Annotated in this window: 52 protein-coding genes (1 of these 52 running past the window's edge); 36 read left to right on the top strand and 16 right to left on the bottom strand. The window is 50.5% G+C overall.

What is annotated here, in order from left to right:
• The 6 genes from hrpB to fhuB all read left to right on the top strand — a co-directional run.
• Positions 1-497, top strand: partial view of an ATP-dependent helicase HrpB gene (gene hrpB, locus EDF88_RS20895; RefSeq protein WP_134187012.1) — the 3' portion only. Its footprint begins 1,936 nt before the window's first position; the window shows 497 of its 2,433 coding nt (coding positions 1,937-2,433); the start codon falls outside the window, past its left edge; the stop codon is at positions 495-497.
• 79 nt (positions 498-576) lie between these two features.
• A complete protein-coding gene (mrcB, locus tag EDF88_RS20890; RefSeq protein WP_134187010.1) occupies positions 577-3,132 on the top strand; it encodes a bifunctional glycosyl transferase/transpeptidase in 2,556 nt (851 codons plus the stop codon).
• 212 nt (positions 3,133-3,344) lie between these two features.
• Positions 3,345-5,594: a ferrichrome porin FhuA gene (gene fhuA, locus EDF88_RS20885; RefSeq protein WP_134187008.1), complete on the top strand. Its 2,250-nt coding sequence runs from the start codon at positions 3,345-3,347 to the stop codon at positions 5,592-5,594.
• Positions 5,595-5,641: 47 nt separating this feature from the next.
• Complete coding sequence (fhuC, locus tag EDF88_RS20880; RefSeq protein WP_064556786.1) at positions 5,642-6,439, top strand: Fe3+-hydroxamate ABC transporter ATP-binding protein FhuC; 798 nt, start codon at positions 5,642-5,644, stop codon at positions 6,437-6,439.
• Positions 6,439-7,338: a Fe(3+)-hydroxamate ABC transporter substrate-binding protein FhuD gene (fhuD, locus tag EDF88_RS20875; RefSeq protein WP_134187006.1), complete on the top strand. Its 900-nt coding sequence runs from the start codon at positions 6,439-6,441 to the stop codon at positions 7,336-7,338. The genes fhuC and fhuD overlap by 1 nt, the downstream gene beginning before the upstream one ends.
• A complete protein-coding gene (gene fhuB, locus EDF88_RS20870) occupies positions 7,335-9,320 on the top strand; it encodes a Fe(3+)-hydroxamate ABC transporter permease FhuB (protein WP_134187004.1) in 1,986 nt (661 codons plus the stop codon). The genes fhuD and fhuB overlap by 4 nt, the downstream gene beginning before the upstream one ends.
• Positions 9,321-9,424: 104 nt before the next feature.
• Here the strand turns inward: fhuB and hemL are convergent, their stop codons facing one another.
• Entirely contained in the window at positions 9,425-10,705 is a 1,281-nt protein-coding gene (gene hemL / locus EDF88_RS20865; protein ID WP_134187002.1) for a glutamate-1-semialdehyde 2,1-aminomutase, read from the bottom strand.
• Between the two features lie 145 nt (positions 10,706-10,850).
• Here hemL and clcA point away from each other — a divergent pair, with 145 nt between their 5' ends.
• A complete protein-coding gene (gene clcA / locus EDF88_RS20860) occupies positions 10,851-12,272 on the top strand; it encodes a H(+)/Cl(-) exchange transporter ClcA (protein WP_134187000.1) in 1,422 nt (473 codons plus the stop codon).
• Between the two features lie 82 nt (positions 12,273-12,354).
• Entirely contained in the window at positions 12,355-12,702 is a 348-nt protein-coding gene (gene erpA, locus EDF88_RS20855) for an iron-sulfur cluster insertion protein ErpA (RefSeq protein WP_034460870.1), read from the top strand.
• 186 nt (positions 12,703-12,888) lie between these two features.
• Here the strand turns inward: erpA and EDF88_RS20850 are convergent, their stop codons facing one another.
• Genes EDF88_RS20850 through mtnN form a run of 3 tightly spaced genes read right to left on the bottom strand, consistent with a single transcriptional unit; the run spans position 12,889 to position 15,026 of the window.
• Entirely contained in the window at positions 12,889-13,509 is a 621-nt protein-coding gene (locus EDF88_RS20850) for a TRIC cation channel family protein (RefSeq protein ID WP_064516304.1), read from the bottom strand.
• 25 nt (positions 13,510-13,534) lie between these two features.
• Entirely contained in the window at positions 13,535-14,335 is an 801-nt protein-coding gene (gene btuF, locus EDF88_RS20845; protein ID WP_166672004.1) for a vitamin B12 ABC transporter substrate-binding protein BtuF, read from the bottom strand.
• Positions 14,328-15,026, bottom strand: a complete 699-nt coding sequence (gene mtnN, locus EDF88_RS20840) for a 5'-methylthioadenosine/S-adenosylhomocysteine nucleosidase (protein WP_134186996.1) — start codon at positions 15,024-15,026, stop codon at positions 14,328-14,330. The genes btuF and mtnN overlap by 8 nt, the downstream gene beginning before the upstream one ends.
• 92 nt (positions 15,027-15,118) lie before the next feature.
• On the opposite strand from mtnN, the gene dgt reads away from it, so the two are divergent.
• From dgt to EDF88_RS20825, 3 genes are all read left to right on the top strand, one after another.
• A complete protein-coding gene (gene dgt, locus EDF88_RS20835; protein ID WP_134186994.1) occupies positions 15,119-16,633 on the top strand; it encodes a dGTPase in 1,515 nt (504 codons plus the stop codon).
• A 143-nt stretch (positions 16,634-16,776) separates the two neighbouring features.
• Positions 16,777-18,225, top strand: a complete 1,449-nt coding sequence (gene degP / locus EDF88_RS20830) for a serine endoprotease DegP (protein WP_134186992.1) — start codon at positions 16,777-16,779, stop codon at positions 18,223-18,225.
• A 167-nt stretch (positions 18,226-18,392) separates the two neighbouring features.
• Positions 18,393-19,550: a CdaR family transcriptional regulator gene (locus EDF88_RS20825; protein WP_134186990.1), complete on the top strand. Its 1,158-nt coding sequence runs from the start codon at positions 18,393-18,395 to the stop codon at positions 19,548-19,550.
• Positions 19,551-19,581: 31 nt separating this feature from the next.
• On the opposite strand, the gene EDF88_RS20820 is transcribed toward EDF88_RS20825, so the two are convergent.
• The 4 genes from EDF88_RS20820 to map all read right to left on the bottom strand — a co-directional run bounded on the left by EDF88_RS20820 (position 19,582) and on the right by map (position 24,479).
• The gene (locus EDF88_RS20820; RefSeq protein WP_034460862.1) at positions 19,582-19,971 is read right to left on the bottom strand and encodes a DUF3461 family protein; all 390 of its coding nucleotides are present in this window, start codon (positions 19,969-19,971) and stop codon (positions 19,582-19,584) included.
• 109 nt (positions 19,972-20,080) lie between these two features.
• The gene (gene dapD / locus EDF88_RS20815) at positions 20,081-20,905 is read right to left on the bottom strand and encodes a 2,3,4,5-tetrahydropyridine-2,6-dicarboxylate N-succinyltransferase (protein WP_034461055.1); all 825 of its coding nucleotides are present in this window, start codon (positions 20,903-20,905) and stop codon (positions 20,081-20,083) included.
• Between the two features lie 45 nt (positions 20,906-20,950).
• The gene (gene glnD, locus EDF88_RS20810) at positions 20,951-23,623 is read right to left on the bottom strand and encodes a bifunctional uridylyltransferase/uridylyl-removing protein GlnD (RefSeq protein ID WP_064516388.1); all 2,673 of its coding nucleotides are present in this window, start codon (positions 23,621-23,623) and stop codon (positions 20,951-20,953) included.
• A 61-nt stretch (positions 23,624-23,684) separates the two neighbouring features.
• Positions 23,685-24,479: a type I methionyl aminopeptidase gene (map, locus tag EDF88_RS20805; RefSeq protein ID WP_064516316.1), complete on the bottom strand. Its 795-nt coding sequence runs from the start codon at positions 24,477-24,479 to the stop codon at positions 23,685-23,687.
• 311 nt (positions 24,480-24,790) lie between these two features.
• Between map and rpsB the strand changes: the two genes are divergently transcribed.
• The 21 genes from rpsB to EDF88_RS20700 all read left to right on the top strand — a co-directional run bounded on the left by rpsB (position 24,791) and on the right by EDF88_RS20700 (position 48,718).
• Entirely contained in the window at positions 24,791-25,516 is a 726-nt protein-coding gene (gene rpsB / locus EDF88_RS20800) for a 30S ribosomal protein S2 (protein WP_064516318.1), read from the top strand.
• A 153-nt stretch (positions 25,517-25,669) separates the two neighbouring features.
• A complete protein-coding gene (tsf, locus tag EDF88_RS20795; protein ID WP_064516320.1) occupies positions 25,670-26,521 on the top strand; it encodes a translation elongation factor Ts in 852 nt (283 codons plus the stop codon).
• A gap of 143 nt (positions 26,522-26,664) precedes the next feature.
• The gene (gene pyrH / locus EDF88_RS20790) at positions 26,665-27,390 is read left to right on the top strand and encodes a UMP kinase (RefSeq protein ID WP_064516322.1); all 726 of its coding nucleotides are present in this window, start codon (positions 26,665-26,667) and stop codon (positions 27,388-27,390) included.
• A 160-nt stretch (positions 27,391-27,550) separates the two neighbouring features.
• Positions 27,551-28,108, top strand: coding sequence for a ribosome recycling factor (frr, locus tag EDF88_RS20785; RefSeq protein ID WP_034460857.1), 558 nt, complete (start codon positions 27,551-27,553; stop codon positions 28,106-28,108).
• Between the two features lie 109 nt (positions 28,109-28,217).
• A complete protein-coding gene (gene ispC, locus EDF88_RS20780; RefSeq protein WP_064516390.1) occupies positions 28,218-29,417 on the top strand; it encodes a 1-deoxy-D-xylulose-5-phosphate reductoisomerase in 1,200 nt (399 codons plus the stop codon).
• Between the two features lie 186 nt (positions 29,418-29,603).
• Complete coding sequence (gene ispU / locus EDF88_RS20775; RefSeq protein ID WP_064516324.1) at positions 29,604-30,356, top strand: (2E,6E)-farnesyl-diphosphate-specific ditrans,polycis-undecaprenyl-diphosphate synthase; 753 nt, start codon at positions 29,604-29,606, stop codon at positions 30,354-30,356.
• 18 nt (positions 30,357-30,374) lie between these two features.
• Complete coding sequence (gene cdsA, locus EDF88_RS20770; RefSeq protein WP_064516326.1) at positions 30,375-31,232, top strand: phosphatidate cytidylyltransferase; 858 nt, start codon at positions 30,375-30,377, stop codon at positions 31,230-31,232.
• Positions 31,233-31,243: 11 nt separating this feature from the next.
• On the top strand, positions 31,244-32,596 hold the full coding sequence (gene rseP, locus EDF88_RS20765; RefSeq protein ID WP_134186988.1) for a sigma E protease regulator RseP: 1,353 nt from the start codon (positions 31,244-31,246) through the stop codon (positions 32,594-32,596).
• 32 nt (positions 32,597-32,628) lie between these two features.
• Positions 32,629-35,043 carry an outer membrane protein assembly factor BamA gene (bamA, locus tag EDF88_RS20760; RefSeq protein WP_064516330.1) on the top strand — a complete coding sequence of 805 codons (2,415 nt, stop codon included), beginning with the start codon at positions 32,629-32,631 and terminating at the stop codon, positions 35,041-35,043.
• A gap of 121 nt (positions 35,044-35,164) precedes the next feature.
• A complete protein-coding gene (gene skp / locus EDF88_RS20755; RefSeq protein ID WP_134186986.1) occupies positions 35,165-35,665 on the top strand; it encodes a molecular chaperone Skp in 501 nt (166 codons plus the stop codon).
• A 3-nt stretch (positions 35,666-35,668) separates the two neighbouring features.
• Positions 35,669-36,694 carry a UDP-3-O-(3-hydroxymyristoyl)glucosamine N-acyltransferase gene (gene lpxD, locus EDF88_RS20750; protein WP_134186984.1) on the top strand — a complete coding sequence of 342 codons (1,026 nt, stop codon included), beginning with the start codon at positions 35,669-35,671 and terminating at the stop codon, positions 36,692-36,694.
• A gap of 116 nt (positions 36,695-36,810) precedes the next feature.
• Positions 36,811-37,266: a 3-hydroxyacyl-ACP dehydratase FabZ gene (fabZ, locus tag EDF88_RS20745; RefSeq protein WP_064516336.1), complete on the top strand. Its 456-nt coding sequence runs from the start codon at positions 36,811-36,813 to the stop codon at positions 37,264-37,266.
• A gap of 3 nt (positions 37,267-37,269) precedes the next feature.
• Complete coding sequence (gene lpxA / locus EDF88_RS20740) at positions 37,270-38,058, top strand: acyl-ACP--UDP-N-acetylglucosamine O-acyltransferase (RefSeq protein ID WP_064516338.1); 789 nt, start codon at positions 37,270-37,272, stop codon at positions 38,056-38,058.
• Complete coding sequence (lpxB, locus tag EDF88_RS20735) at positions 38,059-39,207, top strand: lipid-A-disaccharide synthase (RefSeq protein ID WP_134186982.1); 1,149 nt, start codon at positions 38,059-38,061, stop codon at positions 39,205-39,207.
• Complete coding sequence (gene rnhB / locus EDF88_RS20730) at positions 39,204-39,800, top strand: ribonuclease HII (protein ID WP_134186980.1); 597 nt, start codon at positions 39,204-39,206, stop codon at positions 39,798-39,800. Before lpxB ends, rnhB begins: the two co-directional genes overlap by 4 nt.
• Before the next feature lie 38 nt (positions 39,801-39,838).
• Positions 39,839-43,321 carry a DNA polymerase III subunit alpha gene (dnaE, locus tag EDF88_RS20725; RefSeq protein WP_134186978.1) on the top strand — a complete coding sequence of 1,161 codons (3,483 nt, stop codon included), beginning with the start codon at positions 39,839-39,841 and terminating at the stop codon, positions 43,319-43,321.
• A gap of 12 nt (positions 43,322-43,333) precedes the next feature.
• Complete coding sequence (gene accA, locus EDF88_RS20720; protein ID WP_064516346.1) at positions 43,334-44,293, top strand: acetyl-CoA carboxylase carboxyl transferase subunit alpha; 960 nt, start codon at positions 43,334-43,336, stop codon at positions 44,291-44,293.
• A 155-nt stretch (positions 44,294-44,448) separates the two neighbouring features.
• Positions 44,449-46,590 carry a lysine decarboxylase LdcC gene (locus EDF88_RS20715; RefSeq protein ID WP_134186976.1) on the top strand — a complete coding sequence of 714 codons (2,142 nt, stop codon included), beginning with the start codon at positions 44,449-44,451 and terminating at the stop codon, positions 46,588-46,590.
• A gap of 56 nt (positions 46,591-46,646) precedes the next feature.
• Complete coding sequence (locus EDF88_RS20710; protein ID WP_134186974.1) at positions 46,647-47,036, top strand: VOC family protein; 390 nt, start codon at positions 46,647-46,649, stop codon at positions 47,034-47,036.
• A 63-nt stretch (positions 47,037-47,099) separates the two neighbouring features.
• Positions 47,100-48,407, top strand: coding sequence for a tRNA lysidine(34) synthetase TilS (gene tilS, locus EDF88_RS20705; RefSeq protein WP_134186972.1), 1,308 nt, complete (start codon positions 47,100-47,102; stop codon positions 48,405-48,407).
• A complete protein-coding gene (locus EDF88_RS20700) occupies positions 48,404-48,718 on the top strand; it encodes a cytochrome c (RefSeq protein WP_208326164.1) in 315 nt (104 codons plus the stop codon). The genes tilS and EDF88_RS20700 overlap by 4 nt, the downstream gene beginning before the upstream one ends.
• Positions 48,719-48,765: 47 nt before the next feature.
• On the opposite strand, the gene rof is transcribed toward EDF88_RS20700, so the two are convergent.
• Together rof and EDF88_RS20690 are read right to left on the bottom strand one after the other, a co-directional pair.
• On the bottom strand, positions 48,766-49,026 hold the full coding sequence (gene rof / locus EDF88_RS20695) for a Rho-binding antiterminator (protein ID WP_034460830.1): 261 nt from the start codon (positions 49,024-49,026) through the stop codon (positions 48,766-48,768).
• Positions 49,013-49,213: a YaeP family protein gene (locus EDF88_RS20690; RefSeq protein WP_034460828.1), complete on the bottom strand. Its 201-nt coding sequence runs from the start codon at positions 49,211-49,213 to the stop codon at positions 49,013-49,015. Before EDF88_RS20690 ends, rof begins: the two co-directional genes overlap by 14 nt.
• A 204-nt stretch (positions 49,214-49,417) precedes the next feature.
• Between EDF88_RS20690 and EDF88_RS20685 the strand changes: the two genes are divergently transcribed.
• From EDF88_RS20685 to nlpE, 3 genes are read left to right on the top strand one after another with little or no spacing between them, the layout of a single operon-like run.
• A complete protein-coding gene (locus EDF88_RS20685; RefSeq protein ID WP_064516355.1) occupies positions 49,418-49,960 on the top strand; it encodes a YaeQ family protein in 543 nt (180 codons plus the stop codon).
• Positions 49,960-50,379, top strand: a complete 420-nt coding sequence (gene arfB / locus EDF88_RS20680) for an alternative ribosome rescue aminoacyl-tRNA hydrolase ArfB (RefSeq protein WP_064516357.1) — start codon at positions 49,960-49,962, stop codon at positions 50,377-50,379. The genes EDF88_RS20685 and arfB overlap by 1 nt, the downstream gene beginning before the upstream one ends.
• 38 nt (positions 50,380-50,417) lie before the next feature.
• Positions 50,418-51,113, top strand: coding sequence for an envelope stress response activation lipoprotein NlpE (gene nlpE / locus EDF88_RS20675; protein ID WP_134186968.1), 696 nt, complete (start codon positions 50,418-50,420; stop codon positions 51,111-51,113).
• Between the two features lie 64 nt (positions 51,114-51,177).
• Here the strand turns inward: nlpE and proS are convergent, their stop codons facing one another.
• The 6 genes from proS to metN all read right to left on the bottom strand — a co-directional run bounded on the left by proS (position 51,178) and on the right by metN (position 56,770).
• Positions 51,178-52,896 carry a proline--tRNA ligase gene (proS, locus tag EDF88_RS20670; protein WP_134186966.1) on the bottom strand — a complete coding sequence of 573 codons (1,719 nt, stop codon included), beginning with the start codon at positions 52,894-52,896 and terminating at the stop codon, positions 51,178-51,180.
• Positions 52,897-53,009: 113 nt separating this feature from the next.
• Complete coding sequence (tsaA, locus tag EDF88_RS20665; RefSeq protein WP_134186964.1) at positions 53,010-53,717, bottom strand: tRNA (N6-threonylcarbamoyladenosine(37)-N6)-methyltransferase TrmO; 708 nt, start codon at positions 53,715-53,717, stop codon at positions 53,010-53,012.
• The gene (gene rcsF / locus EDF88_RS20660) at positions 53,714-54,118 is read right to left on the bottom strand and encodes an Rcs stress response system protein RcsF (RefSeq protein ID WP_134186962.1); all 405 of its coding nucleotides are present in this window, start codon (positions 54,116-54,118) and stop codon (positions 53,714-53,716) included. Before rcsF ends, tsaA begins: the two co-directional genes overlap by 4 nt.
• Positions 54,119-54,232: 114 nt before the next feature.
• Positions 54,233-55,048: a methionine ABC transporter substrate-binding lipoprotein MetQ gene (metQ, locus tag EDF88_RS20655; RefSeq protein WP_064516366.1), complete on the bottom strand. Its 816-nt coding sequence runs from the start codon at positions 55,046-55,048 to the stop codon at positions 54,233-54,235.
• Positions 55,049-55,092: 44 nt separating this feature from the next.
• Positions 55,093-55,746 (bottom strand): methionine ABC transporter permease MetI, encoded by a 654-nt coding sequence (locus EDF88_RS20650; RefSeq protein ID WP_064516368.1) that lies wholly within the window; start codon positions 55,744-55,746, stop codon positions 55,093-55,095.
• Entirely contained in the window at positions 55,739-56,770 is a 1,032-nt protein-coding gene (metN, locus tag EDF88_RS20645; protein WP_064516370.1) for a methionine ABC transporter ATP-binding protein MetN, read from the bottom strand. The genes EDF88_RS20650 and metN overlap by 8 nt, the downstream gene beginning before the upstream one ends.
• Before the next feature lie 190 nt (positions 56,771-56,960).
• On the opposite strand from metN, the gene gmhB reads away from it, so the two are divergent.
• On the top strand, positions 56,961-57,527 hold the full coding sequence (gene gmhB / locus EDF88_RS20640) for a D-glycero-beta-D-manno-heptose 1,7-bisphosphate 7-phosphatase (RefSeq protein ID WP_064516372.1): 567 nt from the start codon (positions 56,961-56,963) through the stop codon (positions 57,525-57,527).
• Positions 57,528-57,671: the final 144 nt, after the last annotated feature.

Here is a 57,671-nt window from a genome sequence, read left to right as displayed (position 1 = left end):
CAGAACTTAAATGGCCAGACGTCTCAGACGAGGCGCTGCTGCGTGATTTAGACAGCTGGTTATTACCCGAACTGCATGGTGTACACTCGCTTCGCGCGTTAAAAAATATTGATGTCACACGGGCGTTACAGAACCTGATCGACTGGAACGCACGCGTACGTCTGGATAGTGCGCTGCCAACTCATTACACTGTGCCGACTGGAAGCCAGATAGCCATTCGCTATGATGATGAAAACCCGCCAGTTCTTGCTGTGCGTATGCAAGAAATGTTTGGTGAAGCTCAAACTCCGGTGATTGCCGAAGGCCGTGTACCACTGGTTCTGGAGTTGCTCTCCCCGGCGCAGCGCCCATTGCAGATTACGCGTGATTTAACCGCATTCTGGAACGGCGCGTATCGGGAAGTGCAAAAAGAGATGAAAGGACGTTATCCAAAACACGTCTGGCCGGACTCGCCAGCAGACGCGCTGCCTACGCGGCGTACCAAAAAGTACCAATAACTTTGAGAGATTTCCTCTTTCGACTTGAGTTGAGATGAGGAGAATCAGGCCGTGCGCCTTATTTTTGGTGGAGAAAGCAATGGCGGGGAATGACCGCGAACCGATTGGACGTAAAGGGAAACCTTCACGTCCTGTGAAAGAGAAAGTAAGCCGTCGTCGTGTCCGTGAAGAGGAATATGACGCGGATTACGATGATGATTTTGAAGACGAGGAACCGATGCCGCCACGTAAAGGAAAAGGCAGTGGCAATGGTCGCCCGCCACGTAAAAAGCGCCGTTGGTTCTGGTTCCTGGTAAAACTGTTTGTTGTCTTTGCTGTGCTGTTCGTGATTTACGGTGTCTACCTGGATCAGAAGATCCGTACCCGTATTGATGGGAAAGTCTGGCAGCTCCCGGCGGCAGTCTATGGCCGTATGGTGAACCTTGAACCAGACATGCCGTACAGCAAAAAAGAGATGGTTAACCTGCTGGAAGCGACCCAATACCGTCAGGTGACGAAGATGACGCGCCCTGGTGAGTTTACGGTACAGGGCAACAGCATTGAGATGATCCGTCGTCCGTTTGATTTCCCTGACAGTAAAGAAGGGCAGATCCGCGCACGTCTGAATTTTGATGGTGACCATCTGGAATCCATCCAGAACATGGATAACAACCGCAGCTTTGGTTTCTTCCGTCTGGATCCACGCTTGATCACCATGTTGTCTTCACCGAATGGTGAACAGCGCCTGTTTGTGCCGCGCACCGGTTTCCCGGAACTGCTGGTCGACACGCTGATCGCAACAGAAGACCGCCATTTCTACGAGCACGACGGGATTAGCTTCTTCTCCATTGGCCGTGCGGTGCTGGCGAACCTGACAGCTGGCCGTACCGTGCAGGGCGCAAGTACGCTGACGCAACAGTTGGTCAAAAACCTGTTCTTATCGAGCGAGCGTTCTTACTGGCGTAAAGCGAACGAAGCGTACATGGCGCTGATCATGGACGCGCGTTACGGCAAAGATCGCATCCTTGAGCTGTATCTGAACGAGGTCTATCTCGGCCAGAGCGGTGATAACGAAATTCGCGGCTTCCCGCTGGCGAGCCTGTATTACTTTGGCCGACCGGTCGAAGAACTGAGCCTCGATCAGCAAGCATTGCTGGTGGGCATGGTAAAAGGCGCGTCGATTTATAACCCGTGGCGTAACCCTAAACTGGCGCTGGAACGTCGTAACCTTGTATTGCGCTTGCTGCAAGAGCAGAAGGTCATCGACCAGGAACTTTACGACATGCTGAGCGCGCGCCCTCTGGGTGTGCAACCGCGTGGTGGTGTGATTTCGCCGCAGCCTGCTTTTATGCAGATGGTGCGTAACGAACTCCAGACCAAACTTGGCGACAAAGTTAAAGACTTGTCCGGCGTGAAGATCTTCACCACTTTCGACTCCGTTTCTCAGGATGCGGCAGAAAAAGCGGTGAGTGAAGGGGTTCCGGTTCTGCGTAACTCGCGCAAACTGAAAGATCTGGAAGCGGCAATGGTCATTGTTGACCGTTCGACCGGTGAAGTTCGTGCGATGGTCGGCGGAGCTGAAACGCAGTTTGCGGGCTTCAACCGCGCGATGCAGGCTCGTCGTTCTATCGGTTCTCTGGCAAAACCAGCGACTTATCTGACGGCATTAAGCCAGCCTGACGCTTACCGTCTGAATACCTGGATTGCCGATGCGCCAATCGCGCTGAAACAGCCAAATGGGCAAGTGTGGTCGCCGCAAAACGATGACCGTCGCTACAGTGAGAGCGGCAAAGTCATGCTAGTGGATGCGCTGACGCGTTCTATGAACGTGCCAACCGTCAACCTGGGGATGGCGCTGGGCCTGCCTGCTGTCACAGACACTTGGGTCAAACTTGGTGTGTCGCAGAACCAGTTACATCCGGTTCCTGCGATGTTGCTGGGTGCGCTGAACCTGACGCCAATTGAAGTGGCTCAGGCATTCCAGACCATCGCCAGCGGTGGCAACCGGGCAACGCTTTCAGCCTTGCGTTCGGTTATTGCTGAAGATGGCACCGTGCTATACCAAAGCTTCCCACAGGCGGAGCAGGCTGTTCCTCCTCAGGCTGCATACATGACGCTGTTTACCATGCAGCAGGTTATGGCTCGCGGTACGGGTCGTGCGTTAGGGGGCAAATATCCGAACCTGCACTTAGCAGGAAAAACGGGTACCACCAACGATAACGTGGATACCTGGTTTGCGGGCATCGACGGCAAAGAAGTGGCGATTACCTGGGTAGGGCGTGACAACAACCAGCCGACCAAACTGTATGGTGCGAGCGGGGCGATGTCGCTTTACCAGCGTTACCTTGCCAACCAGACGCCGATTCCACTGGTGCTGAACCCGCCGGAAGATATCGTTGATATGGGTGTTGATAGCGCAGGCTACTTCCAGTGTGGCGGCGGCGGGGATCGTGTGTTGCCAGTGTGGACCACTAATCCGGACGGGTTGTGCCAGCAAAGCCAGCAGGCTGAGCAGAACAACAATCCGTTTAGTCAGTCACAGGCGCCACAGACTCAGCAGCCACAACAGCAACAGCCGCAGCAGCAACAACCTCAGCAGCAAGAAAGTAGTGACGGTGTTGCAGGTTGGATAAAAGACATGTTCGGCAGTAAATAAACCTCACGGTTTTCCCATAAAGCCTCCGTTTACCACGGGGGCTTTTCTTTTTTATTAAGCCCATGCAATCACTCTGGTTAATTATTATTCCCTCGCGCTTAGCAGGGGCGTTTCCTGCTTGCTATGCACTTTCCGTTTCGTCTATTATTCTGCGGCTAATAATAATTATCGTTTACGTTATCATTCGTCACTACTTCATCAGAGAAAAACCAATGGCGCGTTTAAGAACTGGACAACCAGTCAACACCTCAATCCGTAAACTTGCATTCTTTGTTGCGGCCGCCGTCAGTGGCGTGAGTGCATCAAGTTTTGCAGCAGACAACACAACCAGCAAAGAAGATACCATCACCGTTTCGGCCAGCGCCCCGCAAGAAAGTGCCTGGGGACCTGCGGCCACGATCGCGGCGCGTCAGTCTGCGACTGGGACCAAAACCGATACGCCTATTGAAAAGGTACCTCAGTCTATTTCTGTGGTAACTGCCGAAGAGATGGCGTTGCATCAACCAAGATCGGTGAAAGAAGCTTTGAGCTATACCCCAGGTGTTGCTGTGGGAACTCGTGGTGCTTCAAATACTTATGACTATTTGGTGATTCGCGGATTTGCGGCCGATGGTCAGAGTCAAAATAACTACCTCGACGGTATGAAGATGCAGGGCAACTTCTATAACGACGCTGTGGTAGATCCTTATATGCTGGAGCGCGCTGAAATCATGCGTGGTCCGGTTTCCGTTCTGTACGGAAAAAGCAGCCCGGGTGGTTTGCTGAACATGGTAAGTAAGCGTCCGACCACGGAACCGCTGAAAGAGATCCAGTTCAAAATGGGCACTGACAGCCTCTTCCAGACCGGCTTTGACTTCAGCGATGCAATAGATGACGACGGCGTGTACTTGTACCGCTTAACGGGTCTGGCTCGTTCGAACAATGCTCAGCAGGATCGTGCGGAAGAGCAGCGTTATACCATCGCGCCGTCTTTCTCATGGCGTCCGGATGACAAAACTAACTTTACCTTCCTCTCTTACTTCCAGAACGAACCGGAAACCGGTTACTACGGCTGGCTGCCAAAAGAGGGAACGGTCGATCCGTTGCCAAACGGCGATCGTCTGCCTACTGACTTCAATGAAGGTGCGAAGAACAATACCTATTCTCGTAATGAGAAAATGGTTGGCTACAGCTTCGACCATGAATTCAACGATACCTTTACCGTGCGTCAGAACCTGCGCTTTGCCGAAAACAAAACTTCGCAAAACAGCGTCTACGGTTACGGCGTCTGTTCCGATCCAGCTAACAGCTTTAGCAAGCAATGTGCGGCGTTAGCGCCGGCGGACAAAGGCCATTATCTGGCTCGTAAATACGTGGTTGATGATGAGAAGCTGCAAAACTTCACTGTTGATACCCAGTTGCAGAGCAAATTTGCCACCGGCGAAGTGGACCACACTCTGCTGACCGGCGTTGACTTTATGCGTATGCGTAACGACATAAACTCTTGGTTTGGTTACGACGACTCCGTACCGCTGCTGGATCTCTACAATCCGGTGTATACCGATTTCGATTTCAATTCGAAAGATCCGGCGAACTCCGGTCCGTATCAGATCCTGAACCGCCAGAAGCAAACGGGCCTCTATGTTCAGGACCAGGCGCAATGGGATAAAGTGCTGGTGACGTTGGGCGGCCGTTATGACTGGGCCGATCAGGAATCCTACAACCGCGTGGCTGGTACTACTTCCAAACGTGATGACACTCAGTTTACCTGGCGTGGTGGTGTTAACTATCTGTTTGATAACGGTATCACACCGTATTTCAGCTACAGTGAGTCGTTTGAACCTGCTTCACAGACCGACGCACAGGGTAATCTGTTCTCACCTTCTACAGGTAAGCAGTATGAAGCGGGCCTGAAATATGTGCCGAGCGATCGTCCGATTGTATTGACCGGCGCGGTGTACCAATTGACCAAAACCAACAACCTGATGGCTGACCCTGCGGGCTCATTCTTCTCGGTTGAAGGTGGTGAAATTCGCGCGCGTGGCGTTGAAGTTGAAGCGAAAGCGGCACTGTCTGCGAGCGTAAACGTAGTTGGTTCTTACACCTACACCGATGCTGAGTACACCACGGATACCAACTACAAAGGCAACACGCCAGCACAGGTGCCAAAACATATGGCTTCATTGTGGGCTGACTACACCTTCTTTGATGGCGCACTGTCTGGTCTGACGTTAGGCACTGGTGGACGCTTCACCGGCTCCAGCTATGGCGACCCGGCGAACTCCTTCAAAGTGGGAAGTTATACTGTTGTCGATGCCCTGGTGCGCTACGATTTGGCGCGTGTTGGTATGGCTGGTTCCAACGTGGCTGTTCACGTGAATAACCTATTCGATCGTGAATATGTAGCCAGTTGCTTCAATACCTACGGTTGCTTCTGGGGCGCTGAGCGTCAGGTTGTTGCGACTGCAACATTCCGCTTCTAAGTGTATTCGGGCACGGTTCCCCGTGCCCATCAACAAAGATGGCTGCCATGCAGGACAAACTTGTTCATCCCGATACCACGTTTAGCCTCACTGACGTTACCTTCCGCGTACCCGGTCGCACGCTTCTTCATCCTCTGTCGATGACCTTTCCTGTTGGCAAAGTCACAGGCCTGATTGGCCACAACGGCTCGGGGAAATCGACACTGCTGAAAATGCTTGGCCGCCATCAGAAACCCTCTGATGGGGAAATTCATCTCAACAATCACCCGTTGGATAGCTGGAGCAGCAAGGAATTTGCGCGCAAAGTCGCGTACTTACCGCAACAACTTCCGGCAGCTGAAGGCATGACCGTGCGTGAGTTAGTGGCGATAGGCCGCTATCCGTGGCACGGCGCGTTGGGTCGTTTTGGCGTAGCGGACAGGGAATTGGTTGACGAGGCCATCACTTTGGTCGGGCTGAAACCTTTTGCTCATCGTCTGGTAGACAGTCTTTCTGGCGGCGAACGCCAGCGCGCGTGGATTGCCATGCTGGTGGCGCAAGATAGCCGTTGCCTGTTGCTGGATGAACCGACTTCGGCGCTGGATATTGCCCACCAGGTTGATGTACTGGCGCTGATTCATCGTCTTAGCCAGGAACGTGGTTTGACGGTGATTGCCGTTCTGCACGATATCAATATGGCGGCGCGTTATTGCGACAACCTTGCAGCGCTGCGCGGTGGCGAAATGATTGCCCAGGGTAGCCCTGCTGAATTGATGCAAAGCGAAACGCTGGAACAGATTTACGGTATCCCAATGGGTATTCTGCCACATCCTGCGGGCGCGGCTCCGGTGAGCTTCGTTTACTGATGAGTGAGCTGATTAACCCTTTACTGAGCCGTCGCCAGTTGTTAACGGCACTGGCGCTCTCGCCGCTGTTGCTCAAAATGGGCAACGCTCATGCGGCGGCAATCGATCCGCAACGAATTGTTGCGCTGGAATGGCTACCTGTCGAATTGATGCTGGCGCTGGGCGTTAAGCCTTACGCGATGGCTGATATCAAAAATTATCAGGCTTGGGTCGGTGAACCGAAATTGCCCGATGGCATAATCGAAGTTGGTTTACGCACCGAACCCAATCTCGAACTGCTGACCCAATTAAAACCGTCACTGATTCTCTATTCCGCAGGCTACGGCCCGTCACCGGAAAAGATGTCGCGTATCGCGCCGGGTTTGGGTTTTAGTTTCAACGATGGTTCCGGGAAGCCGCTGACCGTTGCTCGTCAGTCACTGACAGAACTGGGTGAAAAATTAGGTATGCAGCAGGAAGCACGCGATCACCTGCTGAAATTTGATCAATTTATCGAGCAGATGAAACCCCGCTTTGCTTCCCGTGGGGATAAACCCGTTTTGCTGATGACATTGTTAGATTCCCGCCACGCGCTGGTTATTGGCAAAAACAGCCTGTTCCAACAGGTGATGGATTTGCTAGGCGTAAAAAATGCCTGGCAAGGTGAAACCAACTTCTGGGGCAGTGCGGTCGTTGGCCTTGAGCGCCTCGCCGAAGTTAAGGACGCCGATGTTATCTGCTTTGATCATAATAACGATGCTGAAATGGCCCGCGTAACCTCAACGCCATTGTGGAACTCGATGCCTTTTGTTCGTCAAAACCGCTTCCAACGCGTGCCGCCAGTATGGCTTTACGGCGCGACACTTTCCGCCATGAACTTCACCACTACGCTTGCTAAAGCCATAGGGAGCCAGACGTGAAACATCGTTATGCTTTGCTCCCCGCGCTGCTTTTATCCCTGCTGTTTGTTATTGCCTGCGCGCTGACGTTACACAACCTGAATGCACAGTTGCCTTCTGCGCAGTGGAGTGCGGCCTGGTGGCAGCCCAATATTGATGACATCAATCAGATGTTATTCCACTACAGTTTGCTACCGCGCTTTGCTATCTCTTTGTTAGTTGGGGCAGGGCTTGGATTAGTAGGTGTGCTATTCCAGCAAGTGTTACGAAACCCGCTTGCTGAGCCAACTACACTTGGTGTGGCAAGTGGCGCGCAACTCGGTATCACGGTTGCCACGCTGTGGGCGTTGCCCGGTGGGTTTGCCACACAACAGTTTGCCGCTCTGGTAGGGGCAGGCGTTGTGGGTTTACTGGTGTTTGGCGTTGCCTGGGGCAAGCGGTTATCTCCGGTCACGCTGATTCTCGCAGGGCTGGTACTGAGCCTTTACTGTGGAGCGGTAAACCAGCTGCTGGCTATTTTCCATCACGACCAGTTGCAGAACATGTTCCTGTGGAGCACTGGCTCGTTAAACCAACAAGACTGGGACATCGTTAACGGCCTGTGGCCACGTCTGGTCGGCGGTTTGTTATTAACACTGCTGTTGTTGCGCCCGCTAACGCTGATGGGGCTCGACGATGGTGTGGCACGTAACCTGGGGCTGGCACTTTCCATGGTGCGCCTCGCGACGCTGGTACTGGCGATTGCCATCAGTGCGCTGTTGGTTAATGCAGTCGGGATTATTGGTTTTATTGGCCTGTTCGCGCCGTTGCTGGCGAAAATGCTTGGGGCACGCCGCCTGGTTGCGCGTTTGTTCCTCGCACCGCTTATTGGCGCGTTGATATTGTGGCTGTCCGATCAATCCGTTATCTGGCTGACCAGCGCGTGGCGTGAGATTTCAACCGGTACAGTGACCGCTCTTATTGGAGCGCCGTTATTGCTGTGGTTACTGCCACGCTTACGTACTGTTGGCACACCAGCGATGAACCAGGGCGATAACGTTCCGAGCGAGCGCCAGCATCTGGCATGGTGGGTGTTAGTTGGTAGCGGTGTGTTAGCGTTGGTTCTTGTCACTGCGCTAACGCTTGGACGCGATGCGTATGGCTGGAACTGGGTAAGCGGTTCGTTATTCCATGAGTTATTACAGTGGCGTTGGCCACGTGTATTAGCTGCACTGACTGCGGGCATGATGCTGGCGGTTGCTGGCAGCGTTATCCAGCGTCTGACCGGTAATGCGATGGCCAGCCCCGAAGTGTTAGGTATCAGTTCCGGTGCGGCATTCGGCGTGGTGGTGATGCTGTTTATCGTACCTGGAAATGCATTCGGTTGGTTGTTCCCGGCCGGTAGCCTGGGTGCTGCGGTGACACTGTTGGTGATTATGGTGACGGCCAGTCGTGGCGGTTTTTCCCCGCAACGCATGTTACTCGCCGGGATGGCGCTGAGTACCGCGTTTACCATGTTGTTGATGTTGCTGATGGCGAGTGGTGATCCACGTATGGCTGGGATTCTGACGTGGATTTCTGGTTCAACCTATAATGTTACCGGTGACCAGGCTGTCAGAACGCTTATCCTGATGGTGATTTTGTTTGCCCTGACGCCGCTGTGTCGCCGTTGGTTGATGATTCTCCCGTTAGGTGGGGCAACTGCGCGCGCGATTGGTATGGCTCTGACACCATCACGCTTTGCGCTGCTTTTGCTGGCCGCGACCTTAACCGCGGCGGCAACGATGACCGTCGGCCCGCTGAGTTTTGTTGGCCTAATGGCACCACATATCGCACGTATGCTCGGGTTCCGGCGTGCAATGCCGCAGCTGATAATATCGGCGTTATTAGGTGGGATGCTGATGGTTGCGGCGGACTGGTGCGGAAGAATGATCCTGTTCCCGGATCAGGTGCCTGCTGGCTTGCTGGCAACGTTTATCGGTGCGCCATACTTCGTCTATTTGCTCCGTAAGCAGACGAGATGATGAATGGTGGATGTCGCTCGCGCTAATCCACCCTACAACTGCAACAGTCTTTTCTTTTAGTAGGTCGGATTAGCGTAAGCGACATCCGACACTATCCATATCGATTACAGCTTCGCAAACACCCGACGCGCAGCGTCGATAGTCTTCTGAATATCTTCTTTCGAATGCGCAACTGACATAAAGCCTGCTTCAAACGCAGATGGTGCCAGGTAAACACCTTCTTCCAGCATCAGGTGGAAGAACTTCTTAAAGCGCTCGACGTCACACGCCATCACATCTTGGTAGCAAGTCACAGATTTTGCATCCGTGAAGAACAAACCAAACATGCCGCCCACATTGTTCATGACCAATGGAATGTTTTCTTCTTTCGCTGCATGCAGCAAACCGCTTGCCAGCATTTCGGTCAGTTCAGTCAATGTCTGGTGAACGCCCGGTTGCGCGACTTCAGTCAGGCAAGCGTAACCTGCCGCCATCGCAATTGGGTTACCGGAAAGCGTACCCGCCTGATAAACCGGGCCAGTTGGCGCCAGCGCATCCATGATTTCACGACGACCGCCGAATGCACCTACAGGCATCCCACCACCGATGATTTTGCCCAGACAAGTCAAGTCAGGCTCCACCCCGTAGTAAGACTGTGCGCCCGCCAGTGCAACACGGAACCCGGTCATGACTTCGTCGATAATAAACAGTGCGCCAAACTCGTCGCACAGCGCACGCAGGCCTGGCAGGAAGTCATCGTTTGGTGGGATGCAATTCATGTTACCTGCAACGGGTTCAACGATAATGCAGGCGATATCTTGCGGATATTGCTCGAACGCGGCGCGAACGGAAGCGAGATCGTTATAGGTGCAGGTGAGGGTGTGTTTAGCGAAATCAGCCGGAACGCCCGGTGAGTTTGGCTGGCCGAGGGTCAGTGCGCCAGAACCGGCTTTCACCAGTAGGCAGTCAGCGTGGCCGTGGTAGCAGCCTTCGAATTTGATGATTTTATCGCGACCGGTAAAACCACGTGCCAGGCGAATGGCGCTCATGGTGGCTTCTGTGCCTGAGTTCACCATACGAACCATGTCCATGGTTGGAACCAGGTCGGTCACCAGCTCCGCCATTTTTACTTCCATCTCAGTTGGCGCGCCAAAGCTTAAACCACGTTCAACCGCCTCAATCACGGCATTACGAATTGCCGGGTGGTTGTGACCGAGAACCATTGGCCCCCATGAACCAACATAATCGATATAGGCTTTGCCGTCAGCGTCATACAGGTAAGCCCCGTCAGCGCGTTCGATAAACAGCGGCACACCGCCGACGCCAGTAAAAGCACGAACCGGCGAGTTAACTCCACCAGGAATGACTTTACGTGCTGCAGCGTACAGGTTTTCAGACTTACTCATGAATCGGCTCCAATTCGTGGATTCGTGGAAATAATGACTACACGCTATTCTAAGGGAAACATTCGAAGTTATGAAAGTTTTGCCCAAACGCGTCGAGAGAGTAGAATGCCCCCTCGATTTGTATTACCAATAAATGATTAGCCTAATGAATCACTCCCACCCCTCTTTTGAAGCACAGCAGGTTGTGCGCTTACGCAGGGGCGACATGGTGCGTCGCCTAATTCGACAGGATAAAACTCCCGTCGCTATTCTTTTCATGGCCGCGATAGTAGGGACGTTAGCCGGTTTGGTGGGTGTCGCTTTTGAAAAAGCGGTCACCTGGGTTCAACAAAATCGCCTGGCAATGCTGGCTCATGTGGCTGATCACAGCCTGATTGTCTGGCCGCTGGCATTCATTAGCTCAATGCTTTTGGCAATGATTGGCTACTATCTGGTGCGCCGTTTTGCGCCGGAAGCAGGGGGCTCTGGTATCCCTGAAATTGAAGGGGCACTGGAAGAGTTGCGTCCGGTGCGCTGGTGGCGTGTTATTCCGGTGAAGTTTATCGGCGGGATGGGGACGCTCGGTGCTGGCATGGTGCTCGGGCGCGAAGGGCCAACGGTGCAACTGGGTGGGAATATCGGCCGCATGGTGCTGGATATTTTCCGCCTGCGTGGTGCTGAAGCTCGCCATTCGCTGTTAGCAACCGGTGCCGCCGCAGGCCTTTCAGCCGCATTCAATGCGCCGCTGGCGGGGATCCTGTTCATCATTGAAGAGATGCGCCCGCAATTTCGCTACAACCTGATTTCGATAAAAGCCGTGTTTATCGGCGTGATTATGTCGAGCGTGGTGTTCCGTATTTTTAATGGTGAAAATGCGGTTATCGAAGTCGGCAAACTGGCTAACGCGCCGGTTAACACGCTGTGGTTGTATCTGGTGTTGGGGATGGTATTTGGCATCGTCGGCGTGTTCTTTAACGCGATGGTGTTCCGCACCCAGGATATGTTCCAGCGCCTTCACGGCGGCAATCTGAAAAAATGGGTGATTATTGGTGGCTTGCTGGGCGGTATTTGCGGGATTCTTGGTCTTATCCAACCTGCAGCGGCCGGGGGCGGTTTTAATCTGATCCCCATTGCAGCCGCAGGCAATTACACCCTTGGCATGCTGCTGTTTATCTTTATTGCTCGTGTGATTACCACGTTGCTATGTTTTGCATCCGGTGCGCCTGGCGGGATTTTTGCACCAATGCTAGCTTTGGGTACATTACTTGGCACTGCATTTGGTATCGCGAGTGCGGCCTGGTTCCCGGCCTATCATCTTGAAGTTGGGACATTTGCCATCGCCGGAATGGGGGCGTTGTTTGCCGCATCAGTGCGTGCGCCATTGACCGGGATTGTGTTGGTTCTGGAAATGACTGACAATTATCAGCTCATTCTGCCAATGATTATTACCTGCCTTGGCGCGACACTATTGGCACAATTTCTCGGCGGAAAGCCGCTATACTCCTCGATTCTTGAGCGCACGTTGGCAAAACAAGAAGCCGAACAGCGGGCGAAAGAGCAGCAAACCCCTGCCGGGGAGAATACTTGAACGATTTACTCGGGTATTAGATAATGACCCCCAAAGGCTGGGTTAAACTTTACCCGACTTCTTATTTCGTTGGGAGCAAATGATGAGTGATGACGTAGCAGTGCTGCCGTTGCAGTTTACCGAAGCAGCAGCCAATAAAGTAAAAAACCTGATCGCGGATGAAGAGAACCCGAATTTGAAACTGCGCGTTTACATCACCGGTGGTGGTTGCAGTGGTTTCCAGTATGGTTTTACCTTTGACGATCAGATTAACGACGGCGATATGACTATCGAGAAGCAAGGCGTTGCGCTGGTAGTTGACCCAATGAGCCTGCAATATCTGGTAGGCGGTGCGGTGGATTACACTGAAGGTCTGGAAGGCTCACGCTTTGTGGTGACCAACCCGAATGCGAAAAGCACCTGCGGGTGTGGTTCCTCCTTCAGCGTTTAAACCTTCATACTTCAAGCTGCAGATGCGTCGACTGCACCCGTTCGCCCCAGTCACATAGTTATCTATGTTCCTGGGGACTTACGACTTTGTCGACTTTCTGCAACTCGAATTATTCGGTTTAAATGGTTAGTTATAAAAATTCTTGTAGGCCGGATAAGCGAAAGCGTCATCCGGCTTTTTTATTCTCTATTGTCTATCATCGAGTGCAAACGTCGGCAATTTGAGATGCCAACGAATGGCCGCCAGACGGATTGCGAGGGTGACGACCATGCCAATCATACTCGCCTGTTCCAGTGGAACGTGGAAGGTGTAATACGCAGTGGCATGCACAATCCCGCCTGCAATACACGCCGTGGCGTAAATTTCGGTACGCAGGATCATCGGGATTTCACGCGCTAAAACATCACGAATAATCCCACCGCCAACACCGGTCAACACGCCCATGCAGATGGCAATCAGTGGGCTTGCGCCCGCCAGAAATGCTTTATTCACCCCAATACCGACAAACACCGCAAGTCCCACGGCATCGAGCACTGGCAAAATCCATTTTGGTAGCCGACGCGGTTGTCGAATCAACACAATAGTCAGCATACAGGTGACCATTGCGACCACTAAGTCGGTTGGGTCTTTAACCCAAAATACCGGGCCATTATCCAGTGCCATATCGCGAATAGTTCCGCCGCCAACTGCGGTCACTACGCCAAGAACCAGAACACCAAACGGGTCCATACGTAGTTTACCTGCCAGCAGTACGCCGGATATTGCAAAGACGGCTGTGCCAATGATGTCCAGCCAATAGACGAGCATGTGGGTGTTATCCTCATAGAAAAGGTTATTTTTCTGCCAGCTCCTCACAGAGCTGTTTTGCGGCGAGGATAATACGTGGGCCTGAGCGACTAAACCAGTCATCATTCACTGCAATAACCGGAATTTTTAGCTGGGTATTCCAGAATTGTTCAACCGGAGGGATTTGCGTTTCATCGCCGGTGATAATAATAGCCTGTGGGTGGCGGCTTAGCACCTGTTCACGACTCACTTGCGGCCAGGGAACCCGGCTATCAGCGAAGATATTTTGCCCTGCGCATACTTCCAGAATTTCGTTCTGAATTGAACCACTTCCTGACGTAAATAGCGGCTGCTGGCCGAACTGGAGAAACACTTTTTTCTTCGGGTGCTGAGAATAGTGCGCTTTCAAATCGGCAAACTCTTTTGCCAGTTTATCTGCGGCGTTGTGGGCCGTTTGGGGTGTCGGGCTGTATTGGCTCAATTGACGCAATGCCGCAACCACACCTTCGACCGTTGCCGGATCAAGCCAGACAACTTTAATACCCAATGCTTTTAGTTGGTTGACCTGGCGCTCAGCATTTCCACCACGCCAGGCAAGAACCACATCAGGTTTTAGCGCCACGATGCGCTCAAGGTTCATCCCCTGCCAGTTCGAGACTTGCTCAAGCTTTTTGGCGGCTTCCGGATAGTCTGACCAGGCGCTGACCGCTACTGGAGTGATACCAGCCGCAAATGCCAGTTCAGTATTGCTCGGCGATAATGAGATAACCCGCGGCGCGGCATTAAGCCACGCCGGGAGACAACACAGTAGCGCGGTGATGCCGCGCCAAAAGTTCTTATTAACCACGAGCCAGTTTCTGCACCAGGTTTTCAACCATCAGCGTGGACTGCTTCGCCGCAACAGCTAAGAACTCTTCGAAGCTCAGATGGGATTGCTGATCAGCAACATCAGAGATCGCGCGCACCACGACAAACGGGGTACCGAAGTTATGGCAAACGTGCGCAACTGCTGTCGCTTCCATTTCCACAGCAACCGCCTGTGGGAAGTTATGGCGGATTTTTGCCAGTGCCACAGAACCGTTAATAAACGCATCACCACTAACAACCAAACCGCGCACGGCGTTCAGGTTCAGCTCGGCAATGCACTCTTCAGCCGCGGCAATCAGTTTGGCGTCAGCAGCAAAACCTGCTGGGCAACCTGGCAATTGGCCATATTCATAGCCAAAAGCGGTAACATCTGCGTCGTGGTAACGCACTTCATCAGAAACCACGATATCGCCAACTTTAAGTGTGGATGCGAGACCACCTGCAGAACCGGTGTTGATCACTACATCTGGTTTGCAATGCTCAAGCAGGAGAGTTGCACCCATTGCAGCTGCGACTTTGCCAATACCTGATTTCAGCAAAGCTACTTCAACGCCATTCAGGGAGCCGGTGTAAATTTCACACCCTGCAAGCTTCAGAGTCTGACGGCTTTCAATTTTGTCACGCAGCAGCGTAACTTCTTCTTCCATTGCACCAATGATGCCTACTTTCATAGTGATTCTCGCTAAAGTGTTAAATTACCTTCATAGTCTATCATGGCTGGCATCAAGGAATTAATCCGCTGTTAAAAGGCGCAGGAGATGGCATGAGTGAAATAGATTTCCGTAAGAAAATTAACTGGCACCGCCGTTTCCGCTCTCCTGAAGGGCTGAAGAACGAACATGAAATCCTGCGTATTTTTGAAAGCGATCGCGGGAGAATCGTTAACTCTCCGGCAATTCGCCGTTTGCAGCAGAAAACTCAAGTTTTCCCTCTGGAGCGTAATGCCTCTGTTCGCACACGTTTGACTCACTCGATGGAGGTTCAGCAAGTCGGCCGCTACATCGCCAAAGAAGTGCTGAGCCGCCTGAAGGAGCAGCAGGATCTTGAGCGCTTTGGGCTGCATGAGCTCACCGGCCCGTTTGAAAGCATCGTTGAAATGGCCTGCCTGATGCATGACATCGGTAACCCACCGTTCGGTCATTTTGGTGAGTCAGCTATTAATGACTGGTTCCGCCAGCGTTTATTCCCAACAGATGCCGGAAGCCAGCCGCGCAGCGACGATCGTTGCCGGGTTGAAGCTTTACGCCTGCGTGAAGGTGAAGATCAACTGAATGGCTTGCGCCACAAGGTGCGCCAGGATCTTTGTCAGTTCGAAGGCAATGCGCAGGGCATTCGCCTGGTACATAGTCTATTGCGTATGAATCTGACCTGGGCGCAGGTTGGTTGCATTCTCAAATATACGCGCCCGGCCTGGTTTGTTGGCGAGCCGCCAAAAAGCCACGCTTATCTGATGAAAAAACCTGGCTTCTATCTTTCTGAAGAGTCGTACATTGCCCGTTTGCGTACGGAGCTTGAACTGGGCGAATACAGCCGTTTCCCACTGACATGGATAATGGAAGCTGCGGATGATATTTCATACTGTGTGGCGGATCTGGAAGATGCGGTTGAGAAGCGCATTTTCAGCGTTGAACAACTTTATCAGCACTTATGTGATGCCTGGGGCGAGCATAGCAAAGGCGATCTTTTTGAGCATGTAGTGGATGAGGCCTGGGAGAAATCCCGTTCAAATCAGATGCGCCGCAGTACCGAAGATCAGTTCTTTATGTATCTGCGCGTCAATACGTTAAATCAGTTGGTGCCTTATGCCGCTCAACGTTTTATCGATAATATCAGCGATATATTTAGCGGCGAGTTCAATCACGCACTACTAGAAGATGACAGCCCCTTTGCGCGCCTGCTAGAGCTATATAAGCAGGTTGCATTTAAACATGTATTTAGTCACCCAGAAGTTGAGCAACTTGAGTTACAAGGTTATCGCGTTATCAGTGGCTTACTTGAAATTTACAGTCCATTACTCAATATATCAGTTGAGGATTTTGCTGAACTGGTGGAGAAAGAAAGTTTACGTCGTCTGCCGATTGAAACTCGATTGTTCCACAAATTATCGACAAAACATAGACTTGCGTATATTGAAGCCGTCAGTGATTTGACGCCGTCAGCCAGTGATTTCCCAGTATGGGAATATTATTACCGCTGTCGTCTAATTCAGGATTATATCAGCGGAATGACGGACTTATTCGCCTGGGATGAGTATCGGCGCCTGATGGCGGTGGAATAAGTTGCTCATTGAGTTTTGTAAAGACGGACAATAAATTTTTACTTTTTCCAGTGACTTATCGGCGGAACTTAGCGCCTCAATTGTCACTCTATATTGGCCTACACAGCAATTTTGCGTGACTTATTAACTTGAGACTGAAATCGATGAAAAAAACAACTTTAGCAATGAGCGCGCTGGCTCTTAGCCTGGGTTTGGCGCTGAGTCCTGTATCTGCAATTGCGGCAGAGACCGCTTCTTCTGTACCTGCAACCGCTGGGCAACCTATGCCAAGCCTTGCGCCGATGCTGGAAAAAGTGATGCCTTCCGTAGTGAGTATTAACGTTGAGGGGAGCACCACTGTTAATACGCCGCGTATGGGGCGTAACTTCCAGCAGTTCTTTGGTGATAATTCACCATTCTGTCAGGAAGGCTCTCCATTCCAGAGCTCTCCATTCTGCCAGGGTGGCCCGGCGGACCAAGGCCCTCAGGGCGGCGGTCAGCAGCAGAAATTTGCAGCACTGGGTTCTGGTGTAATTATTGACGCCGCTAAAGGCTATGTGGTGACAAACAACCACGTTGTTGATAATGCAACAAAAATTCAGGTTTCCCTGAGTGATGGACGTAAGTTTGAAGCAAAAGTGGTGGGTAAAGATCCACGTTCTGATATCGCACTGCTGCAGTTGCAGGACCCGAAAAACCTGACTGCGATAAAAATGGCCGACTCCGACGCACTGCGCGTTGGTGATTACACCGTAGCTATCGGTAACCCATATGGTCTGGGCGAAACCGTGACCTCCGGTATTGTTTCAGCTTTAGGTCGTAGTGGCCTGAACATTGAAAACTATGAGAACTTTATCCAGACAGATGCGGCAATCAACCGTGGTAACTCCGGTGGTGCACTGGTTAACCTTAATGGTGAGTTGATCGGGATTAACACTGCGATTCTGGCACCAGACGGTGGCAACATCGGTATCGGTTTTGCTATCCCAAGCAACATGGTGAAAAACCTGACTGCGCAGATGGTGCAGTATGGTCAAGTTAAGCGTGGCGAACTGGGTATCCTTGGGACTGAGCTGAACTCCGAGTTAGCAAAAGCGATGAAAGTTGACGCGCAACGTGGTGCATTCGTCAGCCAGGTTATGCCTAACTCTTCTGCTGCGAAAGCGGGCGTGAAAGCCGGTGACGTTGTGGTTTCCATGAACGGTAAAGCAATTAGTAGCTTCGCTGCCTTGCGCGCTGAAGTGGGTTCTATGCCAGTTGGCAGCAAACTGACTCTTGGCCTGCTGCGTGATGGCAAACCAGTATCAGTGAATCTGGAACTGCAACAAAGCAGCCAGACTCAGGTTGATTCAGCCACCATCTTTACGGGTATCGAAGGTGCTGAAATGAGCAACCGCAGCGGTAAAGATGAGAAGGGTGTCATCGTCAATAACGTAAAAGGCAATAGCCCTGCTGCACGTATTGGCCTGAAAAAAGGCGACATTATCATTGGTGTTAACCAGCAGGTTGTAAATAACATCGCTGAACTGCGCAAAATTCTGGACACCAAACCGTCTGTAATGGCGCTTAATATTCAGCGTGGCGACAGCACCATCTATCTGTTGATGCAGTAATTAATTGCCACTAAGTTCTCCTTAAACTATCAGGGCCGCAAATTGCGGCCCTTTTTTGTGAGCCTTACCACAACTCCATACTCTTCATCGGTGCTTTGTGCATTCGCACAATGCTGAGGCGATCCATCTCGCCTATGCTAGGCCATTAGCACGACTCAGGAGGACACATGGCTGGCTGGCACCTTGATACCAAAATGGCGCAGGACATTGTGGCGCGCACCATGACCATTATTGATACCAACATAAACGTGATGGATGCGCGTGGGCGAATCATTGGTAGTGGTGATAAAGAACGTATTGGTGAATTGCACGAAGGTGCATTGCTGGTGCTCTCCCAGGGGCGTGTGGTTGATATTGATGATGCCGTAGCCCGGCATCTGCACGGCGTGCGTCAAGGGATAAACCTGCCACTGCGCATCGAAGGTGAAATTGTCGGTGTTATCGGTCTGACAGGGGAACCTGGCTCGCTGCGTAAGTACGGTGAGCTGGTGTGTATGACGGCGGAGATGATGCTTGAACAATCTCGTCTGATGCACTTGCTGGCACAAGACACTCGTCTGCGTGAAGAGTTAGTGATGAATTTGATTCAGGCTGAAGAACAGACACCGGCTTTGAGCGAATGGGCACAACGTTTGGGTATCGATCTGAATCAACCTCGAGTGGTCGCTGTTGTGGAAGTCGATAGTGGGCAGCTTGGCGTGGAAAGCGCTATGGAAGAGTTACAGCAGCTGCAAACTGCACTGACGACACCTGAGCGGAATAATTTAATAGCCATTGTGTCGTTAACTGAAATGGTGGTGCTAAAACCTGCGCTAAATCCTTTTGGCCGTTGGGATGCAGAAGATCACCGCAAGCGGGTAGAGCAGCTAATCAACCGTATGAAAGAAAATGGTCAGCTACGCTTTCGTGTCGCGCTGGGCAACTATTTTACCGGGTCTGGTAGTATTGCGCGCTCGTATCGAACCGCTCGCACTACCATGATGGTCGGCAAACAGCGTATGCCAGAAAGCCGGGGCTATTTTTACCAGGATTTGATGTTGCCGGTGCTGCTGGATAGTTTGCGTGGCGGATGGCAGGCGAATGAATTGGCTCGCCCTTTAGCTCGCCTGAAATCAATGGATAACAACGGGCTGCTGCGCCGAACGTTAAGCGCGTGGTTCCGCCATAACGTGCAGCCACTGGCAACGTCTAAGGCATTGTTTATTCATCGTAATACGCTCGAGTACCGACTTAACCGTATTTCGGAATTAACAGGGTTAGATTTAGGAAATTTTGACGATAGATTGCTGCTGTATGTGGCGTTGCAACTGGATGAGCAAAGATAATAAAAGGGCCGGAGATTCCGGCCCTTTTGCATTATTTACCGCGGGTTAACTTTTCAAGATCGGATTCAATTTCACTGATCTTGTGAGCAACTACAGATTCCAGATGGCGAAGATCGTCGAGGATTTTGCGTTTCAGATCCACTTCAGTGCGATCTCGTTGGCAAAGTTGATCTAATTCATCAATTACATAGCGCAGATTCGGGCTGATTTCCTGCACTTCTTTGTAACCCTGACCGACGCCATCGGCAACGACAGTTTTGCGCTGGCGTGGGTATTTAAACTTCACGCTTTTAGCGAAAAACTCGCCTTTATCCTTCTGGAAATAGATTTTCAGGATATCGTTATTGGCTTCCTGCCGGAGGCTGTAACGATCGATCTCATCAGGATTGGTAATACCCAGACTTTTCAAGTTATCGTACATAGTGTTACCTTTTTCGATATCAGCAATATCAAGATAATTAACGGAAAAATCCTTTTCCGCTAGCCCTAAATGCTAAAAAGGCGGGAGAGCCCGCCTTTTGCATATTTTATTAGTCGATAGTGCGAAGCAGCTCGTTGATTCCAACTTTGCCGCGAGTTTTCGCGTCGACTTTTTTCACGATAACTGCACAGTACAGGCTGTACTTACCATCTTTAGATGGCAGGTTACCGGAAACGACCACGGAACCTGCTGGCACGCGGCCGTAATGTACTTCACCAGTTTCACGGTCATAAATGCGCGTGCTTTGGCCGATGTAAACGCCCATGGAAATCACAGAACCTTCTTCAACGATAACGCCTTCCACAACTTCTGAACGCGCGCCGATGAAGCAGTTATCTTCAATGATAGTTGGGTTAGCCTGTAATGGCTCCAGAACGCCACCGATGCCTACGCCACCAGACAGGTGAACGTTTTTACCAATCTGCGCACAAGAACCGACAGTTGCCCAGGTATCAACCATAGAGCCTTCATCAACATAAGCGCCGATGTTAACGTAAGAAGGCATCAGAACGGTATTACGTGCGATGTATGCACCCTGGCGAACGGCCGCTGGCGGCACAACGCGGAAACCTTCTTTCTGGAAACGTGCTTCGTCATAGTTGGCGAATTTCATCGGCACTTTGTCGAAGTAACGGCTTTCTGCGCCATCAATAACTTGGTTGTCATTGATACGGAAAGAAAGCAGAACGGCTTTCTTCAGCCATTGGTGGGTAACCCACTGGCCATCAATTTTTTCGGCAACGCGCAGCGCACCGCTGTCGAGCAGGGAGATGACCTGGTTTACCGCTTCACGAGTGACGGTATCAGCATTTGCCGGAGTGATTTCGGCGCGGCGCTCGAAAGCGGTTTCAATTACGTTTTGTAGCTGCTGCATTGGCATTGTGAACATTTTCCTGATTGTGACGAAATTAACAGACTGTTATTTATCGTTTGGATTAAGGGCTGCTGTCAACCGTTGCTGTACTTCCTCTTGCAACTCATTATTAAGAGCACGCCGATCAGCGGTAGCTATTATAAATAAATCTTCTACTCGCTCGCCAATTGTCGTAATTCTCGCCCCGTAAAGTGAAATTCCGAGGTCAGCAAACACTTCACCTACCCGCGCCAGTAAGCCTGGCTGATCCAACGCAATCAGTTCCAGGAATGTGCGCCTGTCAGTATGAGTAGGCAGGAAATTGACTTCGGTATCGACGGTAAAGTGGCGCAGTTTGGCGGACTGGCGGCGCGGTTGAGGCGTCTGCCAGCTGGCCTGCGTAATAGCCTGTTCAATACTGTGGCGGATGAGTTCGTGCCTGTCGGCGGAAAGCGGGCTGCCATCCGGCTCCAGCACAATAAAGGTGTCCATTGCCATGCCGTCGCGCGTAGTAAATATTTGTGCGTCATGAACGCTCAGGTTGCGCCTGTCCAGCTCGGCACAAACAGCGGCGAACAGGTGAGGGCGATCAGGGCTCCAGATGAAGATTTCGGTACCACCACGTGTTGCCTGTGGGCTAAGCAAAATCATCGGTTTGCTGAGGTCGTGCTTCAGCAAGTGTCGCGCATGCCATGCAATTTGGTTTGGCGTGTGGCGAACAAAATAGTTGGCCCGACAGCGGCGCCAGATATTGTGCAGCGCCTCTTCGTTGATGTTATCCATACGCAGTAACGCCAGCGCCTGAAGTTGATGGTGGCGTACACGCTCACGCATATCCGGGCTGTTTTGCATCCCACGACGCAGCTGTTTTTCTGTGGCGAAATAGAGTTCCCGCAACAGACTCTGTTTCCAGCTATTCCATAAGGTTTCGTTGGTCGCACAGATATCAGCGACGGTCAGGCAAACCAGGTAACGCAGGCGGTTTTCAGTCTGCACTTCTTCAGCAAACTGCTTAATCACTTCCGGGTCCTGGATATCACGACGCTGCGCGGTGACTGACATCAGCAAATGTTGGCGCACCAGCCACGCGACAAGTTGCGTCTCGCGAGAGTTCAACCCGTGCAGTTCGGCAAACTTTATAACGTCCTCCGCGCCCAGAACCGAGTGATCCCCGCCACGGCCTTTGGCGATGTCATGGAACAGGGCTGCAATCAAGATAAGCTCTGGATGCGACAGGCGCGGCCAGAGATCGACACATAATGGATGCTTCGGACGGGTTTCTTCTTTCGCGAAGCTTTCCAGTTTTTGCAGCACGCGAATAGTGTGTTCATCCACCGTATACGCATGGAACAGGTCAAACTGCATCTGCCCGACGATATGCGACCACTGCGGCATATATGCCCACAACACGCTGTGGCGGTGCATTGGCAATAAGGCGCGGCTCACGGCACCGGGGTGGCGCAATATCGTGAGGAACAGCTCGCGCGCTTCCGGAATGTAGCAAAGCGGCTGTACTAAATGGCGACGCGCATGACGCAAATGGCGTAGGGTGGTTGAGTAAATTCCGGTGATGTCACGGTTACGCACCATCATGTAAAACATACGCAAAATAGCCTGCGGTTCACGCATAAATAGCGTTTCGTCACGCAGATCAATCAGAGTGCCGCGTAACTGGAAGTCATCATCAAGTGGGCGCGGTTTTTCGCTGGCATCTAACGCAAGAATCGCTTCATCAAACAACTGCAACAGCATTTGGTTAAGCTCACCGACGCGACGGGTCACACGATAGAAATCTTTCATCATGTGTTCGACCGGCTGATTGCCTTCACCGTTGTAATCCAGACGTTGAGCAACGCTGAGCTGCCTGTCGAATAACAAACGGTTGTCATAGCGATTTACTTCGAGATGTAAAGCGAAGCGAATACGCCACAGCAAGTGTTGGCACTCATCCAGTTCATTTCTTTCTGCTTCGGTTAAAAAACCAAAGCCGACCATTTCACTCATGGACGTGGCACCAAAATGGCGACGCGCGACCCATTGCAGCGTATGGATGTCACGCAAACCGCCGGGGCTGCTTTTGATATCTGGCTCGAGGTTATAACTTGTGCCGTGGTAACGCTGATGACGAACATTTTGCTCATCAATTTTTGCGGCAAAGAACTTGGCAGATGGCCAGAAACCGTCGCTGAAAATGTGTTTTTGCAGTTCAAGGAAGAGTGCGACATCGCCAATCAGTAAGCGTGACTCAATCAGGTTGGTGGCAACTGTTAAATCAGACAGGCCTTCGAGCAGGCACTCTTCAAGCGTGCGTACGCTGTGGCCGACTTCTAACTTTACGTCCCACAACAGAGTGAGAAGTTCACCGATTTTCTGGGATTGCGGCTCGCTCAGACGTTTACGGCTGAGTATCAGCAAATCAATATCAGATAACGGATGAAGTTCACCGCGCCCGTAACCACCCACCGCGACGAGCGCGGTTTCAGCGACATCACCAAAACCGTAGTTTACCCACAACCGTTGCAGTAACTGGTCGATAAACTCGGTGCGGGCATCGATAAGTTTTTCGGCGGAAATACCGTCGTCAAATGCTGTCCCCAACCACTGCTGGAAAGTGTCGAGGCGGGCTTTGATTTCGGCGCAATTAAGCTCTGAGTCTGTCCAGTTGACAGGGTATTCAGGTTGCCCGGAAATCTCAGGAAGCACTGTGGTTGCGTACTGCTCGGGTAAGCTCGGTGTCATGTCGCCATCCATAAAAAAAGCCGGCATAAGCCGGCTTCGATTGCTGACTTTCGCCAGGCAATCAGTCGTTATGCGAAATCACCGCGGGGATGGTGTCATCTTTGCGTAAGGTGAGAATTTCGCAGCCGTTATCTGTCACCACAATAGTATGCTCGTATTGTGCAGACAAGCTGCGATCTTTGGTTTTCACCGTCCAGCCGTCTTTCATGGTGCGAATGCGGTAATCGCCGGAGTTCACCATCGGCTCGATAGTGAAAGTCATGCCCGGTTGCAGCACCACGCCACCGTCATCAGCATCGTAATGCAGCACTTGCGGTTCTTCGTGGAATACGCGGCCAATACCGTGCCCACAGTATTCGCGAACCACAGAAAAACCTTCAGCTTCAACGAACTTCTGAATGGCTGCACCCAGAGTGCGCAGGCGAATACCTGGTTTTACCATGCGAAGAGACAAATACAGGCTTTCTTGAGTCACGCGGCACAGACGCTCACCCAGAATGGTCGGTTTGCCAACGATGAACATTTTTGAGGTGTCGCCGTGGTATTCATCTTTGATAACGGTAACGTCGATGTTGACGATGTCACCATCTTTCAGGAGTTTAGCGTCATCAGGAATACCGTGGCAGACCACTTCATTAATGGAGATGCACACGGATTTCGGGAAGCCATGGTAGCCAAGGCACGCGGAAACCGCTTGCTGTTGGTTAACAATGTAATCGTTACAAATACGGTCCAGTTCGCCAGTGGAAATGCCCGGTCGTACGTGGGATTCAATCATTTCCAGCACTTCAGCGGCAAGGCGGCCCGCAACGCGCATTTTTTCGATTTCTTCAGGTGTTTTAATTGAGATAGCCATTCATTCGATCCGCAGGTGTCGTCGTTATCGACAATAATTGAGCAGTAGTGGGGTAATGGTATCAGGGCCTACGATCGGTGCCAAATCGAGAATCGGTGTGCGCACTATCCACTAACAACTATTGGAGTCCGGGTCTGTTTTATGGTATAAAGCGCGCCGGACTTGTATTCCGATTTTTCGGATACGGCCAACACTCTCACTTTGTGTAAATAACACACACGTATCGACACATATTCCGGGGTGCCCTTAGGGGTCGGTAATATGGGATACGTGGAGGCTTAACCCCATACTTTTATATAGAGGTTTTAATCATGGCAACTGTTTCCATGCGCGACATGCTCAAGGCTGGTGTTCACTTCGGTCACCAAACCCGTTACTGGAACCCGAAAATGAAGCCTTTCATCTTCGGCGCTCGTAACAAAGTTCACATCATCAACCTTGAAAAAACTGTACCTATGTTCAACGAAGCTTTGGCTGAACTGAGCAAGATTTCTTCTCGTAAAGGCAAAATCCTTTTCGTTGGTACTAAGCGTGCTGCAAGCGAACCAGTAAAAGAAGCTGCTCTGAGCTGCGATCAGTTCTTCGTGAACCATCGCTGGTTGGGCGGTATGCTGACTAACTGGAAAACTGTTCGTCAGTCCATCAAACGTCTGAAAGACCTGGAAATCCAGTCTCAGGACGGTACCTTCGACAAACTGACCAAGAAAGAAGCGCTGATGCGTACCCGTGAGCTGATTAAGTTAGAAAACAGCCTCGGCGGTATCAAAGACATGGGCGGCTTGCCGGATGCACTGTTTGTAATCGACGCTGATCACGAACACATTGCAATCAAAGAAGCGAACAACCTGGGTATCCCAGTATTCTCTATCGTTGATACTAACTCCGATCCAGATGGCGTTGATTTCGTTATCCCTGGTAACGACGATGCAATCCGTGCTGTAACCCTGTATCTGGGTGCTGTAGCTGCTACCGTTCGTGAAGGCCGCTCTCAGGATCTGGCTTCTCAGGCAGAAGAAAGCTTCGTAGAAGCTGAATAATAAGGTTCGCTCTTATTTGAGCTCTTATTAACCAGGTATTGAATAGTTTGGTTAGGGGGCCTGTCTCAGGCCCCCTTTTTATTTTGAGCCAGGGTTCGTCTATTTCGTGGACCAGGGCTTATCTCTCTCTACGAGATAACCGAGGATTTTAGAATGGCTGATATTACTGCTGCTCTGGTAAAAGAACTGCGTGAACGTACTGGCGCAGGCATGATGGATTGCAAAAAGTCACTGACTGAAGCTAATGGCGACATCGAGCTGGCAATCGAAAACATGCGTAAGTCTGGTGCGATCAAAGCAGCTAAGAAAGCAGGCAACGTAGCTGCTGACGGCGTGATCAAAACTAAGATCGCAGACGGCTACGCTGTGATTCTGGAAGTTAACTGCCAGACTGACTTCGTTGCTAAAGATGGTGGTTTCCAGGCATTTGCTGACAAAGTGCTGGACGCTGCTGCTGCAGGCAAAGTTACTGACATCGAAGTACTGAAAGCACAGTTCGAAGAAGAGCGTGTTGCACTGGTTGCTAAAATCGGTGAGAACATCAACATTCGTCGTGTTGCTGTTCTGGAAGGTGATGTTCTGGGTAGCTACCTGCACGGTGCTCGCATCGGTGTTGTTGTTGCAGCTAAAGGCGCTGACGAAGAGCTGGTTAAGCAAATCGCTATGCACGTTGCTGCAAGCAAGCCAGAATTCGTTAAGCCAGAAGACGTGTCTGCTGAAGTTGTTGAGAAAGAGTACCAGGTTCAGCTGGACATCGCTATGCAGTCTGGCAAGCCGAAAGAAATCGCAGAGAAAATGGTTGAAGGCCGCATGAAGAAATTCACCGGTGAAGTTTCTCTGACTGGTCAGCCTTTCGTTATCGAGCCAAGCAAAACTGTTGGTCAGTTGCTGAAAGAGCACAATGCTGACGTAACTGGCTTCATCCGCTTTGAAGTGGGCGAAGGCATCCAGAAAGTTGAGACTGACTTCGCAGCAGAAGTTGCTGCAATGTCCAAGCAGTCTTAATTTTTAAAGGGAGCCGCCAATTGGCGGTTCCTTTTTATCTGGCTTTAAAAATCAGCCTGCTCTGATACAGATCTTGTTGATATGCGACATTATGTCGTCTGAATTTACCATCCCCATTCGTTGACTGTTCCCAGGAAAGAATCATGGCTACCAATGCAAAACCTGTCTACAAACGCATTCTGCTCAAGCTAAGCGGCGAAGCGCTGCAAGGTACCGAAGGCTTCGGTATTGATGCAAGCATCCTTGATCGTATGGCTCAGGAAATTAAAGAGCTGGTTGAATTGGGTATTCAGGTCGGGGTGGTGATTGGTGGTGGCAACTTATTCCGCGGTGCAGGCCTGGCAAAAGCCGGTATGAACCGTGTTGTGGGCGACCACATGGGCATGCTGGCAACCGTAATGAACGGCCTGGCAATGCGTGATGCGCTTCATCGCGCCTATGTGAACGCCCGCCTGATGTCTGCTATTCCATTGAATGGCGTATGTGATAACTACAGCTGGGCAGAAGCTATCAGCTTGCTGCGCAATAACCGCGTAGTTATCCTGGCAGCTGGTACCGGTAATCCGTTCTTTACTACTGACTCTGCTGCGTGTTTGCGTGGTATTGAGATTGAAGCGGACGTAGTACTGAAAGCCACGAAAGTAGATGGCGTGTTTACTGCGGATCCGGTTCAAGATCCTACCGCCACGCTTTGTGAGCAATTGACCTATACCGAAGTACTGGAAAAAGAACTGAAAGTGATGGATTTGGCGGCGTTTACGCTGGCCCGCGATCACAAAATACCGATTCGTGTTTTCAATATGAACAAACCTGGTGCGCTTCGCCGTGTGGTCATGGGTGAAAAAGAAGGCACATTGATCACTGAGTAATTTCAGTCGATGCTTAATCAGGGTAAGATTCAGTTTCAGATAGTGTTAACAGGCAACCCCAACGGGCGCCATGAATAAACAGGGCTATACTTAGCTCGCAGCGTCTGCATAGCGGCGTGAAGTGTGGTCTGCCCTAAACCAGTTTTCAAGGATTCGTAACGTGATTAGCGATATCAGAAAAGATGCCGAAGTGCGTATGGAAAAATGCGTAGAAGCGTTCAAAACCCAAATCAGTAAAATCCGCACCGGCCGCGCCTCTCCATCTCTGCTGGACGGCATCATTGTGGAGTATTACGGCACCCCGACTCCACTGCGCCAATTGGCAAGCGTAACGGTTGAAGATTCTCGCACACTGAAGATCAACGTGTTTGACCGCTCATTGAGCCAGGCCGTTGAGAAAGCGATCATGACTTCCGACCTCGGTCTGAACCCAAGCTCTGCTGGTACTGACATTCGTGTTCCACTACCTGCACTGACTGAAGAACGCCGTAAAGATCTGATCAAAATTGTACGTGGCGAAGCTGAAGGCGCACGCGTGGCGGTTCGTAACGTTCGCCGTGATGCTAACGACAAAGTTAAAGCGCTGCTGAAAGATAAAGAAATCAGTGAAGATGACGATCGCCGTTCTCAGGACGACGTTCAGAAAATGACTGATGCTGCTATCAAGAAAGTAGATGCTGCACTTGCTGAGAAAGAAGCTGAGTTGATGCAGTTCTAATCCGTTGAGATGACGGATCAAACGCCGTATGCAAGCCGTGGCTCATGCCACGATTATTGTCTACGGCGTTTTTTATTTGATTATTCATACTAAAACTCCAGAGCGTCCCATGAAGCAACTGACCATTCTTGGCTCTACCGGATCTATCGGTACCAGTACCCTCAGCGTTGTTCGTCATAATCCTGATAAGTTTTCCGTCACGGCCCTGGTTGCCGGGAAAAATGTCGCGCGCATGGCTGAGCAGTGCCTGGAGTTCAAGCCTCGCTGGGCAGTAATGGATGATGAAGTCTCTGCCGGTGAGTTACGCCGTTTGCTCAAAGAGCAGGGGAGTCGCACTGAAGTTCTGGCGGGGCAGCAGGCGGCTTGTGAAATGGCTGCGCTGGACGAAGTGAATCAGGTTATGGCAGCTATTGTTGGGGCAGCAGGTCTGTTACCCACGCTTGCGGCGATTGCGGCGGGTAAGCAAGTTTTGCTGGCAAATAAAGAAGCACTGGTGACTTGTGGGCGTCTGTTTATGGATGCTGTACAACGAAGCCACGCACAGCTTCTGCCTATCGACAGCGAACACAACGCAATTTTTCAGAGTTTACCGGAAACAATTCAGCAAAACCTCGGGTACGCTGAACTTGAGGGTAATGGCGTTTCGTCGATTATTCTTACCGGATCAGGTGGCCCATTCCGTGAGACGCCGTTAGGTGAACTGACAGTAATGACTCCGGACCAGGCTTGTAGCCATCCGAACTGGTCGATGGGGCGTAAAATCTCAGTCGACTCGGCCACCATGATGAACAAAGGTCTCGAATACATTGAAGCTCGTTGGCTATTCAATGCTTCAGCTAAACAAATGGAAGTACTGATACATCCGCAGTCGGTTATCCACTCGATGGTTCGTTATCGTGATGGTAGTGTGCTGGCGCAGTTAGGCGCTCCAGATATGCGCACGCCTATCGCGCACGCCATGGCATTTCCTGAGCGCGTGCAGTCAGGTGTTGAACCGCTCGATTTTTGTAAAATCGGCACTTTCACCTTTATGGAACCGGACTATCATCGCTATCCTTGTCTGAAGCTTGCGATGGAAGCATTTGAGCAAGGACAGGCTGCAACGACCGTACTGAACGCAGCAAATGAAATTGTGGTTGAGGCTTTCTTGCAACAACAGCTACGTTTTACAGACATTGCTTCCTTAAATCGTGCCGTCCTTGATAGTGTTGAATTGACTGAGCCGAAGAGTGTGGAAGAGGTTCTTGCTGTTGATGCGAAAGCACGCGAGGTTGCCCGAGGTTTGGTGACGCGCATCGCTTCTCGATGATTATTTATTCAGCTGATATGCCTCTATTTGTTAGCTTTGTGCTTCAGTGATATAGTCTGCGCCATCTTTCGGCCAGGAATAACTGACTGAAAGATTGGTAAGCCGTGTTATAGCACGGCTTTTTTATGTAAAAGCTGAGATCATTCTGAGTACCGCTTAATCCTTATCTGGGAATAATTACGCGTTATGTTGTCTGCAAACCAACAATTAAGCGAAACACAATCCGAACATGGCGCGCGCCATGTTGCCATTATTATGGATGGCAACGGTCGCTGGGCGAAACGACAAGGGAAGATGAGGGTTTCCGGCCATAAGGCTGGGGCGAAATCTGTTCGCCGGGCGGTAAGTTTTGCGGCAAATAATGGTATAGATGCACTTACGCTCTATGCTTTTAGTAGTGAAAACTGGAATCGTCCAGCTCAAGAAGTTAGCGCACTAATGGAGTTGTTTGTGTGGGCTTTAGACAGTGAAGTCAAAAGTCTGCATCGTCACAATGTCCGTTTGCGTATTATCGGCGATATCAGCCGATTCAATGCTCGCCTGCAAGAACGTATCAAAAAAGCCGAAGACTTAACGAGTGCCAACACAGGTTTGACTCTCAATATTGCCGCGAACTATGGCGGTCGTTGGGATATTATTCAAGGTGTGCGGCATCTTGCCGAACAGGTGCAAGAAGGCTTACTACGTCCAGACCAGATTGATGAAGAGATGCTGAGTAAGCAAATCTGCATGAATGAACTGGCTCCCGTAGATTTAGTAATTAGGACAGGGGGAGAGCATCGTATTAGTAACTTTCTGATTTGGCAGATTGCCTATGCAGAACTTTATTTCACCGATGTTCTTTGGCCTGATTTCGATGAACAAGACTTTGAAGGTGCACTAAATGCTTTTGCAAATCGAGAGCGTCGTTTTGGCGGCACAGCACCTGGTAGTGAGTAAGCCTGTTGGGGGTCACTTTTGCTGAAGTATCGCCTGCTTTCTGCGTTTATTTTAATCCCGGTGGTTATTGCCGCGTTATTCTGGCTTCCACCAGTAGGATTTGCTATTACAACCCTCGTGGTATGTATGCTGGCAGCCTGGGAATGGGGACAATTGGCAGGTTTTAAAGCACGTTCTCAACGTGTATGGCTTGCTGTATTGTGTGGTCTGTTACTGGCATTAATGCTTTATGCATTACCCGAATACCAGCGTACGGTTCATATTCCGTTGATTGAGGCTTCGCTATGGGCATCACTTGCCTGGTGGTTTGCCGCGCTGTTACTGGTGTTGTTTTATCCGGGTTCTGCATCAATCTGGCGCAACTCAAAAACGTTGCGTCTATTGTTTGGCGTATTAACGATTGTGCCGTTTTTCTGGGGCATGATTGTATTACGTAACTGGCATTACGATATTAACCACTACACTGGCTCAATCTGGCTGTTGTATGTGATGGTTCTGGTCTGGGGTGCAGACTCCGGTGCTTATATGTTTGGCAAAATGTTTGGCAAACACAAATTAGCGCCGAAAGTGTCTCCGGGTAAAACCTGGCAGGGCTTCTTTGGTGGGTTGTTCACTTCTGCGATTATCTCCGTGCTGTTCGGCATGTGGGCGAATCTGGATGTGTCACCGGCTATTCTGTTGACCTGTTCGGTTATTGCCGCTCTTGCTTCAGTATTGGGCGATTTAACCGAAAGTATGTTTAAGCGTGAAGCAGGGATTAAAGATAGCGGTCACCTGATCCCCGGTCATGGTGGTATCCTTGACCGCATTGATAGCCTCACAGCAGCAGTACCGGTATTTGCCTGTCTGTTATTGCTGGTATTCAGGACGATTTAACGGAAGGTTATATGCTGAGCTTACTCTGGAATTTGGCTGCGTTTATTGTCGCACTGGGTGTATTAATTACCGTGCATGAGTTCGGCCATTTCTGGGTTGCTCGCCGCTGTGGTGTCAAAGTAGAGCGCTTTTCCATTGGTTTTGGTAAAGCGCTCTGGCGTCGTTCCGATCGCCACGGTACCGAATTTGTAATCGCCCTGATCCCACTGGGTGGTTATGTCAAAATGCTTGATGAGCGTGTTGAGCCGGTTACGCCCGAACTACGCCATCAGGCCTTTAATAACAAAACCGTTTCTCAACGCGCTGCAATTATTGCAGCCGGTCCTATTGCTAACTTTATCTTCGCTGTGTTTGCCTACTGGCTGGTGTTTATCATCGGTGTCCCTGGTGTTCGTCCGGTTGTTGGTGAAGTAATGCCCAACTCGATAGCAGCAGAAGCACAAATTGCACCAGGCATGGAACTTAAAGCGATAGATGGTATCGAAACGCCTGACTGGGAATCGGTTCAACTTGAGTTGATGGCAAAGATTGGTGATGACAGTGTTAATCTTACGCTGGCACCACTAGGTTCAAATCTGAAAAGTGAGAAAACGCTTGATTTGCGCCACTGGCAATTTGAGCCAGAAAAGCAGGATCCGATTACTTCATTAGGCATCGGACCTCGCCGTCCGCAAATTGAAACGGTATTACAAGAAGTACAGCCCGATTCCGCAGCGAGCAAAGCGGGTTTGCAAGCCGGGGACAGGATCGTTAAAGTCAACGGTGCGGCGCTTGCTCAGTGGACAGAATTTGTTAGTCAGGTGCGTGACAATCCAGGTCACCCACTGGAGCTAGAAATAGAAAGACAAGGGGCACTCTTGTCTTTAACGCTGATACCGGATACAAAACCGGGTAAAGCGAAGGCTGAAGGGTTTGCGGGGGTAGTACCAAAAGTTATCCCGCTGCCTGATGAGTATAAAACAGTACGCCAGTATGGGCCGTTTGCTGCTGTCGCAGAAGCCACAGATAAAACCTGGCAACTGATGAAGCTTACAGTCAACATGCTGGGAAAATTAATAACCGGTGACATCAAACTGAATAACCTCAGTGGGCCAATCTCTATAGCTCAAGGGGCAGGGATGTCAGCGGAATCTGGGTTGATTTACTATCTGATGTTCCTGGCGCTGATTAGCGTTAATCTGGGGATAATCAACCTGTTTCCGTTACCCGTCCTGGACGGGGGGCATCTGCTCTTTTTGGCGATTGAAAAGCTAAAGGGTGGGCCGGTTTCCGAGCGAGTTCAAGACTTTAGTTACCGCATTGGCTCTATATTGCTGGTGCTGTTGATGGGGCTTGCACTTTTCAATGATTTCTCTCGGTTTTAGAGAGAATAGGTTAGGAAGAACGCATAACAACGATGGCGATGAAAAAGTTGCTCATAGCGTCGCTGCTGTTTAGCAGCGCCACCGTATACGGTGCAGACGGGTTCGTGGTGAAGGATATTCATTTCGAAGGCCTGCAGCGAGTCGCCGTCGGTGCGGCCCTCCTCAGCATGCCGGTTCGCGTAGGCGATACTGTCTCTGACGAGGATATCAGTAATACTATTCGTTCACTGTTTGCTACCGGGAACTTCGAAGATGTCCGGGTACTTCGTGATGGCGAAACGTTAGTTGTTCAGGTGAAAGAACGCCCGACAATCGCGAGTATTACCTTCTCCGGTAACAAGTCCGTGAAGGACGACATGCTCAAGCAGAACCTCGAGGCTTCTAGTGTGCGTGTCGGCGAATCACTGGATAGAACGACCCTGGCTGATATTGAAAAAGGGCTGGAAGATTTCTACTACAGCGTTGGTAAGTACAGTGCCAGCGTGAAAGCCGTTGTTACGCCATTGCCGCGTAACCGTGTTGACCTGAAACTGGTATTCCAGGAAGGCGTTTCTGCCAAAATTCAGCAAATCAACATCGTCGGCAACCATGCGTTTACGACTGATGAACTCATTTCGCATTTCCAGTTGCGCGATGAAGTGCCATGGTGGAACGTGGTGGGTGACCGTAAATACCAGAAACAGAAGCTGGCCGGCGACCTCGAAACGCTGCGCAGTTACTATCTGGATCGCGGTTATGCACGCTTTAACATCGATTCGACTCAGGTCAGTTTGACGCCTGATAAGAAAAGCATTTACGTGACCATCAACGTTACAGAAGGCGATCAATACAAGATTGCTGGCGTGACGGTGAACGGTAATCTGGCAGGGCACTCAGCAGAAATTGAAACGCTGACTAAACTCAAACCAGGTGAGCTTTATAACGGCACCAAAGTGACCAAGATGGAAGACGACATCAAGAAATTGTTGGGTCGTTATGGTTACGCCTATCCACGAGTGCAGACACAACCTGAAATCAACGATGCAGATAAGACCGTTAAACTGCATGTGAACGTTGATTCTGGTAACCGTTACTACGTGCGTAAAATTCGTTTTGAAGGCAACGACACCAGTAAAGATTCAGTCCTGCGTCGCGAAATGCGCCAAATGGAAGGGACTTGGCTGGGTAGCGATCTTGTGAACTCAGGTAAAGATCGTCTGAATCGTTTGGGTTACTTCGAAACTGTAGATGTTGATACGCAACGTGTGTCAGGTAGCCCTGACCAGGTTGATGTGGTCTACAAAGTTAAAGAGCGCAACACCGGTAGTTTCAACTTTGGTGTGGGTTACGGTACTGAAAGTGGTATCAGTTTCCAGGTCGGTGTCCAACAGGATAACTGGTTAGGAACAGGCTACTCGGTTGGTATCAACGGTACCAAAAACGATTATCAGACATATGCTGAATTGTCGGTAACCGATCCGTACTTTACAGTTGATGGCGTGAGCCTCGGTGGCCGTCTCTTCTACAATGACTTTAAAGCTGATGACGCGGATCTTTCTGACTACACCAACACAAGTTATGGTGTGGACGGAACGCTTGGCTTCCCGGTTAACGAAAACAACACATTGCGTCTGGGCTTAGGTTACGTGCATAACGACCTGTCCAACATGCAGCCACAGGTTGCGATGTGGCGTTATTTGGATTCTGTTGGTCAATCGGCTAGCACATCATCTGATGACAATGGTTTTGCTGCAGATGACTTCACGCTGAACTATGGTTGGACGTACAACAAGCTTGACCGTGGTTACTTCCCAACAGAAGGCTCACGCGTAAACCTGAACGGTAAAGTGACCGTTCCGGGTTCAGATAACGAGTTCTATAAAGTGACTCTGGATACTGCGAGCTACTTCCCAATTGATGAGGATCATACCTGGGTCATGTTAGGACGTACTCGTTGGGGCTACGGTGATGGTCTTGGCGGCAAAGAAATGCCGTTCTATGAGAACTTCTATGCCGGTGGTTCCAGTACTGTTCGTGGTTTCCAGTCAAATAACATTGGTCCTAAAGCTGTTTATTACGGCGGCAATGATACAGATAACTGTAACAAAGCTTCGTCAACTGAAGTTTGTAGTTCTGACGATGCAGTCGGTGGTAACGCAATGGCAGTGGCAAGTCTTGAACTTATCACGCCAACGCCGTTCTTGAGCGAGAAGTACGCGAACTCTGTGCGTACTTCCGTGTTCATGGACATGGGTACTGTTTGGGATACTAACTGGGATAATACCAAGTATTCTGCAGACGGGATTCCGGACTACAGTGACCCAAGTAATATTCGTATGTCAGCAGGTATCGCATTGCAATGGATGTCACCGCTGGGGCCGTTGGTCTTCTCTTATGCCCAACCGTTCAAGAAGTACGAAGGCGACAAAGCGGAACAGTTCCAGTTTAACATTGGTAAAACCTGGTAACTGTTCTGTGCGAAGGAATGCATAAAAGCAGTGTAGCGTTGATGCCAGTTCGCTAAATGCAGAACTGGCACACGCAAAAAAGAGTGTCTTCGGACACATTCGGGATGGTAAGGAGTTTATTGTGAAAAAGTGGTTATTTGCCGCAGGTCTTGGCCTCGCTATGGCTGCATCTGCCAGCGTTCAAGCAGCTGACAGCATTGCTGTAGTAAACATGGGCAACCTGTTCCAACAGGTAGCACAGAGCACCGGTGTGTCTAAAACTCTTGAAAACGAGTTTAAAGGCCGCGCAAGCGAGTTGCAGAATATGGAAGGCGACCTGCAGTCCAAAATGCAAAAGCTGCAACGCGATGGTTCTACCATGAAAGCTGCTGACCGCAGCAAAGCTGAAAAAGATCTGATGGCTCAACGTCAGCAGTTCCAGACTAAAGCTCAGGCATTCGAACAAGATCGTCAACGTCGCTCTAACGAAGAGCGTGGCAAACTGGTTACTCGTATTCAGAGCGCAGTGAAGAAAGTTGCTGACGACAAAGGCATCGACGTAGTTCTGGATGCTAACACCGTTGCTTATGCTGGCAGCAGTGTTAAAGACATCACTTCAGATGTTCTGAAACAGGTTAAATAAGTAATGTCTTCAATTCGACTGGCTGATTTAGCCCAGCAGTTGGATGCAGATTTGCACGGTGATGGCGATCTCGTCATCACCGGCGTTGCATCTATGCAAACGGCCCAGGCTGGCCAAATTACGTTCATGGTTAACCCACGTTACCGTGAGCAATTGGCTGTTTGCCAGGCTTCTGCCGTCGTTATGACTGAAGCCGACCTCCCTTTCGCACATAGCGCGGTATTGGTAGTGAAGAATCCCTACCTCACATATGCTCGCATGGCGCAAATCCTTGATTCCACGCCGCAACCTGCTCAAAACATCGCACCAAGTGCAGTGATTGATGCAACTGCGACGTTGGGTAATAACGTAGCCATTGGCGCCAATGCGGTTATCGAATCTGGCGTAGTGCTTGGTGATAACGTCGTGATTGGTCCTGGCTGTTTCGTGGGTAAACACACCAAAATTGGTGCTGGCACACGCCTGTGGGCGAATGTGTCGATTTACCATGAAATCCAGATCGGTGAACAGTGCCTGGTTCAGTCCGGTACCGTCATCGGTTCAGATGGTTTTGGTTATGCTAACGATCGTGGCAATTGGGTGAAGATCCCCCAACTTGGTCGCGTGATTATTGGCGATCGTGTCGAGATCGGTGCTTGTACTACGATTGACCGTGGCGCACTAGACGACACGATTATTGGCAATGGTGTTATCATTGATAATCAATGCCAGATTGCACATAACGTTGTGATTGGCGACAATACTGCTGTTGCTGGCGGTGTGATCATGGCAGGCAGCCTGAAAATTGGCCGTTACTGCATGATTGGTGGTGCCAGTGTTATCAATGGCCATATGGAAATCTGCGATAAAGTCACCGTGACTGGAATGGGCATGGTAATGCGCCCTATCACAGAGCCGGGGGTTTACTCCTCAGGTATTCCACTACAGCCGAACAAAGTGTGGCGTAAAACAGCCGCGTTGGTGATGAATATCGACGAGATCAGCAAACGCTTGAAATCCGTTGAGAAAAAAATCAATCAACAAGACTAAAAGTCACCCGCCCAAGACGCGTTAGTGCTTACTGATTTGCGGCCTGCTAGCTATCCCGAGATAGTCGCAGGCCGTGTTATTATTGTCATTTGGTACATTTAGACAGGAAGAGTATCTTGACTACCGACACTCATACTCTGCACATCGAAGAGATTTTGGAACTTCTGCCACACCGTTACCCGTTCTTGCTGGTAGACCGCGTGCTGGATTTTGAAGAGGGGCGTTTTTTACGTGCAGTAAAAAATGTCACAGTAAACGAGCCGTTTTTCCAGGGCCACTTCCCTGGTAAACCGATTTTCCCGGGTGTGCTGATTCTTGAAGCGATGGCGCAAGCCACCGGTATTCTTGCGTTCAAAAGCGTAGGGAAACTGGAACCTGGTGAGCTTTATTACTTTGCTGGTATCGATGAAGCGCGTTTCAAACGTCCTGTCGTACCTGGTGACCAGATGGTCATGGAAGTTACTTTCGAGAAAACCCGCCGTGGTCTGACGCGCTTTAAAGGTGTGGCAACTGTTGACGGTAAAATTGTCTGCGAAGCAACTATGATGTGTGCCCGCAGCCGGGAGAGTTAATACGTGATTGATAAATCCGCCTTTATTCATCCATCTGCCATTGTGGAAGACGGTGCCGTTATTGGTGCTAACGTTCATATTGGTCCGTTTTGTATTGTTGGTCCGCATGTTGAAATCGGTGAAGGTACCGTTCTGAAATCCCATGTTGTGGTAAATGGTCATACGACTATTGGCCGAGATAACGAGATTTATCAGTTCGCTTCCATTGGTGAAGTTAACCAGGATCTGAAATATGCCGGTGAGCCAACTCGTGTGGAAATTGGCGATCGCAACCGCATTCGTGAAAGCGTCACCATCCATCGCGGAACAGAGCAGGGCGGTGGTTTGACGAAGGTGGGTAGCGATAACCTGCTGATGGTCAACGCTCACGTGGCGCATGACTGTACAGTCGGTAACCGCTGTATCCTCGCAAATAACGCAACTCTTGCTGGTCACGTTTCCGTTGATGATTTCGCAATCATTGGCGGCATGACCGCTGTGCACCAGTTCTGCATTATCGGTGCACACGTGATGGTGGGTGGTTGTTCCGGTGTGGCACAAGATGTTCCGCCGTATGTTATCGCGCAGGGCAACCACGCAACGCCATTCGGCGTAAACATCGAAGGGCTTAAACGCCGCGGCTTTACCAGAGAAGCTATTCACGCTGTTCGCAACGCGTATAAGATTCTCTACCGCAGCGGGAAAACCTTCGAAGAAGCGAAGCCTGAAATTGCTGCGATTGCTGAGCAACATCCAGAAGTGAACGCATTTGTTGAATTCTTTGAACGTTCAACTCGTGGTCTGATTCGCTAAATGAAACCTGGTCGTCCGCTTACGATTGCCCTGGTCGCCGGAGAAACTTCCGGCGATATTCTTGGTGCTGGTCTGATTCGTGCTCTGAAAGCTCGTCATCCTGATGCTCGCTTTGTTGGTGTTGCCGGGCCTCTGATGCAGGCTGAAGGCTGTGAAGCATGGTATGAGATGGAAGAGCTGGCGGTGATGGGCATTGTTGAAGTGCTCGGTCGCCTGCGTCGCTTATTGCATATCCGAGCCGATCTCACGCACCGTTTCACCGAATTGCAGCCAGACGTTTTTGTCGGCATTGATGCGCCTGATTTCAACATCACGCTCGAAGGCAATCTTAAGAAGCAGGGTATTCGCACCATTCATTACGTCAGCCCTTCCGTTTGGGCATGGCGGCAAAAACGCGTTTTCAAAATTGGCAGAGCAACGGATTTAGTGCTCGCATTTCTGCCTTTCGAAAAAGCGTTTTACGATAGATTTAATGTTCCGTGCCGGTTTATCGGTCATACCATGGCGGATGCCATGCCGCTTGATCCTGATAAAAATGCCGCCCGCGCGACTCTGGGTATTTCCCCTGATGCGAAATGCCTGGCACTATTACCGGGGAGCCGGGGAGCAGAAGTTGAAATGCTCAGCGCGGATTTCCTGAAAACAGCTCTTTTGCTGCGTGAGCGTTTCCCGGGGCTCGAAATTGTCGTTCCTTTGGTTAATGCCAAACGCCGTGAGCAGTTTGAGCGTATCAAAGCAGAAGTCGCGCCTGACCTGACGATGCATTTGCTCAATGGGCAAGGTCGCGAAGCGATGGTGGCAAGCGATGCCGCATTGCTGGCATCAGGTACTGCGGCACTTGAGTGCATGCTGGCGAAATGCCCGATGGTGGTGGGCTATCGCATGAAGCCATTTACTTTCTGGCTGGCGAAACGACTGGTGAAAACCGATTACGTTTCACTGCCAAATCTACTGGCTGGCCGTGAACTGGTTAAAGAATTGCTGCAGGAAGAGTGCGAGCCAAATGCACTTGCGCAGGCGCTGGGTCCGTTGCTGGAAGACGGCGCGCAGAGCCACCAAATTCATGACACCTTCCGCGAACTGCATCAGCAGATTCGTTGTAATGCCGATGAACAGGCGGCCGATGCTGTGTTGGAGCTCGCACAATGATTGAATTTATTTATCCTCATACGCACCTGGTTGCGGGTGTTGATGAAGTCGGCCGTGGCCCGCTGGTTGGTGCAGTCGTCACCGCTGCGGTGATCCTCGACCCGGCGAAGCCTATCATTGGCCTTGCCGACTCGAAGAAGCTTTCTGAAAAACGCCGCAACGCGCTCTATGATGAAATCGTTGAAAAAGCACTGTCCTGGAGTCTTGGGCGTGCTGAGCCGGAAGAGATTGACCAGCTAAATATTTTGCACGCCACAATGCTTGCGATGCAGCGTGCGGTTGCAGGCCTTTGCGTGGTTCCAGAATATGTACTGATTGATGGCAACCGCTGCCCTGCATTACCGATGCCTTCTCTGGCAGTGGTTAAAGGTGATAGCCGGGTTGCAGAAATCAGTGCGGCATCAATAATTGCCAAAGTGACGCGCGATCGTGAAATGGCAGAGCTTGATCTCTCTTTCCCGCAATACGGTTTTGCCCAACATAAGGGCTACCCCACAGCTTTCCATCTGGAAAAGCTGGCAGAGCATGGTGCGACTGAACATCATCGTCGTAGCTTTGCTCCGGTCAAACGCGCTCTCGGACTGGCGTCCTGATTTGCGGACGTACGTTACATATCTAAACGGAATGAGAAATGGCTGAACCACGTTTCGTACACCTTAGGGTGCACAGCGACTACTCCATGGTTGATGGCCTGGCAAAAACAGCACCGCTGGTGAAGAAAGCCGCGGCGATGGGGATGCCAGCAATTGCTATCACTGATTTTACCAACCTCTGCGGGCTGGTGAAATTCTATGGTGCTGCGCACGGCGCAGGGCTTAAGCCGATCATTGGTGCTGATTTTAACGTTGCGAATGAATTGTTGGGTGATGAACTCAGCCATTTAACCGTACTTGCTGCAAACAATGTCGGTTATCAAAACCTGACATTGCTCATCTCTAAGGCTTACCAGCGTGGTTACGGTGCTGCAGGCCCCATTATCGACCGAGCGTGGCTTGCCGAACTGAATGAAGGGCTGATCCTTCTTTCTGGCGGGCGCATGGGGGATATTGGCAAAAACTTGTTGCGTGGAAATACAGCACAGCTTGATCTGTGCCTGGAATTTTATCAGCAATATTTTGCCGATCGCTTCTATCTGGAACTGATTCGTACTAGTCGTCCTGACGAAGAAAGTTATTTGCATGCCGCTGTCGCTTTAGCGGATGAACGTGGTTTGCCGGTTGTTGCAACGAACGACGTAAGATTCATTGAGTCTACAGATTTTGATGCCCATGAAATCCGCGTTGCTATTCACGATGGCTTTACCCTTGATGATCCTAAACGCCCGCGTAACTACTCTTCGCAGCAGTATCTGCGTACCGAAGAGGAGATGTGCGAGCTGTTTTCGGACGTCCCGGAAGCGCTGGAAAACAGCGTAGAAATTGCCAGACGCTGTAACGTTACAGTGCGCCTTGGCGAATATTTCCTGCCGCAATTCCCAACCGGTGAGATGTCTACCGAAGACTTCCTGGTGATGAAGTCTAAAGAAGGGCTCGAAGATCGTCTGGAATTCTTGTTCAAAGATCCTGAAGAGCGTGCGGTGAAAAGGCAGCCGTACGACGAGCGTCTGGATATTGAGCTAAAAGTTATTAACCAGATGGGGTTCCCGGGCTACTTCCTGATCGTGATGGAATTTATCCAGTGGTCCAAAGACAACGGCGTGCCGGTAGGGCCTGGCCGTGGTTCTGGTGCGGGTTCACTGGTGGCTTATGCTCTGAAGATTACCGATCTTGATCCGCTAGAGTTTGACCTGTTGTTCGAACGTTTCCTTAACCCGGAACGTGTATCGATGCCCGACTTCGATATCGACTTCTGCATGGAAAAACGCGATTGGGTTATCGACCACGTCGCCGAAATGTACGGGCGCGAAGCGGTATCACAGATTATTACCTTTGGTACCATGGCGGCAAAAGCGGTTATCCGCGATGTGGGCCGTGTACTGGGGCACCCATACGGTTTTGTCGATCGGATTTCTAAACTGATCCCGCCAGATCCTGGCATGACGCTTGCCAAAGCGTTTGAAGTTGAACCGCAGCTTCCCGAAATGTATGAAGCTGACGAAGAAGTTAAAGCGCTTATTGATATGGCGCGTAAGCTTGAAGGTGTCACGCGTAACGCTGGTAAACATGCTGGCGGCGTGGTTATTGCACCAACCAAAATTACTGACTTTGCTCCGCTTTATTGCGATGACCAGGGCCAAAACCCGGTCACCCAGTTCGATAAAAACGATGTGGAATATGCGGGCCTGGTGAAGTTCGACTTCCTCGGCTTGCGTACGCTGACCATCATCGACTGGGCGTTGAAGATGATCAACCCGCGTCGGGCAAAGCAAGGTTTAGAACCGATTGATATCGCGGCAATCCCGCTCGAAGACAAGAAAAGCTTCGACATGCTACAACGCTCGGAAACCACTGCTGTGTTCCAGCTAGAATCCCGCGGCATGAAAGATCTTATCAAGCGTCTGCAGCCTGACTGCTTCGAAGATATGATCGCACTGGTTGCGCTGTTCCGCCCCGGCCCGCTGCAATCGGGCATGGTTGATAACTTTATCGACCGTAAACACGGGCGTGAAGCCATCTCTTATCCGGATATTCAATGGCAGCATGAAAGCCTGAAACCGGTACTTGAACCGACCTACGGCATTATCCTGTATCAAGAACAGGTTATGCAGATTGCACAGGTGCTGGCGGGTTACTCGCTAGGTGGTGCGGATATGCTACGTCGTGCGATGGGTAAAAAGAACCCGGTAGAAATGGCGAAGCAGCGTGGCGGTTTTGAAGATGGTGCGAAATCTCGTGGCATTGATGGTGAACTGGCGATTAAGATCTTCGACCTGGTAGAGAAATTTGCCGGCTATGGGTTTAACAAATCTCACTCAGCCGCTTATGCCCTGGTTTCTTACCAGACGCTGTGGCTAAAAGCGCACTATCCGGCAGAGTTTATGGCGGCGGTGATGACCGCTGATATGGATAACACCGAGAAAATCGTCGGCCTGGTGGATGAATGCTGGCGCATGGGCCTGAAAATTCTGCCACCGGATATTAACTCCGGGCTGTACCATTTCCACGTTAATGACGACGGGGAAATCGTTTATGGTATCGGCGCGATTAAAGGTGTCGGTGAAGGCCCAATTGAAGCGATAATTGAGGCGCGTAACGAGGGCGGTTATTTCCGCGAGCTGTTCGACCTGTGTGCGCGTGCTGACGTTAAAAAACTCAATAAACGCATTCTTGAAAAATTAGTGATGTCCGGGGCGTTTGACCGCCTTGGGCCGCATCGCGCAGCACTGATGAATGCGTTGCCTGATGCACTTAAAGCGGCTGACCAACATGCGAAAGCCGAAGCCATCGGCCAGGTGGATATGTTCGGTGTATTGGCCGATGAACCTGAGCAGGTTGAGCAGTCCTACGCCAGCGTAATGCAATGGCCTGAACAAGTGGTGCTGGATGGTGAGCGTGAAACGTTAGGGTTATACCTGACGGGGCATCCTATTACCCAGTATCTGAAAGAAATTGAGCGCTATGTCGGTGGCATGCGCCTGAAAGAGATGCACCCGACAGAACGTGGTAAAATGACCACAGCTGCGGGTCTGGTGATTGCTTCGCGGGTGATGGTTACCAAGCGCGGCAATCGCATTGGCATCTGTACTCTGGATGACCGTTCTGGTCGCCTGGAAGTGATGCTATTCACAGATGCGTTAGAAAAGTACCAGCATCTGTTGGAAAAAGACCGTATCCTGATCGTCAGCGGACAGGTCAGCTTTGATGACTTCAGCGGTGGCCTTAAAATGACTGCTCGCGAAGTTATGGATATAGACGAGGCCCGCGAAAAGTATGCGCGTGGGCTTGCTATCTCGCTGACGGACAGGCAAATTGATGACCAGCTTTTGAACCGTCTCCGTCAGTCTCTGGAACCCCATCGTTCGGGGACCATTCCAGTACATCTCTACTATCAGAGAGCGGATGCACGTGCGCGTTTGCGTTTTGGCGCAGCATGGCGTGTATCCCCAAGCGATCGTTTGCTCAATGAGCTTCGCACGCTGATAGGATCGGAGCAGGTGGAACTGGAGTTTGACTAATACAGGAATATTATGAGTCTGAATTTCCTCGATTTTGAACAGCCGATTGCAGAGCTGGAAGCGAAAATTGATTCCCTGACTGCAGTTAGCCGTCAGGACGAAAAGTTAGATATTAATCTCGACGAAGAAGTGCAGCGCCTGCGTGAAAAAAGCGTAGAACTCACACGTAAAATCTTCGCCGATTTAGGAGCATGGCAGATTGCTCAACTGGCGCGTCACCCGCAGCGCCCGTATACGCTTGATTACCTGCGTCTCGCTTTTGATGAGTTCGATGAACTTGCGGGTGACCGTGCGTATGCTGACGATAAAGCTATTGTTGGTGGCATTGCGCGTCTTGATGGTCGTCCTGTTATGGTCATTGGCCATCAGAAAGGCCGTGAGACTAAAGAGAAAATCCGCCGTAACTTCGGTATGCCAGCACCAGAAGGCTACCGTAAAGCACTGCGTTTGATGGAAATGGCTGAGCGTTTCAAAATGCCAATCATTACCTTCATCGACACCCCTGGGGCTTATCCTGGTGTGGGCGCAGAAGAACGCGGCCAGTCAGAAGCTATCGCTCGCAACTTACGTGAAATGTCTGGCCTGAAAGTGCCGGTCATCTGTACCGTAATCGGCGAAGGTGGTTCTGGTGGTGCGTTGGCAATCGGCGTGGGCGATAAAGTGAATATGCTGCAGTACAGCACCTATTCCGTTATCTCTCCGGAAGGTTGTGCGTCAATTCTGTGGAAAAGTGCTGATAAGGCACCAATCGCTGCAGAAGCGATGGGTATCATTGCGCCACGCCTGAAAGAGCTGAAGCTGATTGATTCCGTGATCCCTGAACCACTGGGCGGTGCACACCGTAACGTGGAAGCAATGGCCGCTTCACTGAAAGCGCAATTGCTGGCCGATCTTGCCGATCTGGACGTGTTGAATACCGAAGAGCTGTTGGCTCGTCGTTATCACCGTCTGATGAGTTACGGTTACGCATAATAGCTTGATGCTCTGAAGAAGGAGGTCAGAAGAAATTCTGGCCTCTTTTATTATCTGAATCCCACACTTTAAGAAGCTTTACACCTCTGCACTTGTCCTCAGCCACTTTTCAATAAACTATGCTTACCTGAAGGTTTTTTTCCAGGAGGTAAGCGTTGAATATTATTGCAATCATGGGACCGCATGGCGTTTTCTACAAAGACGAGCCAATCAAAGAACTCCACCAGGCGCTGGAAGTTCAGGGTTTTCGCCTGATTTACCCGACCAACAGTACCGACCTGCTGAAACTAATCGAACATAACCCGCGTATCTGCAGCGTCATTTTTGACTGGGATGAATACAGCCTGGATTTATGCAGCGAAATTAATGCGCTGAATGAATATCTGCCGTTGTATGCGTTTATCAACACACACTCTTCGCTGGATGTCAGTGTCAACGAAATGCGCATGGCGCTGTGGTTCTTTGAATACGCCCTCAGTGCGGCAGACGATATCGCCCTGCGCATCCGTCAGTACACCAATGAATATCTCGACAACATCACCCCGCCGTTAACCAAAGCATTGTTCAACTATGTGAACGAAGGGAAATATACCTTCTGCACGCCGGGGCATATGGCGGGCACCGCCTATCTGAAAAGCCCGGTTGGCTGTTTGTTCTATGACTTCTTTGGCGCGAACACGCTTAAAGCGGATGTCTCTATTTCGGTGACGGAACTGGGATCGTTACTCGATCACACTGGCCCACATCTGGAAGCTGAGGAATATATCGCCCGTACTTTTGGTGCGGAGCAGAGTTATATGGTGACCAACGGCACATCCACGTCGAATAAAATCGTGGGTATGTATGCCGCACCTTCCGGCAGCACGGTGCTGATTGACCGTAACTGCCACAAATCGCTGACCCATTTGCTGATGATGACCGACCTGGTACCCATCTGGTTAAAACCGACACGCAACGCGCTGGGGATTTTGGGCGGCATTCCGCAGCGTGAATTTATGCGCGAGAGTATCGAGGCGAAAGTTGCTGCGACGGAAAATGCCCAGTGGCCGGTGCATGCGGTTATCACCAACTCGACTTACGATGGCTTGCTGTATAACACCGAATTTATCAAACAGACTCTCGATGTACCCTCGATCCACTTTGATTCCGCCTGGGTGCCGTACACCAACTTCCACGCTATTTATCAGGGTAAAAGCGGTATGAGTGGCGATCGCGTGCCGGGGAAAGTGATTTACGAAACCCAGTCCACACACAAATTACTGGCAGCGTTGTCGCAGGCATCCCTCATTCATATTAAAGGTGACTACGACGAGGAAACTTTCAACGAAGCCTACATGATGCATACCACTACATCGCCAAGTTATCCGCTGGTGGCATCCATTGAAACGGCGGCAGCAATGCTGCGAGGCAACCCCGGCAAGCGGTTGATTAACCGTTCGGTAGAGCGTGCGCTGCATTTCCGTCGTGAAGTTCAGCGCCTGCGAGAAGAGTCAGAGGACTGGTTCTTCGATATCTGGCAGCCGGAATTTATTGATGAAGCCGCCTGTTGGCCGATTTCGCCCGGCGAAGAGAACTGGCACGGTTTCAAAGATGCCGATGCTGACCATATGTACCTCGACCCGATAAAAGTCACCATTCTGACGCCAGGCATGGATGAGTTAGGGACGATGGCTGATGAGGGCATTCCCGCGGCACTGGTGGCGAAGTTCCTTGATGAACGCGGTGTGGTCGTCGAAAAAACAGGGCCATATAACCTGCTGTTCCTGTTTAGCATTGGGATAGACAAAACCAAGGCGTTAAGTTTGTTGCGTGGTTTGACGGAGTTTAAACGCTCGTATGACCTCAATTTGCGTGTGAAAAACATGCTGCCGGATTTGTATGCTGAAGATCCTGATTTTTATCGCAATATGCGTATCCAGGACCTGGCGCAAGGCATCCACAAATTGATTAAGCAGCATAATCTTTCTGACCTGATGCTGCGTGCTTTTGATGTGCTCCCGGAAATGAAAATGACGCCGCACAAGGCGTATCAACAGCAAGTGAAAGGTAACGTTGAAACGGTAGAAATCGAACAATTGCTTAATCGCGTTTCAGCAAACATGATCCTGCCGTATCCACCCGGTGTGCCGGTGGTGATGCCTGGTGAGATGATCACCAATGAAAGTCGGGCAGTGCTCGATTTCCTGCTGATGCTGTGTTCTGTGGGAGAGCACTATCCTGGGTTTGAAACCGACATTCACGGAGCCAAACTGGGTGAGGATGGCATCTACAGAGTACGAGTCCTAAAATCGGTGTAGCGTATTGATTTACCGATGCATGATAGTTACCGTGCGAAAAAGAAAAAGGAGCATTTATGCTGGGTTTAAAGCAAGTTCACCACATCGCTATCATCGCGTCGGATTACCCAACCAGTAAGCATTTTTACTGCGATATTCTTGGCTTTACGCTGCAAGCGGAAGCCTATCGTGAAGAACGGGATTCATGGAAAGGTGATTTGGCATTGAACGGGCAATATGTCATTGAGCTATTTTCCTTCCCGTTCCCGCCAGCAAGGCCGAGTCGCCCAGAGGCTTGTGGGTTACGTCATCTGGCGTTTAGCGTTGACGATATCGACAGCGCGATTGTTCACCTTGAGAAGCATGGTGTGAAGTGTGAGCCGGTTCGTATCGATCCTTTCACCAATAAGCGTTTTACTTTCTTTAACGACCCCGATGGCTTGCCTCTTGAGCTATACCAGCAGTAACGCTTGCCTCTCTTCTCGTAGCCCGGTAACGTGCCGGGCAAAACCTTATTCAAGTTACTGACTATGCCACTTCGTCCTCTCATCAAATTATTGCAACCGCACCCGAATTTGCTGGTGGCGTTTAGTGGTGGCCTGGATTCCACGGTTTTGCTCCATCAGTTGGTTACGCTTCGCGATACGCAGGCCGCAAACCTCCAGATTCGCGCCATGCATATTCATCATGGTTTAAGCCCCTATGCTGATGAATGGGCAGAACATTGCCAGCAAGTTTGTGAGCAATGGAACGTGCCGCTTGAAGTCAAACGCGTAAAACTGGCAGACGAGGGATTGGGCCTTGAAGCCCACGCGCGAGCGGCTCGTTATCAGGCGCTGGCTGAAACAATACGGCCAGACGAAGTGTTGCTGACGGCGCAGCACCTTGATGACCAGTGTGAAACGTTTTTACTTGCCCTGAAGCGGGGGAGTGGCCCTGCGGGGCTGGCCGCAATGCCAGAACGTTTGCCGTTTGGTGAGACAGAATTAATCCGACCCCTGCTGGGGCAAACGCGCAAAGATCTGGAAGCGTGGGCGAATGAACACCAGCTAACGTGGATAGAAGACGAAAGTAATCAGGATGATAGCTACGACCGGAATTTCTTGAGGTTGCGGGTCATTCCTGAAATCCAGCAGCGCTGGCCGCATTTCCCGCAAAGCGTTGCTCGTAGCGCTGAACTGTGTGGCGAGCAAGAGCAGTTACTTGATGAGCTACTTGCCGAACAACTCAATGCGCTGATTCAGGATGATGGCTCATTACTGATTGAGCCTCTGCTGTCCCTGAGCGATATCCGACGTGCCGCGTTGTTACGCCGTTGGTTTGCCCGGCAAAAAGCCGCCATGCCATCACGGGCTGCTTTAGCGCGCTTGTGGGGTGAAGTTGCGACCAGCCGTGACGATGCCACTCCTCGCCTGAGATTTGGCGCTTACGAAGTTCGCCGTTATCAGGGGGCGCTGTACTGGCTGCCTTTGATGAACGGATTGGGTGATGAAATCATTTCCTGGCCGGCACCTTTTGCACCACTCACGTTGCCTGACGGCCTGGGCACGCTTTTATGTGCGCCGTGTGGACAGGAAATTCGGGCACCTCACGATAACGAGCCTGTTACTTTACGCTTTAAGGCTTCCGGACAGTTCCATATTGTTGGGCGCGAACGAGGTCGAAGTTTGAAAAAAATCTGGCAGGAGTCAGGTATTCCACCCTGGCTGCGCGAAAGAACGCCGCTGCTATTTTATGATGAGCAATTAATTGCAGCACTGGGTGTTTTTGTCACCCGGGAAGGCATTGCAACGGAACAATCATGCTGGCGTGTCGACTGGCAAAAGGAGAATCAATAATGAAAAGAATGATTATTTTGGCTGGAGTGTTGTTGTGTAGCCAACCGGTACTGGCAAAAGGTGACGCAGCCGCTGGTGAGCAGAAAGCAATGATGTGTGTGGCCTGCCACGGTGCGACGGGGAAAGTGTCCGTGCCGATGTACCCGAATCTTGCCGGGCAAAACGAGGCGTATCTTGAACACTCGTTGAAGGCATATAAAAAAGGTGAGCGCAGCGGTGGGCAAGCGGAAGTGATGAAGGCTTATGTGAGCGGCCTTTCCGATGAAGATATAAGTAATCTGGCGGCTTACTACGCCTCAATGAAACCGTAAAAAAACGGGCAGCTCATGGCTGCCCGCATATGCGGATACTTTGCGTATCAGGACTCGCTAACTACGACAGTACCAATTTCAGGATGGCTGAAGCTGGTAATTTTATCGAGACGAACTTCGCGAGTGGCTCCGGCATCATCGAGAATCAGATATTCGATGTTTTTACGAGACACCAGGTCACTGGCTTTCGCCTTGAAAACTTCTCCGCTCTTTAACTCCAGCGTCAATAATAAGTGATGCTGGCAGGCGAGCTCGAGATTGTCATAATCATCACAATTGATGGGTTGATAGGCATCATTCATTGACATAATCGCTCACCAGTAAGTTCGCGGCAGCATACGCCGCCTGTTCCCTAATCGATTCTGGTTGTGCTTCGTTGGAAGCCACTTCATTCAGCACTTTCAATACGCAACCCAGTGCATCGGGAATGTAACCCAAATCTCCGCTGGCTATTTCCGCATAGCGCCGCCGTACTAATTCACAATACTTTTCCACACGCCCTCCTTTCAGAGTCCCGAACTCAGACTTAATCGTGTGATGCCAGTTAAGCCTACGAAGATAAACTCTGTTTAGCAAGGTGACTATACCACAGCAGTGAAACCGATATCAGCAGACCAACTCGCTACTTGAGTGAATACATAACAGCGTTTTAGCGGGGTTTTCGTTACAATGAGCGCCTTATTCGTGTGGAGAAGTGTGATGGCGTTAAAAGCGACAATCTATAAAGCGATGGTGAATGTTGCCGATCTCGATCGCAATCAATTCCTGGATAGCAACCTGACGCTTGCGCGCCATCCTTCGGAAACGCAAGAACGTATGATGCTGCGTTTGCTGGCATGGATTAAATACGCCAACGAGCGCCTGCAATTTAGCCGTGGTTTAAGTGCTGAAGACGAGCCGGAAATCTGGCAGCGTAACGATCATATGGGTATCGACCTGTGGATTGAGCTGGGCCTGCCAGAAGAAAAACGTCTGAAAAAAGCCTGTAGCCAATCTGCGCAAGTGGCGCTGTTTACCTATAACAGCCGTGCTGCGGAAGTCTGGTGGCAGCAGCATCAGAACAAACTCAAGCAATACCAAAACTTGTCTATCTGGTATCTGGATGATGAGCAACTGGCGAAGCTGTGTGAGTTTGGTACACGTTCGATGAACTTGCAGGCTACCATTCAGGATGGCGCTATCTGGTTATCTGATGCTGAGAATAATCTCGAAATTCATTTCACGGCCTGGCAGCATCATTGATGATAGTGGTGTCACGAGCGGTAGCTATACCGGACACTGAGGTCACTATTACGGCTATCCGCGCGCAGGGAGCGGGCGGTCAGCATGTGAATAAAACCTCAACAGCTATCCATTTGCGTTTTGACATTCGTGCCTCCAGCCTGCCAGAGTATTATAAAGAACGCTTGCTGGCGGCAAGTCACCATTTGATTACGCCTGATGGCGTGGTGATAATTAAGGCACAAGAATACCGTAGTCAGGAAATGAACCGTGAAGCGGCAGTCGCACGGCTTATTTCATTGATTCAGGAATTAACCGTTGAGCAGAAAAGCCGACGAGCGACGCGACCTACGCGCGCGTCAAAAGAGCGTCGTCTGGCATCGAAATCACAAAAATCAACGACGAAATCATTGCGTGGAAAAGTCCGTCGCCCTGAGTGACGAACGGCAAAGATATTGACCAGAAGAGGGAAGAGATGGTGAAAAAGATTCTATTGTCGGCAGTTGCCGTATGCAGCTTGTTTGCACTTTTTGGTTGTAATAACCGGGCTGAAGTTCAAACGTTACAGCCGGCTCAAGCCGCAGAACTACAGCCAATGCAGCAAAGTTATAAAGGGGTTTTACCTTGTGCGGATTGTTCAGGGATTGAAACGTCGCTGTTTTTGGAAAAAGACGGCACCTGGGTGATGAACCAACGTTATCAGGACGCAAAAGAACCGGCAGTATTTGCATCTTACGGTAGCTGGGCGCGTACGGCGGATAAACTTGTTCTCACTGAACGTGACGGTGAAAAGCTCTATTTCCGCCCGAAAGGCGATAACCTGGAGATGTTGGACAGGGCAGGTAATTCGATTGAGTCTCAGCTCAATTACACTCTGACGCCGAGTAAAGAAGCGTTACCTGCAACGCCAATGACCATGAAAGGCATGTACAAATATATGGCTGATGCGGCAATTTTCCAGGATTGCAACACCGGGAAAACATTCCCTGTGGCCAGTAACGCAGAACTGGAACGTGGATATGCGGCAGCGCGGGGTGAGGATTACCAGCCGGTGTTGCTGGTGGTTGATGCGCACTTTACCTTGCAGGCATCACCAGATAGCGGCGAGTTGAAGAAAACCGTCGTTGCTGACAGAACAGCTAAATTTGAGCCTAAGAAAAGCTGTCACGATTGATAAACCGTGGATATAAAAAAGCCCCGCTAATTGCTTAGCGGGGCTTTTTCTTTATGCGTCAGAGTTAGCGTGGAATCTGCGCCAACAAGAAATCAATGATTTCGCTGGTTTTGATCATCTGCTTCTCGCCTGCACGGCGGTTTTTGTATTCAACTTCTTCGCTATCAAGGTTGCGATCGCCGATAACGACAGTGTGTGGAATACCAATCAGTTCCATATCGGCAAACATCACGCCTGGACGCTCTTTACGGTCATCCATTAATACGTCGATGCCTTTGGCACGCAGAGTTGAGTACAGCTCTTCAGCCAGTTCTTTCACGCGGAAAGATTTGTGCATGTTCATCGGCAGAATCGCAACATGGAAAGGTGCAATCGCATCTGGCCAGACAATGCCGCGCTCGTCGTTGTTCTGCTCGATTGCTGCAGCCACTACGCGAGTCACACCGATACCGTAGCAACCCATGGTCAGCGTCTGGTTACGGCCATCTTCACCCTGAACAGAGGCTTTCATTGCTTCAGAATACTTGGTGCCGAGCTGGAAGATATGACCCACTTCGATACCGCGTTTAATCAGCAGAGTGCCTTTACCGTCCGGGCTAGGATCGCCTTCCACCACGTTACGAATATCAGCAACTTCTGGCAGCGCAACATCGCGTTCCCAGTTAACGCCAACGAAGTGTTTACCGTCGATGTTTGCGCCCGTCGCGAAATCACTCATTGCGGCAACGGTACGGTCGATAACAACAGGGATTGGCAGATTAATTGGGCCAAGTGAACCTGGACCTGCTTTAGCGACGGCACGAATTTCTTCTTCGGTCGCGAAAGTCAGTGGGCTGGCAACTTGCGGCAGTTTTTCTGCTTTAACTTCGTTCAGTTCATGATCGCCACGAACCAGCAGAGCAACCAGCGGATAAGCGCTACCTTCGGTAGCTTTGACCATCAAAGTCTTCACTGTTTTTTCAACTGGCAGATTGAACTGCTCAACCAACTCGGCGATGGTTTTTGCATTCGGCGTATCGATCTGCGTCATTTCAACAGTGGGTGCAGCACGACCACCTGCTGGAGCAACGGCTTCAGCAAATTCAATATTCGCGGCGAAATCAGAATCAGTTGAGAAGATAACATCGTCTTCACCGCTCTGTGCCAGTACCTGGAATTCGTGAGATGCGCTGCCACCAATAGAACCGGTATCTGCTTCTACTGCACGGAAATCCAGACCCATACGGGTGAAGATTTTGCTGTAGGCTTGATACATTGCATCATAAGTTTCCTGCAGGGATTCCTGAGAAGTATGGAAAGAGTAAGCATCTTTCATCAGGAATTCACGGGAACGCATGACGCCGAAACGTGGGCGCACTTCGTCACGGAACTTAGTCTGGATCTGGAAGAAGTTCAGTGGCAGTTGTTTGTAAGAGCTCAGCTCATTACGAATCAGGTCAGTGATGACTTCTTCGTGAGTTGGGCCGAGAACAAATGGGCGATCGCCGCGATCAACAAAACGCAGCAGCTCTGGGCCATACTGTTCCCAACGACCACTCTCCTGCCACAAATCTGCGGGCTGAACCACGGGCATGCACATCTCGATGGCACCGGCGTTGTTCATCTCTTCACGCACGATGTTTTCGACTTTTTTCAGGACGCGCAGACCGGTCGGCAACCAGGTATACAAACCAGAAGCGAGTTTGCGGATCATCCCGGCACGCAGCATCAGTTGGTGGCTGATGACCTCAGCGTCGGCTGGTGTCTCCTTCAGTGTGGAGAGCAGATATTGGCTAGTACGCATGTTGTTACGGTTCCATTTGAACGGCAGATAACTGGCTACCTGAGTAGCCTGATGCAAAATAAGTGTTTTAGTTTACCAGTGTGGCAGGGATGTCAAAAGAGAAGGGCGATAAATTAACGGGTCTCAATTGCAAACACTTCTGAACCTTCGTCGGTCACACGCCAGCGAACGTTAAAATCCAGCAATAAAACGGCGTAGGTTTTCCCCACATCTTCTGTCTTACGATAGGCTGGACGAGGATCTTGTGCGAGCACCTGGCGGATGAAACGCTCAATATAAGGGTAACGTTTATCCAGCACCGTTAATTGCTGCTGCACTTCAGCGGTAAAGTAAACCGGCATATCGGCTGCGGGAGCATGCTGCGCATAACCCGCCATGGCGTCTGGTATCGCTTCAGCAAACGGCAAATAAGGTTTGATATCAACGACCGGCGTGCCGTCGACCAAATCCAGGCTGCCTAACTGCAAAATGACCTGATCTTTCTGGCAACGAATACCTTTCAGCTCAACCAGCGACATCCCAATGGGATTGGGGCGGAAAGTCGAGCGAGTAGCAAAGACGCCCATACGCGCATTCCCACCCAGGCGCGGCGGGCGAACCGTCGGGCGCCAGCCACCTTCCATCGTTTGATGAAAGACAAACAAAAGCCATAGATGGCTAAAGCCTTCAAGACCACGAACAGCATCTGCCACATTATACGGAGGCAGTAAATGCAGCTCGCCACCGCCATCAGTCACTAAACCAGGCTGGCGGGGAACGGCAAACTTCTCTTTATAAGGAGAGTGAATAACGCCGATTTGCTCAAAACTAAAGGCTGTCATTTTGCCGAAACGTTTAACGCAGACCCAACACAAACGGCCTGACGATAGCAACCGGGAGTACCACTGGTAACATCACAGCTATGCAATAACACGGCGTTTGCTTTCATTTTTGATGCGTTAACTTGCAAGCGTTTACGGGCTGTTGGGATATTTGGTGGCGAATCCTGATTGCTAACCTGGCATGAATCGCCGCTGACTTCGCCAAGATCGCGGAAAGGCTTACCCACTAACTCTTCAGCATTGGTATAAATTCTTACGGGGACCGGACGAACTGGCTTAGGTTTAACAGGCTCAGGTGCCGGTGTTGTTGCAGTGCTTTTAACAGGTTCAACAGGGGATCTGCTTAGCATCGTACAGCCGCTCAGCATGACTGCTAATAAACAGATCGGTAAAGCACGCATAATTTTTCCTCAATGAATGATAAAACGCGATTATTGAACCAAGCTCTCGCACAAATAACAAGACGGGCATAAGCCCGTCTTAGATTATTTACGCAAAAATAGAAGAATGGAAACTTACCAGCCTTTTACTGCGCCGCCGTTGAAGACTTTGTTTGCTGCTTCGTAAACTTCGTCAGACTGGTAAGCCTGAACGAATTTCTTCACATTTTCAGCGTCTTTGTTGTCTTCACGGGATACGATCATGTTCACGTATGGAGAGTCTTTATCTTCAACGAAGATACCGTCTTTCGCTGGAGTCAGGCCAATCTGGCTTGCGTAAGTGGTGTTGATGATAGCCAGAGCAATCTGAGCATCGTCCAGAGAACGTGGCAACTGAGGTGCTTCCAGCTCAACCAGCTTCAGGTTTTTAGGGTTCTCGGTGACATCCAGAACAGTTGGCAGCAGGCCAACACCATCTTTCAGTTTGATCAGACCTTGTTTTTGCAGCAGCAGTAAAGAGCGGCCAAGGTTAGTTGGATCGTTTGGCAGAGCGACCTGCGCACCAGTTTGCAGCTCATCCAGAGATTTGATTTTTTTGGAGTAACCAGCAATTGGGTATACGAATGTGTTGCCTACGCTTACCAGTTTGTAACCACGGTCTTTGATCTGCTGATCCAGGTATGGTTTGTGCTGGAAGGCGTTAGCATCGATATCGCCTTTGCTCAGTGCTTCGTTAGGCAGAACGTAATCGTTAAAGGTAACCAGCTCAACATCCAGGCCATATTTCTCTTTTGCGACTTTCTGCGCAACTTCAGCAACCTGCTGTTCAGCACCAACGATGACGCCAACTTTAATATGGTTTGGATCTTTCTCGTCCTGACCGCAACCCACAAGTGCCAGAGAACCAATCAGAGCACCAACTGCCGCAAAGGTTTTAAATTTAAAAGACATATCCCTTCCTTACTATGTGTAAAAACGATGTTGTGTTGAACGTATTATTTGTGAGTCACTGCCCGGACGATACGATCGCCTGAGAATTGAATTAAATACACTAATACCACCAATAACACTAATACCGTATTCATCACGGTAGCGTTATAACCGATATAACCGTACTGATAACCAATCTGACCTAAGCCACCGGCACCAACCGCACCACCCATAGCAGAATAGCCAACCAGGGTAATCAGCGTGATGGTTGCAGCATTCACCAGACCCGGTAGTGCTTCTGGCAACAGAACTTTGCGAATGATCTGCATTGGTGTGGCACCCATTGCGCGTGAAGCTTCAATCAGGCCCGACGGGATTTCTAACAAGGCGTTTTCAACCATACGTGCGATGAATGGTGCGGCACCTACAGTTAATGGCACGATAGCAGCCTGCAGACCAATTGAGGTCCCGACAATGGTACGAGTAAATGGAATCATCCATACCAGCAATATAATGAACGGGATAGAACGGAAGATATTCACTAACGCTGAAAGGCTGTTATAAACCTTCGCGTTCGCACTGATTTGCCCCGGACGTGTAATATAGAGGAGCACACCAACAGGCAACCCAAGAACGAAACCAAAGAAGCCAGACACAAACGTCATCGCCAGCGTTTCATACACGCCTTTTAACAGTAACCACATCATTGGCTCAGACATAACCCAGCACCTCTACTTTTACATGTTGCTGCTGCAGGTATGCGATAGCAGCGTCCATATCTTGATGTTCTCCGTGCAACTCACACAGCATAATGCCGAACTTCACGCCTCCAGCGTAATCCATCTGCGCGCTGATGATATTGCTGTTCACATTAAAGCGGCGGGCGGTTTCGGAAAGCAGCGGAGCATCAACAGACTGGCCGGTAAATTCCAGGCGCAGTAAAGGAACCGTTGTTTCGCTTTTATCGGCGCTCAAACGCTGTGCGTAATCTTCCGGAATATCCAGATGCAAAGTGGATTGAATGAACTGTTGTGCCAGCGGTGTCTTTGGGTGAGAGAACACTTCGCTTACGGTGTCTTGTTCTATTAACTCACCGTCGCTAATGACCGCAACGCAATCACAGATGCGTTTAACAACATCCATTTCATGTGTAATTAAAAGAATAGTCAGGCCAAGACGGCGGTTGATATCTTTCAGAAGTTCCAGAATCGAGCGTGTCGTTGCGGGATCGAGTGCGCTGGTGGCTTCATCGCACAGCAGGACTTTTGGATTACTTGCCAGAGCGCGAGCAATCGCGACACGCTGCTTTTGCCCACCGGACAGGTTAGCTGGGTATGCATCGTGCTTTTCGCTCAGGCCGACTAAATCGAGTAATTCAGACACGCGGCGCTTAATTTCTTCACGTGGCGTATTATCCAGCTCTAAAGGCAATGCAACGTTGCCATAAACAGTACGGGAAGAGAGCAAATTAAAGTGCTGGAAAATCATGCCAATCTGGCGGCGAGCTTTAGTCAGCTGCCCTTCAGAAAGCGTAGTCAGCTCCTGGCCATCGACCAGTACTGAACCTTGAGTTGGGCGTTCGAGCAGGTTTACACAGCGTATGAGTGTGCTTTTCCCTGCACCTGATGCGCCGATCACGCCATAAATTTGCCCAGCAGGAACATGCAGGCTGACATTATTCAGCGCCTGTATGCTGCGGCTTCCTTGCTGGAACACTTTGGTGATATTCGAAAGTTTAATCATTAGGTTATTTATTATCGTATGAGTGTAAGCCGTGGCATTTTCTGCTGCCGATAACGGGCGATGACCGTCATCAGTATGGATGTTAAGGCATCCAGACGTCTAAATCAATCTGCGAATGATTGTCTGTTCCCGCGAGGATAAGAAATCATGCGATACTACAGCTAATAATCCCAGTTTCAGGAGTTTCCAAGTGGCACAGTCTGTTCCCGCTATTTTTCTCGATCGTGATGGCACCATTAATGTGGATCATGGCTACGTTCATGAAGTGGACCAGTTCGAGTTCATTGAGGGTGTAATTGATGCAATGCGTGAGTTAAAGGCAATGGGCTATGCATTAGTTCTCGTCACCAACCAGTCAGGCATTGCTCGTGGCATGTTTACTGAAGATGATTTTGAAAATCTCACTGAATGGATGGACTGGTCGTTAGCAGACCGTGGTGTTGATCTTGATGGCATCTATTATTGCCCGCATCACCCAGAGGCAATAGTAGAAGAGTTTCGCCAAACCTGTGATTGCCGCAAACCACAACCGGGCATGTTGCTCTCCGCTCAAGAGTTCCTTCATATAGATATGGCTTCTTCATATATGGTTGGCGACAAATTGGAAGACATGCAGGCAGCTGCAGCGGCACATGTAGGGACAAAAGTGTTGGTTCGTACCGGCAAGCCAGTCACTGAACAAAGTGAAGCAGCGGCTGATTTTGTCATTAATAGCCTCGCAGACCTGCCAAAAGCGATAAAATCGCGCCAAAAATAAGCGGAACGATTAAAAAGAGCGCGGTTGGTAATTATTTTGAAAATAGGGGTTGTCAGCTTCCAGAAAATCCCTATACTGCGCCTCCACTGACACGGCACAACGGCTTACAAACCGGCTTGTCAGCCAGACGAAAAGCGAAAATAA

This window comes from Buttiauxella sp. BIGb0552 (assembly GCF_004366275.1).
Classification (GTDB): Bacteria; Pseudomonadota; Gammaproteobacteria; order Enterobacterales; family Enterobacteriaceae; genus Buttiauxella; species Buttiauxella gaviniae.
The sequence above is the reverse complement of the archived record's forward strand: the minus strand, read 5'-3'. Positions and strand labels throughout refer to the sequence as shown.

Excerpts from the sequence above, each read along its gene's own strand:
- mrcB (WP_134187010.1), top strand. The coding sequence starts at position 577 with ATGGCGGGGAATGACCGCGAACCGATTGGACGTAAAGGGAAACCTTCA.
- fhuA (WP_134187008.1), top strand. The coding sequence starts at position 3,345 with ATGGCGCGTTTAAGAACTGGACAACCAGTCAACACCTCAATCCGTAAA.
- fhuC (WP_064556786.1), top strand. The coding sequence starts at position 5,642 with ATGCAGGACAAACTTGTTCATCCCGATACCACGTTTAGCCTCACTGAC.
- fhuD (WP_134187006.1), top strand. The coding sequence starts at position 6,439 with ATGAGTGAGCTGATTAACCCTTTACTGAGCCGTCGCCAGTTGTTAACG.
- hemL (WP_134187002.1), bottom strand. The coding sequence starts at position 10,705 with ATGAGTAAGTCTGAAAACCTGTACGCTGCAGCACGTAAAGTCATTCCT.
- clcA (WP_134187000.1), top strand. The coding sequence starts at position 10,851 with ATGAATCACTCCCACCCCTCTTTTGAAGCACAGCAGGTTGTGCGCTTA.
- erpA (WP_034460870.1), top strand. The coding sequence starts at position 12,355 with ATGAGTGATGACGTAGCAGTGCTGCCGTTGCAGTTTACCGAAGCAGCA.
- EDF88_RS20850 (WP_064516304.1), bottom strand. The coding sequence starts at position 13,509 with ATGCTCGTCTATTGGCTGGACATCATTGGCACAGCCGTCTTTGCAATA.
- mtnN (WP_134186996.1), bottom strand. The coding sequence starts at position 15,026 with ATGAAAGTAGGCATCATTGGTGCAATGGAAGAAGAAGTTACGCTGCTG.
- dgt (WP_134186994.1), top strand. The coding sequence starts at position 15,119 with ATGAGTGAAATAGATTTCCGTAAGAAAATTAACTGGCACCGCCGTTTC.
- degP (WP_134186992.1), top strand. The coding sequence starts at position 16,777 with ATGAAAAAAACAACTTTAGCAATGAGCGCGCTGGCTCTTAGCCTGGGT.
- EDF88_RS20825 (WP_134186990.1), top strand. The coding sequence starts at position 18,393 with ATGGCTGGCTGGCACCTTGATACCAAAATGGCGCAGGACATTGTGGCG.
- EDF88_RS20820 (WP_034460862.1), bottom strand. The coding sequence starts at position 19,971 with ATGTACGATAACTTGAAAAGTCTGGGTATTACCAATCCTGATGAGATC.
- dapD (WP_034461055.1), bottom strand. The coding sequence starts at position 20,905 with ATGCAGCAGCTACAAAACGTAATTGAAACCGCTTTCGAGCGCCGCGCC.
- glnD (WP_064516388.1), bottom strand. The coding sequence starts at position 23,623 with ATGACACCGAGCTTACCCGAGCAGTACGCAACCACAGTGCTTCCTGAG.
- map (WP_064516316.1), bottom strand. The coding sequence starts at position 24,479 with ATGGCTATCTCAATTAAAACACCTGAAGAAATCGAAAAAATGCGCGTT.
- rpsB (WP_064516318.1), top strand. The coding sequence starts at position 24,791 with ATGGCAACTGTTTCCATGCGCGACATGCTCAAGGCTGGTGTTCACTTC.
- tsf (WP_064516320.1), top strand. The coding sequence starts at position 25,670 with ATGGCTGATATTACTGCTGCTCTGGTAAAAGAACTGCGTGAACGTACT.
- pyrH (WP_064516322.1), top strand. The coding sequence starts at position 26,665 with ATGGCTACCAATGCAAAACCTGTCTACAAACGCATTCTGCTCAAGCTA.
- ispC (WP_064516390.1), top strand. The coding sequence starts at position 28,218 with ATGAAGCAACTGACCATTCTTGGCTCTACCGGATCTATCGGTACCAGT.
- ispU (WP_064516324.1), top strand. The coding sequence starts at position 29,604 with ATGTTGTCTGCAAACCAACAATTAAGCGAAACACAATCCGAACATGGC.
- rseP (WP_134186988.1), top strand. The coding sequence starts at position 31,244 with ATGCTGAGCTTACTCTGGAATTTGGCTGCGTTTATTGTCGCACTGGGT.
- bamA (WP_064516330.1), top strand. The coding sequence starts at position 32,629 with ATGGCGATGAAAAAGTTGCTCATAGCGTCGCTGCTGTTTAGCAGCGCC.
- lpxD (WP_134186984.1), top strand. The coding sequence starts at position 35,669 with ATGTCTTCAATTCGACTGGCTGATTTAGCCCAGCAGTTGGATGCAGAT.
- lpxB (WP_134186982.1), top strand. The coding sequence starts at position 38,059 with ATGAAACCTGGTCGTCCGCTTACGATTGCCCTGGTCGCCGGAGAAACT.
- rnhB (WP_134186980.1), top strand. The coding sequence starts at position 39,204 with ATGATTGAATTTATTTATCCTCATACGCACCTGGTTGCGGGTGTTGAT.
- dnaE (WP_134186978.1), top strand. The coding sequence starts at position 39,839 with ATGGCTGAACCACGTTTCGTACACCTTAGGGTGCACAGCGACTACTCC.
- accA (WP_064516346.1), top strand. The coding sequence starts at position 43,334 with ATGAGTCTGAATTTCCTCGATTTTGAACAGCCGATTGCAGAGCTGGAA.
- EDF88_RS20710 (WP_134186974.1), top strand. The coding sequence starts at position 46,647 with ATGCTGGGTTTAAAGCAAGTTCACCACATCGCTATCATCGCGTCGGAT.
- tilS (WP_134186972.1), top strand. The coding sequence starts at position 47,100 with ATGCCACTTCGTCCTCTCATCAAATTATTGCAACCGCACCCGAATTTG.
- rof (WP_034460830.1), bottom strand. The coding sequence starts at position 49,026 with ATGTCAATGAATGATGCCTATCAACCCATCAATTGTGATGATTATGAC.
- EDF88_RS20685 (WP_064516355.1), top strand. The coding sequence starts at position 49,418 with ATGGCGTTAAAAGCGACAATCTATAAAGCGATGGTGAATGTTGCCGAT.
- arfB (WP_064516357.1), top strand. The coding sequence starts at position 49,960 with ATGATAGTGGTGTCACGAGCGGTAGCTATACCGGACACTGAGGTCACT.
- proS (WP_134186966.1), bottom strand. The coding sequence starts at position 52,896 with ATGCGTACTAGCCAATATCTGCTCTCCACACTGAAGGAGACACCAGCC.
- tsaA (WP_134186964.1), bottom strand. The coding sequence starts at position 53,717 with ATGACAGCCTTTAGTTTTGAGCAAATCGGCGTTATTCACTCTCCTTAT.
- rcsF (WP_134186962.1), bottom strand. The coding sequence starts at position 54,118 with ATGCGTGCTTTACCGATCTGTTTATTAGCAGTCATGCTGAGCGGCTGT.
- metQ (WP_064516366.1), bottom strand. The coding sequence starts at position 55,048 with ATGTCTTTTAAATTTAAAACCTTTGCGGCAGTTGGTGCTCTGATTGGT.
- EDF88_RS20650 (WP_064516368.1), bottom strand. The coding sequence starts at position 55,746 with ATGTCTGAGCCAATGATGTGGTTACTGTTAAAAGGCGTGTATGAAACG.
- metN (WP_064516370.1), bottom strand. The coding sequence starts at position 56,770 with ATGATTAAACTTTCGAATATCACCAAAGTGTTCCAGCAAGGAAGCCGC.